At 44.3% G+C, this 45,789-nt stretch carries 45 protein-coding genes (1 of these 45 cut by a window edge); 19 read left to right on the top strand and 26 right to left on the bottom strand.

What is annotated here, in order from left to right:
- Positions 1-116, top strand: partial view of a TraR/DksA C4-type zinc finger protein gene (locus tag L5M18_RS06665; RefSeq protein ID WP_028759621.1) — the 3' portion only. Its footprint begins 244 nt before the window's first position; the window shows 116 of its 360 coding nt (coding positions 245-360); its start codon lies beyond the left edge, outside the window; it ends in the stop codon at positions 114-116.
- An 89-nt stretch (positions 117-205) separates the two neighbouring features.
- On the opposite strand, the gene L5M18_RS06670 is transcribed toward L5M18_RS06665, so the two are convergent.
- The 4 genes from L5M18_RS06670 to L5M18_RS06685 form a co-directional block, all read right to left on the bottom strand.
- Positions 206-2,866: a TonB-dependent receptor gene (locus L5M18_RS06670; RefSeq protein WP_263196317.1), complete on the bottom strand. Its 2,661-nt coding sequence runs from the start codon at positions 2,864-2,866 to the stop codon at positions 206-208.
- Between the two features lie 421 nt (positions 2,867-3,287).
- On the bottom strand, positions 3,288-5,006 hold the full coding sequence (ushA, locus tag L5M18_RS06675) for a bifunctional UDP-sugar hydrolase/5'-nucleotidase UshA (RefSeq protein ID WP_105252205.1): 1,719 nt from the start codon (positions 5,004-5,006) through the stop codon (positions 3,288-3,290).
- Between the two features lie 363 nt (positions 5,007-5,369).
- On the bottom strand, positions 5,370-6,041 hold the full coding sequence (locus L5M18_RS06680) for an alpha/beta hydrolase (RefSeq protein ID WP_219255626.1): 672 nt from the start codon (positions 6,039-6,041) through the stop codon (positions 5,370-5,372).
- 92 nt (positions 6,042-6,133) lie between these two features.
- A complete protein-coding gene (locus tag L5M18_RS06685; protein ID WP_006082094.1) occupies positions 6,134-6,361 on the bottom strand; it encodes a DUF3389 family protein in 228 nt (75 codons plus the stop codon).
- A gap of 253 nt (positions 6,362-6,614) precedes the next feature.
- Here L5M18_RS06685 and L5M18_RS06690 point away from each other — a divergent pair, with 253 nt between their 5' ends.
- Positions 6,615-8,558 carry a M1 family metallopeptidase gene (locus L5M18_RS06690; protein WP_263196318.1) on the top strand — a complete coding sequence of 648 codons (1,944 nt, stop codon included), beginning with the start codon at positions 6,615-6,617 and terminating at the stop codon, positions 8,556-8,558.
- A gap of 166 nt (positions 8,559-8,724) precedes the next feature.
- Here the strand turns inward: L5M18_RS06690 and L5M18_RS06695 are convergent, their stop codons facing one another.
- Together L5M18_RS06695 and L5M18_RS06700 are read right to left on the bottom strand one after the other, a co-directional pair.
- The gene (locus L5M18_RS06695) at positions 8,725-9,213 is read right to left on the bottom strand and encodes a peptidylprolyl isomerase (protein ID WP_105252202.1); all 489 of its coding nucleotides are present in this window, start codon (positions 9,211-9,213) and stop codon (positions 8,725-8,727) included.
- A gap of 138 nt (positions 9,214-9,351) precedes the next feature.
- A complete protein-coding gene (locus L5M18_RS06700) occupies positions 9,352-10,650 on the bottom strand; it encodes a lytic murein transglycosylase (RefSeq protein ID WP_263163011.1) in 1,299 nt (432 codons plus the stop codon).
- A 419-nt stretch (positions 10,651-11,069) separates the two neighbouring features.
- On the opposite strand from L5M18_RS06700, the gene L5M18_RS06705 reads away from it, so the two are divergent.
- The gene (locus tag L5M18_RS06705) at positions 11,070-11,429 is read left to right on the top strand and encodes a DUF2750 domain-containing protein (protein WP_028759614.1); all 360 of its coding nucleotides are present in this window, start codon (positions 11,070-11,072) and stop codon (positions 11,427-11,429) included.
- A 51-nt stretch (positions 11,430-11,480) separates the two neighbouring features.
- On the top strand, positions 11,481-12,122 hold the full coding sequence (locus tag L5M18_RS06710) for a hypothetical protein (RefSeq protein WP_263196319.1): 642 nt from the start codon (positions 11,481-11,483) through the stop codon (positions 12,120-12,122).
- Positions 12,123-12,306: 184 nt separating this feature from the next.
- On the opposite strand, the gene L5M18_RS06715 is transcribed toward L5M18_RS06710, so the two are convergent.
- Positions 12,307-13,251, bottom strand: coding sequence for a chemotaxis protein CheV (locus tag L5M18_RS06715; RefSeq protein WP_105252200.1), 945 nt, complete (start codon positions 13,249-13,251; stop codon positions 12,307-12,309).
- Positions 13,252-13,540: 289 nt separating this feature from the next.
- On the bottom strand, positions 13,541-14,155 hold the full coding sequence (locus tag L5M18_RS06720; RefSeq protein ID WP_263196320.1) for a class I SAM-dependent methyltransferase: 615 nt from the start codon (positions 14,153-14,155) through the stop codon (positions 13,541-13,543).
- Between the two features lie 101 nt (positions 14,156-14,256).
- On the opposite strand from L5M18_RS06720, the gene L5M18_RS06725 reads away from it, so the two are divergent.
- From L5M18_RS06725 to L5M18_RS06745, 5 genes are all read left to right on the top strand, one after another.
- Entirely contained in the window at positions 14,257-14,808 is a 552-nt protein-coding gene (locus tag L5M18_RS06725) for an LON peptidase substrate-binding domain-containing protein (RefSeq protein ID WP_263196321.1), read from the top strand.
- A gap of 145 nt (positions 14,809-14,953) precedes the next feature.
- Positions 14,954-15,616 (top strand): sigma-70 family RNA polymerase sigma factor, encoded by a 663-nt coding sequence (locus L5M18_RS06730; protein WP_263196324.1) that lies wholly within the window; start codon positions 14,954-14,956, stop codon positions 15,614-15,616.
- Positions 15,609-16,331 (top strand): ChrR family anti-sigma-E factor, encoded by a 723-nt coding sequence (locus tag L5M18_RS06735; RefSeq protein ID WP_263196326.1) that lies wholly within the window; start codon positions 15,609-15,611, stop codon positions 16,329-16,331. The genes L5M18_RS06730 and L5M18_RS06735 overlap by 8 nt, the downstream gene beginning before the upstream one ends.
- 727 nt (positions 16,332-17,058) lie before the next feature.
- Complete coding sequence (locus tag L5M18_RS06740; protein ID WP_006082106.1) at positions 17,059-17,232, top strand: hypothetical protein; 174 nt, start codon at positions 17,059-17,061, stop codon at positions 17,230-17,232.
- 300 nt (positions 17,233-17,532) lie between these two features.
- Entirely contained in the window at positions 17,533-17,793 is a 261-nt protein-coding gene (locus L5M18_RS06745) for a hypothetical protein (protein ID WP_263196328.1), read from the top strand.
- A gap of 157 nt (positions 17,794-17,950) precedes the next feature.
- Here the strand turns inward: L5M18_RS06745 and L5M18_RS06750 are convergent, their stop codons facing one another.
- The 4 genes from L5M18_RS06750 to L5M18_RS06765 form a co-directional block, all read right to left on the bottom strand.
- Entirely contained in the window at positions 17,951-19,423 is a 1,473-nt protein-coding gene (locus tag L5M18_RS06750; RefSeq protein WP_263196330.1) for a nicotinate phosphoribosyltransferase, read from the bottom strand.
- Between the two features lie 10 nt (positions 19,424-19,433).
- Positions 19,434-20,321: a ribose-phosphate diphosphokinase gene (prs, locus tag L5M18_RS06755; RefSeq protein ID WP_263196332.1), complete on the bottom strand. Its 888-nt coding sequence runs from the start codon at positions 20,319-20,321 to the stop codon at positions 19,434-19,436.
- A 357-nt stretch (positions 20,322-20,678) separates the two neighbouring features.
- Entirely contained in the window at positions 20,679-21,392 is a 714-nt protein-coding gene (locus L5M18_RS06760) for an NrtR DNA-binding winged helix domain-containing protein (protein ID WP_113940909.1), read from the bottom strand.
- Positions 21,393-21,473: 81 nt separating this feature from the next.
- Positions 21,474-22,502 carry a pyridoxal-phosphate dependent enzyme gene (locus tag L5M18_RS06765; RefSeq protein ID WP_263196334.1) on the bottom strand — a complete coding sequence of 343 codons (1,029 nt, stop codon included), beginning with the start codon at positions 22,500-22,502 and terminating at the stop codon, positions 21,474-21,476.
- A gap of 267 nt (positions 22,503-22,769) precedes the next feature.
- Between L5M18_RS06765 and L5M18_RS06770 the strand changes: the two genes are divergently transcribed.
- Complete coding sequence (locus tag L5M18_RS06770; RefSeq protein ID WP_028759602.1) at positions 22,770-23,177, top strand: YccF domain-containing protein; 408 nt, start codon at positions 22,770-22,772, stop codon at positions 23,175-23,177.
- Between the two features lie 35 nt (positions 23,178-23,212).
- Here L5M18_RS06770 and L5M18_RS06775 read toward each other — a convergent pair whose 3' ends face one another.
- From L5M18_RS06775 to L5M18_RS06795, 5 genes are all read right to left on the bottom strand, one after another.
- Positions 23,213-24,103, bottom strand: a complete 891-nt coding sequence (locus L5M18_RS06775) for an alpha/beta fold hydrolase (RefSeq protein WP_263196361.1) — start codon at positions 24,101-24,103, stop codon at positions 23,213-23,215.
- A complete protein-coding gene (locus L5M18_RS06780; RefSeq protein WP_263196336.1) occupies positions 24,100-25,140 on the bottom strand; it encodes a M14 family metallopeptidase in 1,041 nt (346 codons plus the stop codon). The genes L5M18_RS06775 and L5M18_RS06780 overlap by 4 nt, the downstream gene beginning before the upstream one ends.
- 165 nt (positions 25,141-25,305) lie before the next feature.
- A complete protein-coding gene (locus tag L5M18_RS06785) occupies positions 25,306-26,052 on the bottom strand; it encodes a substrate-binding periplasmic protein (protein WP_212601317.1) in 747 nt (248 codons plus the stop codon).
- A gap of 344 nt (positions 26,053-26,396) precedes the next feature.
- Positions 26,397-28,109, bottom strand: coding sequence for an AMP-binding protein (locus tag L5M18_RS06790; protein ID WP_263196337.1), 1,713 nt, complete (start codon positions 28,107-28,109; stop codon positions 26,397-26,399).
- A 139-nt stretch (positions 28,110-28,248) separates the two neighbouring features.
- On the bottom strand, positions 28,249-28,629 hold the full coding sequence (locus L5M18_RS06795; RefSeq protein ID WP_168827411.1) for a DUF6508 domain-containing protein: 381 nt from the start codon (positions 28,627-28,629) through the stop codon (positions 28,249-28,251).
- Between the two features lie 277 nt (positions 28,630-28,906).
- On the opposite strand from L5M18_RS06795, the gene L5M18_RS06800 reads away from it, so the two are divergent.
- The 3 genes from L5M18_RS06800 to L5M18_RS06810 all read left to right on the top strand — a co-directional run bounded on the left by L5M18_RS06800 (position 28,907) and on the right by L5M18_RS06810 (position 31,453).
- Entirely contained in the window at positions 28,907-29,368 is a 462-nt protein-coding gene (locus L5M18_RS06800; RefSeq protein ID WP_105252186.1) for an EVE domain-containing protein, read from the top strand.
- A gap of 109 nt (positions 29,369-29,477) precedes the next feature.
- Positions 29,478-29,816 carry a hypothetical protein gene (locus tag L5M18_RS06805; protein WP_168827409.1) on the top strand — a complete coding sequence of 113 codons (339 nt, stop codon included), beginning with the start codon at positions 29,478-29,480 and terminating at the stop codon, positions 29,814-29,816.
- Positions 29,817-30,184: 368 nt separating this feature from the next.
- Positions 30,185-31,453 carry a hypothetical protein gene (locus tag L5M18_RS06810; protein WP_219255603.1) on the top strand — a complete coding sequence of 423 codons (1,269 nt, stop codon included), beginning with the start codon at positions 30,185-30,187 and terminating at the stop codon, positions 31,451-31,453.
- Positions 31,454-31,545: 92 nt separating this feature from the next.
- Here L5M18_RS06810 and L5M18_RS06815 read toward each other — a convergent pair whose 3' ends face one another.
- Together L5M18_RS06815 and L5M18_RS06820 are read right to left on the bottom strand one after the other, a co-directional pair.
- Positions 31,546-32,340 (bottom strand): TIGR00266 family protein, encoded by a 795-nt coding sequence (locus L5M18_RS06815; RefSeq protein ID WP_263196339.1) that lies wholly within the window; start codon positions 32,338-32,340, stop codon positions 31,546-31,548.
- A gap of 256 nt (positions 32,341-32,596) precedes the next feature.
- Complete coding sequence (locus L5M18_RS06820; RefSeq protein WP_028759592.1) at positions 32,597-33,511, bottom strand: LysR family transcriptional regulator; 915 nt, start codon at positions 33,509-33,511, stop codon at positions 32,597-32,599.
- A gap of 214 nt (positions 33,512-33,725) precedes the next feature.
- On the opposite strand from L5M18_RS06820, the gene L5M18_RS06825 reads away from it, so the two are divergent.
- Both L5M18_RS06825 and hppD read left to right on the top strand, forming a co-directional pair.
- On the top strand, positions 33,726-34,886 hold the full coding sequence (locus L5M18_RS06825; protein ID WP_263196341.1) for a homogentisate 1,2-dioxygenase: 1,161 nt from the start codon (positions 33,726-33,728) through the stop codon (positions 34,884-34,886).
- Between the two features lie 76 nt (positions 34,887-34,962).
- A complete protein-coding gene (gene hppD, locus L5M18_RS06830; protein ID WP_263196343.1) occupies positions 34,963-36,003 on the top strand; it encodes a 4-hydroxyphenylpyruvate dioxygenase in 1,041 nt (346 codons plus the stop codon).
- Between the two features lie 124 nt (positions 36,004-36,127).
- Here the strand turns inward: hppD and L5M18_RS06835 are convergent, their stop codons facing one another.
- The 6 genes from L5M18_RS06835 to L5M18_RS06860 form a co-directional block, all read right to left on the bottom strand.
- Positions 36,128-36,682 (bottom strand): sugar O-acetyltransferase, encoded by a 555-nt coding sequence (locus L5M18_RS06835; RefSeq protein ID WP_131525027.1) that lies wholly within the window; start codon positions 36,680-36,682, stop codon positions 36,128-36,130.
- 169 nt (positions 36,683-36,851) lie between these two features.
- The gene (locus L5M18_RS06840) at positions 36,852-37,337 is read right to left on the bottom strand and encodes an Atu1372/SO_1960 family protein (protein ID WP_263196345.1); all 486 of its coding nucleotides are present in this window, start codon (positions 37,335-37,337) and stop codon (positions 36,852-36,854) included.
- Positions 37,334-38,323 carry a glycine betaine ABC transporter substrate-binding protein gene (locus L5M18_RS06845; RefSeq protein ID WP_263196347.1) on the bottom strand — a complete coding sequence of 330 codons (990 nt, stop codon included), beginning with the start codon at positions 38,321-38,323 and terminating at the stop codon, positions 37,334-37,336. The genes L5M18_RS06840 and L5M18_RS06845 overlap by 4 nt, the downstream gene beginning before the upstream one ends.
- A complete protein-coding gene (locus tag L5M18_RS06850; protein WP_263196349.1) occupies positions 38,310-38,786 on the bottom strand; it encodes a VOC family protein in 477 nt (158 codons plus the stop codon). Before L5M18_RS06850 ends, L5M18_RS06845 begins: the two co-directional genes overlap by 14 nt.
- 154 nt (positions 38,787-38,940) lie before the next feature.
- Positions 38,941-40,107 carry a major royal jelly family protein gene (locus tag L5M18_RS06855; protein ID WP_263196351.1) on the bottom strand — a complete coding sequence of 389 codons (1,167 nt, stop codon included), beginning with the start codon at positions 40,105-40,107 and terminating at the stop codon, positions 38,941-38,943.
- Between the two features lie 11 nt (positions 40,108-40,118).
- Positions 40,119-40,694 carry a YbhB/YbcL family Raf kinase inhibitor-like protein gene (locus tag L5M18_RS06860; RefSeq protein ID WP_263196352.1) on the bottom strand — a complete coding sequence of 192 codons (576 nt, stop codon included), beginning with the start codon at positions 40,692-40,694 and terminating at the stop codon, positions 40,119-40,121.
- A 254-nt stretch (positions 40,695-40,948) separates the two neighbouring features.
- On the opposite strand from L5M18_RS06860, the gene L5M18_RS06865 reads away from it, so the two are divergent.
- Both L5M18_RS06865 and L5M18_RS06870 read left to right on the top strand, forming a co-directional pair.
- Positions 40,949-41,425 carry a hypothetical protein gene (locus L5M18_RS06865; RefSeq protein ID WP_263196353.1) on the top strand — a complete coding sequence of 159 codons (477 nt, stop codon included), beginning with the start codon at positions 40,949-40,951 and terminating at the stop codon, positions 41,423-41,425.
- A 219-nt stretch (positions 41,426-41,644) separates the two neighbouring features.
- Complete coding sequence (locus tag L5M18_RS06870; protein ID WP_263196354.1) at positions 41,645-42,268, top strand: LysE family translocator; 624 nt, start codon at positions 41,645-41,647, stop codon at positions 42,266-42,268.
- Between the two features lie 74 nt (positions 42,269-42,342).
- On the opposite strand, the gene L5M18_RS06875 is transcribed toward L5M18_RS06870, so the two are convergent.
- On the bottom strand, positions 42,343-43,683 hold the full coding sequence (locus L5M18_RS06875; RefSeq protein ID WP_263196355.1) for a GNAT family N-acetyltransferase: 1,341 nt from the start codon (positions 43,681-43,683) through the stop codon (positions 42,343-42,345).
- 108 nt (positions 43,684-43,791) lie between these two features.
- On the opposite strand from L5M18_RS06875, the gene ggt reads away from it, so the two are divergent.
- Together ggt and L5M18_RS06885 are read left to right on the top strand one after the other, a co-directional pair.
- A complete protein-coding gene (gene ggt / locus L5M18_RS06880; RefSeq protein WP_263196357.1) occupies positions 43,792-45,531 on the top strand; it encodes a gamma-glutamyltransferase in 1,740 nt (579 codons plus the stop codon).
- 87 nt (positions 45,532-45,618) lie between these two features.
- The coding region (locus tag L5M18_RS06885) for a transposase (protein ID WP_263190459.1) at positions 45,619-45,789 on the top strand (171 nt) is incomplete at its 3' end.

Below are 45,789 nucleotides of genomic sequence, written 5' to 3' on the forward strand. Positions count from 1 at the left end.
GTGAGGCAGAAATTGAAAGCGAACGCTTAAGCCAAGATCCCACCGAACAACGCTGCACCTCCTGCGCCGAGCATTATCAGCATGAACACCGCCACGAACTGCGCCTCACGCATTGATAGCGCTCATTCGACACCCAGTAAACTGCCTTATAAGCAAAAAAACCTCCGCAAGCGGAGGTTTGAGTTATCCAGGGAGGGCGGACAACCTAAAACTTCTGGTTTATTCTCAGGTAATACGTTCTACCTAACACATCATATAAACCCACATTCACATCGCGATAATCGGCGTAGGTGTAATAGTTTGGTGTTTCAGCATCAAACACATTATTCACCCCTACTGTGATAGAGCCGTTATAAGCATGGGTATAACCAAACTGAATATTATGTTTAAAGTAATTATCGTAATAAACATAACGGTCGGTTTCTTCTAACTCATTGAAATAACTTGCTGATTGACTACCGATATAAACAACTGTCCATGCGGCAGAAAAATCATCGTATTTCCAACTGGTCGCAAAGTTACCGCGCCAATCGGGCGAGTCAGTCGACCCTGCGTAGTCGATCATGTCTGCTTCAGCGTTATCCTGCTTTTTAAAATCAAGCACATGAGTTAAATCCAGTTTGAAATTGAAATCCCCAAAGCCTGTTTCTAAGTTATAAGCCGTAACAAAATCGATACCTGAGGTCTCAACTGTAGCTAAGTTACGAACTCCGGCTTCAATATATTCAATCTTGCCATCAGGACCGCGCGTCACATAGGGAGAAGAACCATTCTTGATTTCATCACGCAGGATATCATCCACATCAATTGACTCAATTTTGTTGTCATAGGTGATTGAGTAATAAGATAACTCCAAGTTCCATGCGTCAGTGACATTCCAAACGCCGCCAAAGGTTAACGAGTTACCCTCTTCAGCCTCTAGATCAGGATTCCCTCCATACCAGGTTTTATGTTGATTATTAGTCGCGCAATATATGGCATCCACGTTACCAGGTTCATTACACCATAAAGAATCAACACCCTTCTCAAAACTCAAGGATTGAGACGAGAACATTTCGCTCATATTCGGCGCACGGAATGAGTCACCATAGCTAGCACGCAGTAATAACGTGTCTATAGGACGCCAGCTTAAACCAAACTTAGGCACTACGGCATCGAAGGTCGATGAATTAACAACTTCCCCCTGAGGCCCTGTGAGAGTTCCTTCCTGCTCATAGCGCTCATAACGTACTGCGGCAGAAAACTCAACATTGGCAGGTAAGCCTACTTGGAGTTCCAAATAAGCGGCGCTACGGTCACGTGTGGCATCCACATCATCCCCCCCCGAACCGCCGGAGATAATACCCGCGGCCGATTCTGGATCACTGGTTTGCTTAAACTTGATCATTTCATATTCAAGACCACCGACCATAGCGACTGAAAGATCACCGTCATCGAGCAGTAAGGTCGAAGCAAGACCATCCAATTGAGTACTTTCAAATTTGCCCTGATAAACCCCAGTATGCGCAGCTTTACGATACAGATCTGTCATCTGTTGATCCCACTGCTCATAACTCATTCCAGAGGTATTGAAAATATCATATTGCTCTGAATCAATTTCTTGCTGAATAATATCGTCGTTCAGTAAATTATAATTAAAACTATTTGTCGTCGATGTTGCGTGCTGGGCATTTAATTCCCAGTCGATACCATTCCCTGAATCTATTGTACCAACAAAGCCACCTAGAATATCAAAGTTGTTGGTTTCAGTTAATGTATCTCGCTCGCCAAGTTGCGCGCCTCGCATAGAAATCACTAATTCTTCGCCAACTGGATTAAACTTATTATCGGCACTCATCACAGGGGTATTCGTTGATACTGGCGTACCCGCATAACGGGTTTCAGTTTCTGCTAATGAAGCAGAAGCACGGCCTCGGAATTTTATATTCTCTGAAATCTCATAGGAGAAATTAGATAACAGCGAATTACGGGTTTGATCACCAAATAACTTAGTGACATTACCATGGTTATATAAACAACGACCATCACCTGAGTCTATGGTATTTTCCGTTTTTTCACATATATCTGAATTACTATACCAGCTACCGTTGCCTGGTCCATATTTACCGTTTGGTACTGAGCTATATCCACTATATGCGTTATAACTTGAATCGTCCATTCGCCAAATATCACGATCCATTACCGCTTTAGTATCATAATATTCATAGGTTAGCGTGATATTGCCTTTATCAGTATTAAAGCCCGTTGCAAGTGATAAACGGTTGGCATCGCCTCCTTCCACACTTGGCTGCTCAGTGCTGTAATCGAGTTGAAACCCTTCAAACTCCTTCTTAGTGATAATGTTTATCACACCCGCAACCGCATCGGAACCATATACTGCCGAGGCGCCATCGCGCAGGATTTCAATACGCTCCACTATAGCCATAGGGATAGAAGATGTATCGGCCACAGAGCCAGAGCTCGAACTCGTGCCCGGCATACGGCGTCCATCTAATAACACTAATGTCGCAGACGCTCCTAAACCACGTAAATTGACATCACTGGTTGAGCTTGCTCCTGATCCATAGCCAGAAATACCACGCCAAGAACCAAAGCTGTTTATCGCGGAGTTATTCAATACGTCAGCAACGGTTTTTTCACCCGTCATGGCAATATCCGCAGCATTAATGACAGTCACGGGTGAAACAGTTTCCATATCAACTTGTTTAATACGAGAACCCGTCACTTCAATGCGTTCAACTTTCGCATTTTCTTCTGCTGCACTTACCGCTGCAGAAAAGCCTATTCCAGAAAAAACCACACTGCTTGTCGCCACTGTAATTAAACTAGTACGAACGGCTTTGGCCGTTAAACTTAAATAGCGCATTAATCTCTCCTTGAGGTAAATAAAACCCTATGTTTGTTATTTTTATATTTGGCAAGCGAACTCTATTTCGCTGTAGGGATAATGTTAATGCGCAACATCTAAGTCAACCATTAAAAACAATTAATCTCAAATCAAAACAAATTGACACAAAATAAATCAACTTGAATATAAGATATCCGGATATACATCATGGGGTTAAGCAATGCAGACCTGTTGAATATATTAAATATTTAATTTGATACAATAAATATCAATTGTTAACCAAAAGAACACCGAGAAACTCACGCCACAAATGAATCAAAGTGTATCGCAAATAAAACGCTGAATATTAATTTACACTTAGTTAAATATTAATTAACCATAAAAAATGCCACTCATTTGAGTGGCATTAATATTGAAACACTGAGTAATGATTGATTACTTAAAGTTGGCAACCTTCAACACTTTTTGAGTTCTCATAAACAATATCGCCTACAGGATTGTAGTCAGCAGCTTTAATCACTTGTTTCTCTTTCAAGAAAGAATAGAGTAAATCAGCATCAACAAAACCCGTTTGAATTGGGCTGGTTAGTTTAGGATAACCGTCACCACCCGCAGCATTAAAGCTAGGTACAGTGAACTTATAAGTGGCTGTTGGGCTAAAATCCTTGCCACCGATGTCGCTGATGTTGGCTGTTTTAGCCACACAGTCAATGGTCATTTTCACACCAGTGATTTGTGCATAACCACCAGAACCAACTTGAAGACTGCCGACTGCGCCTAAATAAGCCGCAACTTCAGTACCCGTCATTTCGTTAAGGGTAACCATATTACCAAATGGCTGAACAGTCAGCACGTCACGGTAACTAATGTTGCCTGGTTGGATAGATGCACGTACACCGCCTGAGTTCATTACACCAAAATCAGCAGTCACTTTAGCACTTTGTGCCATCGCTAACATACGGCCTAAGTTAGTTTGCTTATTACGCACGTTTGCACGCTCACCATCTAACAGGGCATCCGTTGTCGCAATGACTTCGTCTAACTTAGCTTGACCTTTCTCTTGATAGTAAGAAAGCAGCTCTTTTAACTCTGAATCCGGTTCAATTTTAGTGCCAGCTAAGTCAGCAGTTTTCTTACCAGCATCATCCAGTTTGCGCATATTCACAGGGACAAGCTTGTAGCTCGCTAGATGGAGTTCACCGTTAAAGTATTCAAAATCTGCACGGCCAACATATTTACCCCATTCATGGGCTTGCATGATCCAAGTGCCATTTTGTTTATCAGGTGCACATGCATCACCAGGCTTAAAGGCTGCATAAGCTTTGTTGTCAGTTCCCGGTTCCATACACACTGGATTCTGTGAATGACCACCGATAACAACTTGTAAATCCCCTTCTTTCAATGCGCGAGCCATAGCTACATCGCCAGGGGCATTACTACCATTTTTACCATCCGCGTAATGACCCATGTGCGTGGTAGCGAAAATGATATCTGCCGCTTTGGCATCTTTAATTTCTTTAATCACTTTAGCAACTTCCACCTTAGGATCGGTGAATGTTAGATCGCTAATGTATTCTGGGTTACCAATCTTAGCAGTGTCTTCTGTCGTTAAACCAATAACAGCAACTTTAAGACCATTAACGTCAAATACTTTATAGGCATCAAAGTAACGCTCACCAAGAGTACCATCGGCATTTTTACGGTAAATGTTCGCCGCTAACATAGGGAATTCAGCAAGGCGACGCTGCATATCAAGTACTGATAACGGATTGTCAAACTCATGGTTACCAACAGCCATGGCGTCATAACCAATTTTATTCATGCCCGTAAAGTCTGGTATGGCATCTTGAAGATCAGATTCTGGTACACCCGTATTAATATCACCACCAGATAATAATAAGGTTTGACTGCCATTCTTACTCACTTCTGCACGAATTTGATCAACCAGAGTTTTCTGAGCGGCTAAACCGTATTCACCATCACTGTTTTCCCAGAAACGGCCATGGTTGTCATTGGTATGTAAAACGGTAAACGTTTTACAAGCACTTCCCGCTTCAGCACACGTTGTTGGAACTTTATCGTCATCACTATTATTACAACCCGCAAGTGCAGCGAGAACAGCAGTTGCAACTAATCCTTTAATAAGCATATGTCTCATTACATCAACCCCTTGATTTTAATTATTTTATCATAGAAAGATTGTCGTGAACTCCATCAAGTTCAGCGTCACGGATAATAGCAAATAATAAAGATAAATTGTGTCATTTTTATTAAAAACTTGACATTTATATGAAATTTGGCGGGCATTTTAAGAAGGATTTGTTTCATATAAAAAATAAGCTGAATGACTGATTTTTATATATTTAGAGAATACAAAATAAAAATGGAATAAATGGATTTTAATCGTTTGTTATAAATAACTTAGGAAATATGAAAAAACATCGCGATTGTTCCTTTAAAAAAACAAGCATGGGTAAATTTCAACTTACCGCATGCTGTTTTTATCAGCAATTAGACTTGTCTACATTTCAAATCGCTGTAATAACCATTTAGAAATCGCTTTCAATTGTTCAGGAATGACAGAATGTGGCATAGGATAAGTCTGCCACGTAACATGATAGCCGCCCGCCGTTAAGGCTTCTTTTGCTAACATTCCAGCGGATAATGGTACAACATCATCCTGTAGACCGTGTTGCTGTAATATGGGTGTATTGCGATTCGCCGCACTTAATTCAGCGGGTAACACATCGCCCGTCGGCAAATAGCAAGACAACGCCATAATCCCTGCAAGTGGCTCAGGGAAACGCAGTCCAGAGAATAAACTCATTACTCCACCCTGACTGAATCCCGCTAATACGATACGTTGACTCGCAATACCCGCCGCGATTTGTTCATTAATTAATGCGGCAACCCTTTTTTCCGACTCAAGCACGCCTTGCATATCGGCTCTGTCATGCAAATCCATGCTTTTAATATCGTACCAAGCGCGCATAACGTAGCCACCATTAATGGTCACTGCTTGCTCTGGTGCATGGGGAAAAATAAATCGAATAGCATGATCTACAGGTAAGCCTAATGCAGGCACTACGGGAGCAAATCCGGCCCCCGAATCCCCTAATCCATGTAACCAAATAACCACAGCCGTAGCAGGAGTCTTAGGTTCGACAACAATACGCTCAAGAGAAACTGACATACTAAAAATTCCCAATTCGATATTAAACACTCATCAACTAAAAAATGATGATAAATCTATACGTTAAACACTCATCACCACTCGGGCACAGGTTATTCAGCATCCATGCCCAGCACATCTTGAATCGCACGTAACTGAGCATTTGAGTCCAATACTAAGCTCCAACGTACACCGCCACCATCGGCGATCAGCATAGGAGGCTGACGTCTCAAGCCGATATCCTCAGCACTCGCTTGCAGTACGATACTGGCAACGTTGAGGCGCACTTGAACCTCAAACTCAGTAACGATTAACTTACCCTGCGAAAAATCTAACACCATTATGATAACCGCCCTATGTGAAAACGCCGTCATCATAGCAAACTTGTGCTCTTTTACCGATGGCATTTCCTGACCAGCATTCAAGCCATTAAAGTTTGATTACATTTGAGCTAACAGTGAGATAACAAATCCAGTGAATTATCAGGTAAACTTTTGCGCTAATAGAGTGGGTTAACAGAAAACCAAGCTGAATTGATGGTCTTATCGCCCCAAACTCGAACTAACATACTTCATCATTAGGCTACTATAAATAATGCTTTCACTTCGTCGAACCGTCCTTTACAGCACCCTAGTCTTTGCCCTGCAACTAATTCCCTGCGCTTATGCCAATAGCACGCCAAATACCTTAACCACTGAGCCTACTGCCACTGTTGTACAAGCTGATACGCAGCAGAACCAAGATGCATTGACCTACGCCAATTACACTGAAGTCAGCGTGAGTCATTTGGAAATAGCCCTTGTAGTTGATTTTAAGCAAAACCGCTTATCCGGTGAAGCCACCCTCGATTTAGCTTGGCATAAGGCGGGGAAAGAACTCATCTTAGATACTCGAGATCTGACGATTAACAGCGTAAGTGCTTTAAATACAGCGGGGAAATGGCAAAGCATGCCATTCACGTTAGCCAAAGCGGACGCTGTAAAAGGCGCGGCGCTGACCATCAAACTTGCTGATGAAAATAGTCAAAAGGTCAAAATCAATTACCACACATCGAATAATCCGTCTGGTATTCAATGGTTAACCCCTGAGCAAACCCAAGGTAAACAGTTGCCTTTTATGTTCAGTCAGAGTCAGGCGATTCACGCCCGCAGTTGGATCCCACTGCAAGATACGCCAGCCGTTCGCCAAACCTATAGCGCAACAATTACTGCCGATAAAGCCATCACTGTGGTCATGAGTGCCGATCGCAAGACCCTGTCGAGCACTCAGACCCAATTCACTATGCCGCAGGCTATTCCAGCTTATTTGATTGCTATTGCGGCAGGACATTTAAAGTTTGCTCCCTTAGATAACATCTCGGGCATTTGGGCTGAGCCAGAGATCCTCGACAAAGCGAGCAAAGAATTTGCCGACACGCCAGAAATGATCAAAATCGCGGCTAAACGTTATGGCGATTACCCTTGGGGACGTTATGACTTACTTATCTTGCCACCAAGTTTCCCCTTTGGCGGCATGGAAAACCCGCGTTTGTCTTTTATTACACCCACAGTGATCGCGGGTGATAAAAGCTTAGTGAGCCTCATCGCCCACGAACTTGCGCACTCGTGGTCGGGTAATTTAGTGACCAACGCCACTTGGCGCGATCTCTGGCTTAATGAAGGTTTTACGACCTATGTTGAGAATCGCATCATGGAAGACCTCTATGGCCGCGACCGGGCACTGATGGAGCAAACCATCGGCTACTCTGAATTGCTTGCCGAACTTGAAGAGCTCACTCCTGCCGATTCAGTGCTACATCTCGATCTCGGTAAACGTTCGCCCGACGAAGCCTTCAGCGGTGTCCCTTATGTAAAAGGCCAGTTGTTCTTAATATTTTTAGAGCAAAAATTTGGCCGTGAACGCTTCGACACTTTTGTGAAAAGCTACTTCGATCATTTTGCATTTCAGAGTATTACTACGGCGCAATTCCGTGAATATTTATCTTTGAATCTATTAAACAAATATCCCCATCTTGTCAGTGAAGGTGAAGTGGATACTTGGATTGAAGGTCAAGGTTTACCGTCATTTCTTGTGCCGCCCAATTCCCATGCCTTCGATGATATTGATGCTCAAAGACAAACTTGGCTCGAGGGTAAACTCAGTGCAAGCGAGTTGAAAACCAGCACTTGGACAGTCCACCAGTGGTTAAGATTCATCAATGAAATGCCAAGAGTCAATCTTGACCAAGCCAAACTTGCTGAGCTAGATAAGGCGTTTCATTTTACGGGCACTGGCAACAGTGAAATCGCTTTCGCATGGTATTCACTGGCCCTAGACAATGGCTATTACGCAGTACTACCCGCATTAAAACAACACTTAACCCATATTGGCCGCATGCGCTTAATCGTGCCTTTATATCAAAAGCTAGCAAGCTCTGATAAATACGACTGGGCCAAGAGTATCTATCTCAACGCTCGTTCTGGTTATCATCCCCAAACCCAAGCAAGCTTAGATATGATGTTTGCCGACAAACCACTCGAGCATGAACATAACCATTAGCGAGATAAAGAGCCATTAGCACCATAAAAACAAAAAGCCCAAACCTAGGTTTGGGCTTTTGCTATTCAGTCTTAAGACTCGATTCATTCAACTCATACTGAACTTATACTCCACTCACATGGAGTCAGATAAAGCCAAGTTCGAAGCCGAGCCTGAAGCCTAAAGATTAGTGGTGATGGCCACCTGCACCATGGGCATGACCGTGGGCGATTTCTTCATCACTCGCATCACGTGCACCTACGACTTCAATATCAAATGTCAGTTCGCGGCCGGCTAATGGATGGTTTACATCCACAGTCGCCATAAACTTACCCATTTTAACGATAGTCACTTGGCGCTGACCTTGGTCGGTATTAACCACAGCTGTCATGCCTGGTTTCCACACAGTCGCACCCAGTAAATGCTTAACTGACACACGTTGGTGTGCGTCAGCATCAGCTACACGCTCACCGTAGGTTTCAGCGGCAGGCAAAGTCACAGTGAACTTTTCACCTATAGCTTTACCGTTTATCGCGTTTTCTACACCTGGCATCATGTTGTCATGACCGTGTAAATAGGCAATAGGATCGCGACCTTCGTTCGTCTCGATCACTTCACCTTTCTCGTCGCGCAGTGTGTAGTTAAACTGCACAACCATATCGTCTTTAATGCTCATCGAATATCCTTTGATTTTCTTCGATTTCAATTGTGGGCCGAGCTTAACAAAACTGCGCTTTTCACTCCACTTTTTTATCCGGCCTCAAAGCACTCAGAGCCTGCAGCGAGCGCTCTTTGGTTACAGTGGCTACAGTAACTAAAGTGATAGTCCTAAAGCAGTAAACACCTCTGGGCTTGGGAAGCCATCGGCAATCATCTGTTTGCTACGTTGAAAGGCTTGCAACCCTGCCATAGAGTTACGTCCCAACACACCATCAGGCTTACCAACATCAAATCCAGCCTCGTTCAGTTTTGTTTGCAGTTGCTTTACTTGCTCGCGGCTTAAGCGTGGTTGCTCAGGCGGACTGACCGTCAAGGGTTGTCCACCATTAATACGATCGGCTAAGTGCCCAACCGTAATGGCATAAAATTCGGAGCGATTCCAACGCATGATCACATTAAAATTCTCATAACCTAAAAAGGCTGGGCCTGTGTGTCCCGCAGGCAAATACAGCGCAGCTTGAATATCGACGGCAGGCAAAGGTTGCCCATTCGACTGCGTTACATTGAGCGCAGCCCATTCCGATAACGACAAGGGCTGTTTCGCACCTAAATGACTGTAACTAAAATCCTTTGGCAACAAGACTTCACGCCCCCAACGCTGATTACGCTGCCAACCTAAGTGCTGCAAAAAATTCGCGGCAGAAGTGAGCGCATCTGTGGTGCTATTCCATAAATCGGCCTTACCATCGCCATCGCCATCGACCGCATATTTAGCATACGCAGAAGGCATAAATTGCGTATGTCCCATAGCACCTGCCCATGATCCCACCATAGTGTCATCATCGAACTGATACTTTTCTTTCAGTTTTAAGGCTTGCATCAGCTCTATGGTGAAATAATTGCTACGGCGTGGCTCACAGGCCAAAGTCGCCAGCGAATTCAATACCGACATTTTGCCTTTATAGGAACCGTAGTTCGTTTCTAGTCCCCAAAAAGACAAGATATATTGCGGTGGGACGCCGTATTTTTGCGCTAATTGATTAAGTAAGACACTGTGCTTTTGCAGTAAACGGCGGCCTTCATTGACGCGCCATTCGGTCGCGCGCTTACTGAAATAATTATCAAATGTCTGGCTGAATTCGGGTTGCTGTTGGTCCAGCTCAATCACTCGAGGGACAAATTTCAAGTTCGCAATGGTAGAGTTTATCGTCGCCTCTGACAGGCCTTCTGCACGTGCCCGCGCTTGCAGTCCAGTCAAGCACATTGGAAACGCCTCAGCATTAGATTGTACGCTAGCACTGATATCGGGCATTTGATTGACTTCAGCAGCAATGCCACTTGCGTTAGTGCTGGTTGCGTTAGCACTCGCCGTTGGCGCACTTGAACAGGCACTCAGACTGACACAGGCGGCAATACTCGCAAACAGATAAGTTAACCCTTTAATTTTAATCAAATCAACAACTCCAATATTTGATCTCACAACAATCACACTGTTGTGGCTAAACACGACAATATTCCGTCTTCAAGAGGGAATTGCCCTAGAGAGATATTCGCCTTGGCATAACGAGTGAAAGGTTAGAATCTAAAACACCTTTAACGGCCAAGAGCATAGAAGACATGTTTCTCCGCCACGTAAAGCCCCTATCTGAGCCACATTTAGTCAGTAAAATAGCCAGTACCAAGGCGACTCATTACCAATAATCCTGACCCATAGTGACACGTAACACAATCCTTATCGCCATAAATACCTTGCGGCATAGGCTTATTGCTCAGTTATCCAACACAAAAAAAATCTTAACAAAGAATCCCTTGGTATCGCAGCACGTTACCGTATAATGGATAAGTTAACAGCACACATCAAAGAGACCTATCATGACTGAAATCAATGCGGCTTTGGCTGGCTTTATCAAAAATGTAAAACAACATCAGACGCTTTGGGGTCTAATGGATGAAACTGGCGAAGGCTGGGTCGTTTGTGATTCTTCAGAATTTGAAGACACAGATGTGATGCCATTATGGTCAAATGAAGCTACTGCAAAATCCCATTGCAGCGACGAATGGCACGACTATCAACCCGTTTCTATTTCATTAGAAGAATTTCTAGAATATTGGGTCTCAGATCTAAACGACGATGGTGTATTGATCGGTGTTGATTGGCAAACCGATGAAGATTGTCTTGAACTTGATCCGATTGTTTTAGCAAAAGATTTGGTTGATGTTGAAGAAGTTTAATCGCTTCAGTATGCCATTGATGACATCAAGGACTGAGGTGCTCATTCCTTGATGTCTGCTATTCCGCTTATCGATATTCCCTTCGACAAACGCCATACTTGCTGGTTTTGTGGCGAACCGAGCCATCAACACTTCGAATATATCGCACACACACATACACCACATGCTTCGTTAGCTGTGCCCGCCTGCAGCGAATGTTTGCGATTAGCCAAACAACATACTCTTAGCTCCATTTGGGATTGTCGTATGGCCGTCAAAGATGCACTAATGCGTATTTATGCGAAACACCTCGCCATTGGGATTAATTGGACCGAAGAAGAGCTTGCTGAGTCCGAATTCTCCTGCAAAGTGTTTGAAGGTTTTAAAAAAAGTGCTTGGATGATGTACCAAATTGCCCGCGACCGTATCAATGCGCCCGGTTGGCCACTGGTATTAGAGGGCGAAGAAATTGACGACCAAGGTTATAACGCAGGTTTTGAATTCGATGGCGTGACTTTTAATTCAGTCAATGCCGCAATTCAGTACTACTCGACACAATTCACCTTAGATCCACAGTTTTTTGCCGAACTGGTAAGCCTCGTCGGTCGATCAAGATTCAACTATGCCTTAAGGCTCGCCCGTATCCATATCGCCGCCGCCAAAGAAATGAAGCGCCAAGTATTACACGATGTAGCAGCCGAATTAGCGTTATAATCTAGCGAGTTATAGGTAGTGGGTTGGCAGATGTTTGCAGAAAAGCAGTTGAAAAGGTAGCAGTTAAAAGAATGTGATTCAAAGACCGTATTAAAAACTGTTATTAAAGCGTTCATTCAAAGCGCCGAACCTATCGATGATCGACTCAAGGTCAATCACCGATAGTTCGAATCTCAAAATGCGATCAGTGATTGATCACTTGTCTTAATCTTTCTTGCACCACTTCCACCAGCAAATCCGGTTGGAACTTAGAAATAAACTTATCACAGCCCACTTTTTCAACCATGGCATGGTTAAAACTGCCACTCAACGAAGTATTTAAGGTGATGAATAAATCCGACATAGCTTTATCGCTACGCACTTCAGAAGTGAGCTTATAACCGTCCATTTCGGGCATTTCGGCATCGGTAATCATCATCAATAATTCTTTGGCAACTTGTTTACCTTCATCACGCCATTTCTGCAATAACGTCAGTGCTTGTAAGCCATCAGATGCCTCAATAATTTCGATACCCAGTTGGCCTAACGTTTCACGCACTTGACGTCTGGCGGTCGATGAATCATCCACAATCAGAATTTTTCTACCTGGCATTTCATGGACTAAGGTTTCGTCGAGTACACCTTCAGATAAACGGATATCGTAGTGAATGATCTCCGCCAATACTTTTTCTACGTCGATAATAGACACTAACTGCGACTGACCTTGATGCTCTATGCGAGTAATTGCCGTTAGATAATTATTACGCCCAGCCGTTTTCGGCGGTGGCATAATATCGCTCCAAGTCATGTTGATAATGTGTTCAACCTTACCGACTAAGAAACCCTGCACACTACGGTTATATTCTGTGATGATCATATTGGCATCTTCGTTAGGCGGCACGGGCTTAAACCCTATGGCCGAACGTAAATCAATCACGGGGATAGAAATTCCGCGAATATTAGCAACACCAGAAATATGCGGATGACTACCCGGCATCGCATTCAAGGGAGGAAGCTTGACAACTTCTTTGACTTTAAAGACGTTAATGGCAAATAACTGCGTGGAATTAATGCTAAAGAGCAACAACTCAAGTCGGTTCTCACCAACGAGTTTGGTACGCTGATCTACGGTTGCAAGTACGTTTGCCATAATGCTGCTTCTCTACTCTTGAGGAAAATCCTTTCCCCACATGCGACGGATTAGCTCAAATTATAGCGGTAAACTCCCATGAAGAACCATGCCGAGAGTCTATTTTATCTAAAAATTACAACCACTCTCGCAAAGTTCGGCCATAAACTTCGTTTAGCGCATCGCAGATATCTATATCCCTAAGCTGATATCTTCAGATAATACGCGACATTGCTAATATTTGGTCTTAGTGCTAGCGCAATCATTTAATCCTAACGATTCAATTTAGGTTAAGCATCAACTCTAACGCCTAACGCAATATTTTCTGGGCGAGCACCATACCCGCAAGATTAAAGGCATTTCTATCGCGGACAATCTTAAATCCCAGCTGGCGCAATACCGTTAACAAATCACTATGATTAAAGCGATTTTGCTGTGGATGCTCAAATAAGCGTCGGCTCAATGGATTACAAATTGCGGCACGATATAAATCCTCTATCACAAAGTATCCATTCGGTTTCAGCACCCTTGCAACTTCCTTAATGGCCGCTTGCCACTCTGGAATATGGTGGAATACGGCAAAATCAAACACCATATCAAACTCGCCATCGGCAAAGGGAAGACTAGAAGCATCGGCAACCGAGAAACTCAGCCCTTTTAACCCTTGCGGCCGAGATTGCCAGCGGGATTGTGCCGCAGCAACCATGTCAGGGTCGATATCCACGGCCGTGATATGTCCCGCGCCAAAATGTTCGCGGATCAACTGAATGCCGTTACCAAACCCACAACCTATTTCTAATGCGCGTTCGCACAAAGCCATAGGTTTTGGCATCATAGAGGTCAATAAGGGCGCTTCGAGATGATTTTGTAGCCAAAAACGTAATGGATGCTGAACGATCTTTTTCTCAAATGGATTTAATTTCATGCCATCCTCTCACTATGGGTAAACTACTGTTGAATAATTTTACTGATCGAACTGCCATTATGGTACGTAATGATAGGAACATAAGTTCACCAGAGGCCACGATGAAATTACCTCTTTTTCCATTACCCATTTGTTTATTGCCCGAAGGTTACACACAACTGCGGGTATTTGAACCTAGATATAAACGCTTGGTCGCCGAATCATTAAAGTCAGGCCAAGGCTTTGGCTTATGTATGCTTGAAGAGGATGGTAAAACCATTCAGCCCATAGGCACCTTAGTGCATATTATTGATTTTGAAACCCTACCCGATGGCTTTTTAGGGATCAGTATTCAAGGTGCGCAGCGCTTTAAACTCAATGAAATCCGTGTCGAAGACGATGGATTAAAGCGCGGCGATGTTAGCTTTATCGACAATTGGCCTGCGACACGTATTGCGACCGATGAGCGTTACTTGAGCCAAATGTTACAAAATATCCTCAAGGAATATCCGCAACATCTCAAGCACTACCAAGCGGAACAGTTCGAAGATATTGCTTGGGTCTGCCAACGCTGGCTAGAAATATTACCCGTGCAAGCCTCCGAAAAGTACACCTGCATTAATGCCTTAGATCATATTATGACCCGAGACCTATTGCGAGCCGTGATAAAATAGCCCTGTGAATGATCCTTTATTTAAGCCACTCCGTATTGATTGATAGTTTGACAGTAAAACTGGGCTCAGAAACGAATCAAGCCTCTCAATGTTGTCGTTACTGATGTCAACATCAGGACTAACGACTGTGATAAGAGCGAAAATAATGGAAAATATTCAATCACAAAGCAGGCAAAATCGGTATCATGGCTCTATCACGTCTCTGACTCATTCGGCTATGGATAACGACATTCCCGCTGTTAAAACCTGCGAGCCTCAAGCAGATGCTTTAATCACGTTTATGCTACAAGTAGCAGACAAACGAGACAGAGCCGCCTTTGGGCATTTATTCCAGCATTTTATGCCCAAGATCCGCGCCTTTGGTTTACAAAGACTGAATCAACAAGGCTTAGCCATGGATTTAGTTCAAGAAACCATGACCAGCGTGTGGACTAAGGCCCATCTGTACAATGCAGAGAAAGGCTCAGTGACAACTTGGGTGTTTACCATAATGCGTAATCAGTGTTTCGATATGCTGAGACGAGTACAACACAATAAAGAAGATACCTTTGGCGATGATATTTGGCCGCTGTGCGATGCGACCATGGCTCAAGACACACTCACTGATCATAAATTGACGGCGAAACTCCTCCAACATCTTGATGCCCTTCCCCTAGCGCAACGACAAGTCGTGCAAGGTATCTACATGCAAGAACTCACTCAACAAGAGCTAGCCGATGCCCTAAAGGTACCAATTGGGACCATAAAGTCCCGTTTAAGATTAGGGCTAGAAAAGTTGAAAAGCTTCTTGGAGACACACAATGATTAAGCATCATCCCCAACAAGAATTACTCGTGAGCCATGCTAATGGGAACTTACCTTTATCAATGGCGATAGCAATATCCGCACACTGCGCCCTATGTGAGGCTTGTCGAGAGCAGCTTGCCCTATTCACAGAACAAGCTGCAAATTTAGCATTAAATCCTGATGGCGGTCATGCTGCAAATGATATGGGCGAAGAGTTGATGCACAGAGAGTATGTTGAGGTGCAACACTCTGGCGACAATCAAGAATCGGCATTGGACATTGACGCTATGATGGCGCAAATCATGGCTCAACCGGCAGCGACAAATGTGCCTAATAACGCCCCTATCGATGTCAACATAAAGCAACAGCATTACACTGTGCCCTCGGTGTTTCGTCAGCATTTGGCCCGTCCATGGCAAATATTAGGCAAAGTCAGTCGCATGCGTTTTGATGTCGACGAAACGAACACCCGCGCTAGCCTATTGCATATAGATGCCCAAGGTGAAATCCCCCAACATACCCATAAAGGTTATGAACTAACACTATTGCTAGCCGGAGAGTTTTCCGATCTTAATGGTGACTATGTGCCAGGTGATTTTATCGTGCTTGACGGCCAACATCATCACTCACCGAAAACCATTAACGGTTGCTTATGCTACACAGTATTAGATGCACCGCTGCATTTTACCAAAGGTCTGAGTAAGCTACTAAATCCCATAGGTGAACTGATTTATTAAACCTTTTGACTGAGCTTTTTAAACAAGAGCAAACGTATAGATTCATTTATAAATTCAGTTTAATAATTCCATTACATAACTGACTACGATTAATCCCATTAAAATGACCTATTTTAGTGGGATTTTTTATAACATTTACCTATAAAACGGCAATATTAACCTTAGTCAATTACCACAAAAATAAAAACGAACCCATAAACAGGCCTGACAATTCCTATTTAAATCAAATGAATAGTCGCGAAAAATACACTTTAATTCAACATTAGCAAATAAATAATGACATCGAATAAAAATTAAACTTGCATAAGCCATTTTTATTGATATACTGCACGTCGTTTTGAGATACACCTTGTTGTTTACCTTTTTAACCCAGCCTGATATTTAGCAATCAGAGTTCGGTCCTCATAAAGAAAGCCTACTACAAGCAAAACCCCATAAGCTCAATCATTCGATATCACTAAAATCATGTGGTTATGTCTGTGAACTTACCGTTCTCCTTGTTGTCATAGTATTGTCATTAAGCTATGGTCAACTGGTTGAATCGAGTTATTCCATTGACGTAATCGACAACATGAAATATTTATCGATTAAGCATCTCTTGATTAATGAATCAAAGATGGGGTAACCTCGATACTCAATAGAACGAATCTTTCGCACAATTGCTAAGGATATTTTATAGTTACAACTATCTCACCTATGGGTGAATTAACAAAAAGGAGTGTGGCATATGTCATACAAAATTAATGGACATGAAATTACAGTGAACTTCCCTGTAGATTCAATCTCAGTAAATAAAACCTCAATTGCTTTTACCGATCGTCAAGGTAAAAACAGACAGACTTTTTCTAAACGTACAGAAGCCATCAGCTTTATGAAATGGTTATTGTCCGCGAACAAATAAGTCAAAAAGTAAGTAAAACGATAAGTTAAAAATTAATACCGCAGTACCCGTTTACTCAAGTGTATTTAATCGGTTTCCATTATCTTCGCAGTACCGAGCACTTAAGTAGACTGATAGCCGAATGTCACGAACACGCTATCCTTTTTTACGTCATTATGACGAGCACATTTGGTTCAGGCTGTATCTCTCTCACACAGATACCTGCCGAACCAAATGAGTCAAATCCAGCGTTAGATCACCTCTTTCCATTGCAGCATCCGCTAATATTCATACACATGAATACTGTTCAGCACATCATCTATGCCAAAACCCAATACTCAAATTGCCATGCAAACCTTGATAAACCAGATCAAAGAGACTATTCCACTCAATTTAGAAGAAGCACAACTGTGCCATGGACAATGTTTAGGTTGTTCGAAGAAAATGCTGGAAATGTTAGATGCCGAAATCAGTTATTGGCAATTTAGTGAGGTGGCGCCTAGCCTAAAAGATTTAAAAAACCTCGAAAACATTGGCCGTCGTACCTATAAAATTCTTAAACGGAACCAGTTACTGTCTTAATCGCTTGTATTTGCATTTGACTATTTATGGGGCGTTTTACTTACGCGACTTAAAATAAATTCAAAACTTAACTGACAATATGACCCTAATAGAAATCACATTGCCAGTTTTATCTTCGCTATTGTCGATAGCCGTTAAAAATCACAAATCGATAGGCTCAACTTCTAGACTCTGCCAACCTTGCGCGAATATCTGCCAAAGAATATTCCGTTAATAGTTCACCATCGGCAAATACGGGGACAAACTCGCAATTGTTGACATCTTGCCAGCGGGCTTGATCTTTAAGATAAAATTGACCCTGCTCATCTTTAAATACCGCCACTAAACCCTTAGCGGATTTTTTAGTGCCATCATCTGTTTTAGGATCTTTAAATATTTCTCTGTCTTTACCATCAACTTTCGCAAAGGTCGCTTTCACGGCATAACCGTCAGTATCTCGGGTCACGTGTTGATAGGTAAAACTGCCAATTCCAAACACAATATTAGTTGACGCAAAACCTTTAGCCTTTAAGCCAGCACAAATGGCTTCAGCACGTTCAATGGTGATTGAATCGCCATAGATCAGTCCAACATGGCTATTCAGCGCTTTGTAACCTTTGGCAGTTGTGCTACCCCCAAAGACGTCCCACAGACACTCAATAGCGCCTTTATATTCGGGACTCCCGATTGGTGCTTGTGGATCGCCACAAATGATCTTCACAGGGCAACCTGTATCAGGCCTAAACACTACTTTGCCATCGCGGGCAAGAATGCGGTCTTTTAACGCTAAGGTGAATTCTGTCATCACCTGCCAAAAATCCCAAGAATCTGAAACAATGCTGACAATGCCCGTTGGGTAAATATCTTCAATCAAACGTCGGAACGTCTCTAATTCATTCTCCATACCACCCGCACACATGACACTGTGCTCCGTTGCGGCCACACTGCCACCGATAAGTTCTTTATCACTATCAGCAAGGTAATATTGCTCAAGAAAATCAATCGCAGGAATGGTATCTGTGCCCGTAAAACTGAGTAAATGGGCGGCGCCGCTCATAATCGCGGCCTCTGCACCATACATGCCACGGAAACTAAAATCGTGACCCTGCCAATCAACAAAAGCGATGTCACCATCGGTTTCTAGCGCGTAAGTCTCAAATATTTTGCGGTATTGCAGCGCGGTAGTAGCACTGGTACACATGCCCCACACATTAGCGGAAAGGATGGTTTCGAGATAATTGGTCAACCAAAAGAACCGCTCATCGGTATTGTACAAAATCAAGCAAGGCACTTTTAATGGATACACTGAGCCTTCAGGTAATGCCATAATTTTAATTGGTAAATAGCCTAAATCATGCAACTCCTCAATATGCTGAGTGCCAACATTATTCGGCCCGAGATAGTTATTGATACGGCGGGAGAATTGGCGAATGACCTGATCTTTAGGTTGTTGAAAGAAATCACGATTCCAACTGTCGATCAAGAAATGCTTGATAAAATATTGCAAGCCAAAAAACACCATTTGGTCAGTGTAACCACGACGGGATTTACGGGCAGTCAGGTTACTAAAAATCACCTGAGTATTATCGGGATATTGACGACGATGGTCGACTTTGTAGCCATCAATAGCAGTAACGGGATTCAAGTACATAATATTTTCCTTAATGATTCATATAACTCAAAACAGCATGGCAATGACAGAACTCACTCGAAATATGTTTGGGGACACCTAAACTATCGGTACAAAATAATCTGTCTATGCCCGCCTCGCGCAGTACCAACTCGCTGGCCTTATCTTCATAATGTGACACGATCAAAATAACGCTTTGGGCCCCCTTTTGCTTTAATTTGATGGCAAGTTCAATAAAGGTTCTGCCACCCGCGCAAATGTCGTCGACGATTAAACAAGTTTTACCCGACAAGTCATCACAGAACACTTCAGTAGCGATAATATGCCCATTGACCACATCACGATGTTTATCGGCCCTGATCACCGGCATTCCCTGTAACGCTTTAGCTAAGCCGAATACTTTTTTATTCGCCCCCGCATCGGGCGAGACTAACACTAGCTCCCCCGTTAATTGGGCTGCGATCGCTGCGACAAAACTGTGGTTATCTATTACCTGAACTCGGTCTAACAATGCGGCGGTGACATCGCTGTGAGGGTCAAAAACGGTGACCGAAGCATATTGCTGCTGATTAATTAGGCTAGCATAGACTTTTACCGACAAGGCCTCACCGGCATTACACACTCTATCTTGGCGAGCACCCGGCATATAAGGCAGTAACAGATCAATTTGCTCTGCACCACTGCGACGCAATGCATCAGTTAACAACAAGAGCTGCATGATGGAATAATCGCCACGATAACCGAAGAAAACTGTGACGCGTTTCGCTGGAGGAACCAGTAGTTGAACATGGTTTTCCCCCGCACCAAATTGAAATAAACGGTAGTGAGTCTCATCGCTAGCTGCGGGTAACCGATAAAAATCGGCTTGCGAACATTGAGCGTGAGAAGCATCTTGAGACGTTTGAATACGTTGAGACATAGTAACCTCCTGTCTGTGGCAAGATTGCCGAAATTGACGGCGCCCTTGTTGTCTACATGAATAATAGTGTCTTAAAGACATTATTGTGTAAAGTTGATTTTTAGACTATTTCAGACGGAGCAACCTGAAATGTTATGCTTAAATGGCATATAGTGTCTTTTGGACACTATTGATGGGAAAGACAACTAAGAAGCTACAATATGGGTATCGAGTAATACAAGAACCGGAGACATTAAGGCAAAATCAGTAATTAAACAGCCTTTACTGATTCAAAGTCACCATGAATAAGGCATAAGCAGTCGCCGTTACTCATATTGAGCAAGGCGAATATCTTGCTTAAATCCATATTCACTGTGATCAACATTCTAAATTTCTTAAGAAGCGATACGATGCGGTATTGGGTTTCAAGCGGTATAAATTAGCGGGACGACCCCGTTCGGTGCGCTTTAATCCCGTATCGATCAATAAATCAGCCTGTTCAACCCGCCGACGAAAAGATTTACCTTGGATAGGCTTACCCAGTAGAACCTCATGTACATGCTGCAATTCTGGCAAGGTAAAAGGTTCAGACAGTGCAAATCCTGGCACTAAAGAATATAAGGCTTTTTGTGTTAAGCGTTCCCGCGCTTGCTCAATTAACTGCAGATGATCAAACGCCAAGGGCATCTGCAACACATCTGCTAATGGCCACCACTTAACATCACTCACTGAATCAATCTGAATTTGGCAAGCTTGATAACTCATCAAGGCGGTATAACATACAGTCACAGACCAGCCTCTTACATCACGACTACGATTACCCACAGTGCATAGCTGCTCAATATAAGGTGGCACTACCGCGGTTTTCTCATGCAGTTTACGTAATACAGTTTGCTCAAGGGATTGATCGCAATTTTCATCGATAAACCCACCAGGTAATCCCCATAAACCTAAAAATGGATGATTTGAGCGTTGTACTAAGAGTACTTTAAGTTGCTGATCGTGATAGGTAAACAATACGGCATCCACTGTCAGTAGCTGAGCCTTAAAAACCTTAGGATCATAATTAGCGAGATATTCCGCTTCAGTCATTGATATTCCCCATCGTTACAAATCATCAGCTTAACTTAGCATTACACAGCTTCAAACATATTATGTCTTAGCGTCACTAAGTCAATGATCAGAGGCACAGAATAAGCCACTTTGCCCAAATTTACGCTGATAACGTGGCAACATGGTCTCGTTCCCGAGTAAGCCACCTTGGTGAATATACATCACAGGACGAGAGCCTCCGCCTTGTAAATATTCCTCAAGCACAATAAAACCTAAGGGATCGTAGAGTAATTCAAACTGCACGCCTGAGGCGCAGACCCGCTGCCACATGGCATAAAATTCGGGATAAAGTTTACCAAAATGATATTTCTTGCCGACATTAACAATCTGTGGATGCTCACTGGTATTGGAATTAAGTAAGGAAAATTGCAAGCGCAAATAATCATCGCCACCGACAACGGCACAAGTCACGACGCGAATATCCGTTTGCTGACGGATAAAATGCTGATTTAAAAATAACGCTGTCGTTCCCGTCCCCGAAGGTAAAAACACCGTTAAATCAACCAATCTATTCGCCTTCGCAAACTGTATTATCTCTTGCGCCAATCTATTCACCCCATATTCGGCGTAAGCACAGCGACCACCCTCTGGGATAAAAAGCGCCGTCGGCTCATTCACGAGTACTTGAGCCTCGATATAATCTTGGCAACTCAGCCGCACATCGCCCACTTGCACAGTAGGCTCAGGACTAGCATTAAGATTTGACAAAACGTGAGGTTCAGATTGAGGCTGAGTGCACGCCTGCTTTTGTGCTATTAACACACTTAAATCGATAATATTAGCGCCATTCGCTAAAGCGGCAGCGTAATTGCCCGTAGGATATTTAACCACTTGACTGGCAATATGATCTACATAAAAATCACATTGCCAGCCTTTCATCTTCGCTAATTTTGACAATGAATACAGTGAGTTAGCTAATGGCGAGCCATAACCTATCACCTTGCTGATGCCTGCAAACTCATGATCTAAAAAATAGCCGAATTTGCGAGCTTTATTGCCACTAAACGCCGGATGCAGTAAATCATCACGTTTTAGGAATATGTCTCTGCCAGCAAAGGCAAATGTATCGACAGGGGAATTTGCAAACATCAAGCTACTCAAACGATTAAATTCTCTGTTTTTTAAACCAGTTAAGGGAAGGCTAGTGTAACTCCGCCCTTCCTGTTACGCCCTTAAGAAATTATCAATTTGGCGAAAAACTAGTGAAAATGACACATGAATCTCGAACACATATAATTAACCCATTGATTATGAATAATTTAAATAGTTGGCATAGTTATCGCTTAGACATTGACATATATTCAATTTATCGAAGCTAACGATAAAGGCTAACAGGGTAAACATAAGGAGTTTTCAATGGCTGTATTACGCTTAATATTCAACATAGCTTGGTTTGTACTCGGCGGATTTGTAATGGGACTCGCTTGGTGGCTCGCAGGTATCCTGTGTTTTATCAGTATCATTGGTATTCCCTTCGGCCGCGCCTGTTTTGTTATCGGCGAAATGACCTTTTGGCCCTTCGGCCAAGAACAAATGAACCGTCGCCACTTAACTGGACGTGAAGACTTGGGCACAGGTGCATTAGGCATGGTAGGAAATATCATTTGGTTCTTACTGTTTGGGATCTGGTTAGCCATAGGGCATTTGGTCCACGCCTTAGCTTGTTTTGTGACGATTATCGGTATTCCCTTTGGGATACAGCATCTTAAGTTAGCTTTACTCAGCCTCACACCGATAGGCCAAACCGTAGTGGCTAAAGCTTAATAAGACAATGTGTTAACTGCGCTATTCACTCTCGATTATTTGGTTTCAAGAGTGGATAACGCTTTGTCATCCCATACAGCAAATATCGCTTCGTTTAAGGCTATTTCTTCCTCCAATAAATCGTTGCAATCATATTGAGTATTGGCAGGCTCACTATCCACAGAAAACTGCACTTGCGGCTTAGTCGCCCCCACAATGTCCAACAGATAATGCGCCAGTTTTGCGGGTGCATCTATAGCGGCATCGTGACCACAATACGCGAGTACAATCAAATCGGTGTAAAAATGCCGTGCTAACGCCTTACTCGATGCCATACTCACCAGCGCATCACGGTCACCGCAGAGCACAGTTATCGGTACTTCCACTGCCAATGGACATTGGTATTGAAAAGCCGCCCAAAGTTGTCGCCATACATTGCGTCTACTTGGTGTGGTATCGCGGCGAAACTCACTCCACTTGACAATTAAATCTCGGTCTCGCCGATGACGAAAACTGGTTAAACGCACTATAGTCGACTCGATTGGATGTAAAGCGTTACCCCGAGCCCGCATGAAAAAAGCCTTCAATGCATTCAGCGGGTTAAATCTTTGATACCAAGACGATAAATTTGCCGCACTGCTGTTTAATACAAAGACATGCCTTATCTGCCAAGGTCGCTGGCATGTCATTTCCAGCGCCAACATACCGCCCATAGACAAGCCGAGGAGATAAATAGTCTCCCCTTCCTGTACCTGCTCATCCAATTGCTGCCACACGGCATAGGCATAATCAGCAATCTTAAGCGGACTTAATTCGTGGGATAGCGTCCCATTGCCCGGAAGATCCGGTGTCAGCACTCGCAATCCCTTTTGTCGCAGACGCTGATCGAAACCATTCCAATGGCGCTGATCACGCATTAACCCCCTTAATATCACCCAAGTGGTCATGACTGAGACTCCCGATACCAATAATGCCATGCACGCTCTGTCAGCTCAGCCAAACGTTCAGGTGTTAACTGCTCTAACGATTGGGCATAGGCCGCTTCCATCATAAATTGCATGAGTACTGTATGCCTGCGTAAAATCCTGTGGTGACGATGTGTTTTTTGTGGATTAAAAAAGCCAGCAAAATTAAATATTTGTCTAGGATTCTTCTTTATCCATGCCCAAGATCCCATCTCTAATGTCAAAGGTAAAAATGGCACCTGAGCAGAAGGATCAGCCACTTGGTGCTGGCGATAGAGATAATCCCAAATATCACCATGAGTGCGATAAAACTGGCTCTGCGGCGCCAACCGATAATGGCCGTGATGGGGATAACTCTGTTCAAATAATTGTTTTAGATGAAAAATATAATTGGCATTTTCGAAGGCGGTACGGGTATGGGCGTAGGGGAACCAGATATGATCACTCAAGCCAAATCCCGAGTGGGCATCGAGCGAAATCAAACTTGTGCTGCGACTCAACAGTTGTTGTACATAGGCAACTAAGCCCGCAGTTTCCAGCTCCATTCCCCCAATACCGCGATACCAGGGCAGCCGTGACGATATACGCTGTCCTCCCACCATAAAGGACACTTTTTCACGGGATTCTATCGGAGCGTTACGCATTAAATCCACTTGATTACCATTGCCCCGCGTTCCCATGAATAACCCAACAGGATTCACTACAGGTACAAAAGCTAACCGCAGGCCCGTTAACATCTGTTGTAGATGTTTATCCCAAACAAGCCGCTGCAATAAACTGTTTAACAATGCCAAAATAACTTGAGATCCAATACGTTCAACCCCATGCACGCCACCCACAAAGAGCACTGTCGGACAAGGCGTATCTGTACCACCTAACTCAACACTGTAAAGGGGGAAATGCTCTTGGCGGAATGGAATGTCGGCAAGGATCTGATAATCCAACTTAAGATGATGAGTATCAATGAGTTGCTGCAGCGTATCTAACTCAAATGGAAGCTCAAAAGGAAGTTTCTTCATGTCACCTTAATCAATAAAATGAGAGAACTACTCATGCCGTTAAAGTGATACTAATAGTGAACAAAGACAAAATGATGACAAACTGCATATCAGAAGTGACTTTACGGGGAAATAGGCGGAAAAATAGCGAGTAAAACAAAGAATAAACTATCCTAAAACCCTACATTAGTCTTCACGATAAAGTAGCTCTCCAATGATGGTTTCTACGTCAACCTGCGCTAAACCTTGGTCAACAATATCTCGCCAACGCCGTCCCTCTTCTGTATTACGAAACGCGATATAGAGCTGCTTATTCGCCAGAATTTGCCGATTGATTTGCAACTTTGTCGCCAGCGGCTGTAAGGGCTTTTGCTTGAGTAAATAGTGCAGAACGTTGACATCAATCACCGCGGCATCAATCCGACCTGCGGCAACTTTTTTGACATTATGCTCATCCGAAGTCACAGCTTCAGTCCGCTGAACACCAGAAACGATCATGCGATCTAAGGCCTGAGTATTCACATAATCTTTCACCACACCTAAGGTATAGCGATTAAGATCTTCAATATAATTCCAACTTACTGGATGGGACTTTTGCTCCACCAGCCCCAATGGACTTTCGCCAATCGGTTTTGAAAAGATAAACTTTTCAGTCTCTACATAGTATTCAGGAAAATAACCTATGTAGTCAGAGTTCGGCATAGTCGTAAGTTTGACAGCGCGGCTCCACGGATAAAAATCCACTTTTAACTGATGTCCCATGACGTTCAGCGCCGCCCGTACCACGGCAATACTGGCACCCTGCTCCGTTAATTGCTCTCCTGAATAAGGCGGCCAAAGTAAAGAAGTAAGCATTAAGGTATCCGCTTTAGCTACGCTCAATCCCATAAAGGAAAGACAATACACAAGGAGCATTGAACGCCATCGAACCATTTAGTACTCCTTTGCCTGCATGGATTTACGACTACATCATCGACAACTCAACGCTTTCGTTTTTATCTGCCGAGATTTTATGACTGGTTAGATTTTATGACTAGTTTTAGTATAGCCATCAAGCCACAGTGGGGAAGTGAAGTTTTGTTACAATTAGAATAACGACATTAGCAGCAAAAGCTAACTCAAAGTACAGCTTGGCTTGATGGTATGACTCGCCGACTTTTTCATTAGCCAATTAGCTTGTTCGTTTATCTGCTAACCGAAATAACTAGACAGAATAAAATTCAAGCCGCATTGCGCGGCTTGAAAGTCAAAAAAGCACACTCGCAAAATCACATCACTTAAGCATTAATATCTTCATATAACTCTTGATACATCAGCTCGCGCATTTTGAATTTCTGAATTTTTCCCGTCACTGTCATTGGATACTGATCCACAAACTTGATATAACGCGGCACTTTAAAGTAGGCGAATTTCTCGGTGAGAAAATGACGAATATCTGCCTCTGTAATCGCGGAGCCTGAGCGGACTTTAATCCAAGCACACACCTCCTCGCCGTATTTATCGCTTTGAACGCCAAAGACCGCCGCATCCTGCACATCTTTATGGGTGTAAAGTTTCTCTTCAATCTCACGGGGATAAATATTCTCGCCGCCACGAATAATCATATCTTTAATGCGCCCCACAATTTGCACATAACCTTGCTCATCCATTTGGCCAATATCGCCCGAATGTAGCCAACCTTGACTGTCTATGGTTGCCGCCGTTTTCTCAGGATCATTCCAATAACACTGCATAATGCAATAACCACGACTACAGACTTCGCCGGGTTGATTAATTGGCAGCACTTCGCCAAATTCATCGACAATTTTCACTTCGGTATGGGGTAAAGCACGGCCAACGGTGAGAACGCGTTTCTCTACGGGTGAGTCGATTTCAGTAATGTGATTGAGCGGACTGCATTCTGTCTGACCATAACCAATCAGTACTTCCTTCATATACATCAGGTTTTGTACACGTCGCATCACTTCTTCAGGACAAGTTGCCCCCGCCATCACACCGGTACGTAAGGAACTCAAATCAAAACGAGCAAACTCTGGGTGTTCCAACTCGGCAATAAACATGGTCGGTACGCCATGCAAAGCAGTGCAACGCTCTTGCTCAATCACTTGCAATGTCGTCAGTGGATCGAAGGATTCACCAGGGAACACAGCAGCTGCGCCTTTGGCTAAGCAGACTAAACTGCCAAGTACCATGCCAAAACAATGGTATAAAGGCACTGGAATACAGAGTTTATCGTGGCAGGTAAACTTCATCGCCTCAGCGACTAAATAGCCATTATTCAATATGTTATGATGTGATAAGGTCGCGCCTTTCGGGCTGCCCGTCGTGCCAGAGGTAAACTGGATATTAATCGCATCGTATGGGCTTAATTCCTTAGCAATACTCTTGAGCATTATCCTGTCAGCGGCGGTCACATCAACGGTCAAGTCATCAAAATTCAACATACCGACGGATTTCTCTGCGCCCATACGGATCACAAATTCAAGCTCAGGTACGGCTTTAGCTTGTAATTTACCCGCTGGGCAAGAAGTTAGCTCAGGCGCCAATTCATATAGCATCTCAAGATAATTGCTGGATTTAAACTTATCGGCACAAATTACCGCGCGGCAACCCACGTTACTCAGCGCATATTGCAACTCTTCAGGGCGATACGCAGGATTAATACACACCATGATGGCGCCAATTTTAGCGGTCGCATATTGGGTTAAACACCACTCGATATTGTTAGGCGACCAAATCCCTACCCTATCACCAGACTTAATACCGAGTTTTAATAGTCCTGTGGCGAGCGAATCGATTTGGGCAAGATATTGGCGGTAATTCCAGCGGATATGTTGATGGTGTACGACGACAGCTAATTGGTCGGGATACGTTGCCACAATCTCATCAAGATATTGACCTATGGTCTTCTCAACGAGTTTCGGTGATGACTCGCCTCTAAACTCGCTAACGTTGAGCGGGCTTATAACTTGGCTTGTAGGAACTGACATTAAGGCCTCCGTGCATTTATTATTATGGTTAGCGAGGTCCAAACTAACCAATCCACGGATCATGTCACAAGTAAAAAAGCACTTTATTAGACTAAAGAGTAAGACAAACTATTAGATAACAATCCATTAAAGCCCAGTGCTAACGGCTGATAAACTCAAAATGAGCACTCGACTTAGGCACATTTAAGCTTTGTAACCGCTCAACAATGGCCAGTAACACCCCTTGGCGACGCATATTTTCTAACACGCCGGGGCTAAAAACCTCGAGTCGCGTCATGGCGGTTAACAGCAACTTACATTGTGCGATACTCGCATCACGAATATAGGCAGGTTTATCGACTAAGTAACTGTTGTTATACCAATAGTCCCAAGTGAAATTAGCCAATAACCAACCTTGCGTTGTCAGGTCATTAATAAATTCCAGCATTCGCTCATGACTTAAGATCACATCACCCGCCGTAAAATCCTTAAGATATTTAGTGTATAAACCACAATCGGATGTCATTGTTGAAGTCCCCATAACACACCTCACAGGTTTTGGTTGCCTCTGCTGCCACAACTTGTACGACACCAGTCACACACCGAGATCGAATTTGACGCTTTGCCTTAGAAACGAGAATTTGCATAAGGCATACCAAATAAGATTGCTGTCAACAGGCTAAGCCACGTTATCTGAACGGAAACTTAATCAAACTCACAATATTTGATATGGGTGACGAACTGGGGTATTCGACAAAATTCAGATAAACTCAGCGGTATTGAAGCGCTTAACGGCAACTATGAGTAAAGGAAACAAGATGAACTACTGGCTTATGAAATCGGAACCCGACGAATTCAGCATAGATGATCTTAAGGCTTGCCCTAACCAAACCGAAGCTTGGCATGGGATCCGTAACTATCAGGCGCGTAACTTTATGCGCGATGAGATGCAGATTGGGGACAAGGTATTTTTTTACCATTCAAGCTGCAAAGTGCCCGGAATTGTCGGCATAGCAGAAGTCGTGACCAATGCGTATCCCGACAGCACAGCCTTCGATCCCGAATCGAAGTATTTCGACCCTAAGTCAGATCCAACCAAACCAAGATGGCTGCGAGTGGATATCCGCTTTGTCGAAAAATTTAACGAGATTATTCCCTTAAGTTTGATAAAAAGTTTACCCCAACTGGCGGACATGTATTTAGTCTCTAAGGGGTCAAGACTCAGTATCCAACCTGTGACCGCCGAACAATGGCAAGCCGTACTCATGTTAACCCGCTAGAAAGCAATCTTGAACCAGAACGTTCAGCTATAGTTCATTTAGCATCGCCTATTGTTGGCCACATCCAGCATTGGACACAACATCAACTCAATGCCCCTTAGGAGTACAGATGAATAAATTGACCTCAGTGGTAATCACAGGACTTGTCCTCAGCTTAACGATGTCCATCTCAACCTTTGCTAAAGATGACCATGAGCACCACAAAAAGGATAAAAGTCTACCGCCGGGATTACAGAAAAAAGTTGACCAAGGTCAGCCACTGCCACCCGGTTGGCAGAAAAAACTCCACCGTGGTGATGTGCTTGAGCATGATATTTATGATCGCGGCCGCATCGTAGTCCCCTTAGACAGAGATGGCATCATTAGCATTCAAGTCGAAGGTGCACTAATCAAACTCGATAATAACAGCCGTAAAATCCTCGATATCGTCAATATCATTACCGATTAACTTCCCATGGAAAAATGGCATTTATAACTGACACATTTACAACTACGCCCAGCTCTTATCTGGGCGTTGAGTACTTCTTAATACTGCTTTGATCTATCAAAAAACGTTGTCTGTAAGACAATTTATCATCCCAGTCCTCACTCAATAACGTTCTAACTTACAATAAAGCAACATATTGATATTTATCATATCTTTACTATCTGGCTATTGGTCGTAAATTGGCTAAATGCTAGACTCATGCAGGGTGAAAAGATATTGAACAGAACAAGATAAGTGTCACCTAAAAATACTCATGCGGCTAAGGCAAAATCTTAATTGAATTCATAGCATCCCGATAATGACCGTAGACTAACGCTGGATTTTTGATAATGGAAAACACCTCACTTCAACGGGTTAAGCAGGCAATTATTGCGGGGTTCTGGGCATCACTCGCCAGTATTTCTGTGGGATTTCTATTTAAACTCTGGCTAGCACAATGGGTTGCCAAAGCCGATCTAGCGCTCTATCACACAGTGATCGACATTATCTCACTGTCGCTAATCCTAATGACGGGATTTCGCTCCTCTATGGTGGTGACCTACTCCCAGACCAAGCAAGATGTGGATATCACTAATATATTCCGCTACAGCTTGATCGCTATGGTACTACTGACATGGGGCTTAGTTTTACCCTATATCAAACACAAACTTCAGCTCAATGTAGAATATTTTCAATTGGTTGGGATTATTCTGAGTATGGGGCTCAAGGTCTATTTTACCAATCAAATTGCCATGTACCGGCTATATGCCATCTCCAATAGAGTCACTTGGTTAGAGCCGCTCGCGCAAGTGACTAGCTTTTTACTATGTTTCTATGGCTTAAAACAAACCGCCATTGCATCACTCTTTTACAGCATGACACTGTCATCGCTCATTGTTGCCTTATATATGTACTTAAAACGGCGCAAAGATATTGCCACCCCGCCCTTAAGTGCGGTGCATTTTGATACGGGTTTACGCAGTTTTATGAAGAAAAGCCTGACGGCGTCCATGGAAGCGGGTGCCAGTATCTTGATGATTTACATCACCGTACTGCTGACTATTGCCTATTTCAGCATAGATGAACTGGGTGATTTCCAAGTGGTTGTGCGGCCGATGATCACTTACCTCACCCTGCTTTTTGTCTTTCCCATCTACCGTTTTGTGCTGCCCGAAGTCGCAGTGTGCGTACGAGAAAAACGCTTTGACGAAGTCCAACAAATTAAATCATGGCTGACGAAAGTTTCTTTGTGGATCAGCGGTATTTTTTTTGTCGTTATGGTCTTTGCGAGCAAGCCGTTAGTCGCTTGGTTATTCCCCGAGCAATACATTAAAGCGGCCCCAGTATTAATGCATTTCTCCATGTTTTTTATATTTATGATGCTCAATGGCTACCAGCTAGCTTATATAAAAGCTCATGGCTACTTTACTCAAAGCCTACTTATTCGCCTTGCTGGTATCGCAGTACTGGTCGGTACTTTCTACGCTTACCGCCTGTATACGGAGAATGTCGTCGCGGTGATTTTAGCCTTAGGCACAGGCTATTTGATGATGTATCTCATATCTAAACTAATTGAAAGACGCATTCAGCAAAGCCTTAACAACGGCGAAAATGCTTAAAACAATAAAGGAAATGACAGGCTTCAACTAAAAAGGCATCCCAGAGGATAGTCTGGAATGCCTTAAGAGAAGACAGCATGTCAGCTTATCATTTAGCGCCCATCGAGCATGCGACCAATACCACCAAGCACAGAGCCTTCACCGCGATCACTTCCTCCTGCCGATGGAGCATGGGCGATAATGCGGTCCGCCATTCGTGAGAATGGCAAGCTTTGTAGCCAAACCGTCCCGTGGCCTCTGAGTGTGGCTAAAAACAAACCTTCCCCGCCAAAGACCATAGACTTTAATGAGCCTGCGCGCTCTATGTCGTAATCAATCCCTGAGGTAAATGCAACAAGACAACCGGTGTCAACTCTTAAGGTTTCACCTTTTAGTTCTTTTTTCACTAAGGTGCCGCCCGCATGGATAAACGCCATACCATCGCCCTGTAGACTTTGCAGAATAAACCCTTCACCACCAAAAAATCCCGTACCTAAGCGGCGATTAAATTTCATCGTCACGCGTGTACCTAAAGCCGCAGCCAAAAAACTGTCTTTCTGACAGATAAGCTCACCACCATGTTCGGCCAAGTCGATCGCTAGGATAGTGCCTGGATAAGGGGCAGCAAAGGCGACTTTACGTTTTTGGTTGCCTTGGTTGGTAAAGTGAGTCATAAAAATGCTCTCACCCGTCAATGCCCGTTTACCCGCGCCCACCAACTTGCCAAAAAAGCCTGACTCAGGCTCAGAGCCATCGCCCATTTTGGCCTCAAAGCTAATATCTTGCTCTAGGTAATTCATCGCGCCCGCTTCAGCGACCACGGTTTCGTTAGGATCGAGTTCCACTTCAACCAACTGCATACTGTGGCCAATAATTTCATAATCCACTTCATGACAACGTCTAGACATACTGTTCCCCTTAACTGTCAGTTCCTTGTTACTATCCTTTAGATTGACCCCGATGGACGGCTCTTTACCTATCGCAGCTCAATTTCACTCTTCATCTCGACCTTAATCTAGATCTAAGCTCAGTCTGAATTTAGGCCTTATTTTAACTCTCCATCTAAACCTTCATCTGACCTAGGCATTAATCTATGACATAAAATGTCAAAATGCGATTATTTTATGCGGTAACTTGTATCAAAAGATGACAAGTGAAGACTTATCAACCTAAACCCACGCCATTAAACTGCTCAGCCTTAGCAAACTCCTCTAATATCAACTCGGTAAAAAGTTGTCCCGCACGGCCTAACGGACGCTCTAAGGTCGAGACGAGCTGTGGAATAAACGTAAAACGACTGCCACCGACGAAGTCGATTTCAACTAATTCGCCTTTAGCTAACTCTTCTTGCACTAAAAAGTCCGGCAACCAGCCAAAACCTAAACCTTTTAACAAAGCGTTCTTTTTCATGATAAAGCCAGAAAGATAAAACACTTTATCGCCGCCAAATTGCATTTCATCGCGGTAACTTTTATTGGGTGAAGAGTCTTCGATAGTTAATTCCACATGTTGCTGCAGCTCAGACAAACTAATTTCGCGAATAAAAGATAAAGGATGCGAAGCACTGGCCACCAGTACGCTAGTAATTGCAGGCAACGGCTGCGGATGATAATAGGGGCCAGTGCGATAATCTTTCACTAACATCAAGTCAGCATTATCACGCTCGAATCTGTGTTGTACACCGCCTAAAAACTCCATATTCAGCTGAATTTTAGTGGGGATCTGATGTTCAGCCATACGCTTTAAGGCCGTCATGATAGGCTCCATCGGTAAGGCACCGTCTATCACTAGCTCTAGCTTTGGCTCCCAGCCTTCACTGAAACGACTGGCAAGATGTTCAATGTTTGCAAGGTGTTGCAGTAACCTTTGTCCCTCGGCCAAAATCACGCGGCCCTCTTGCGTCAGCTCAGCACGATATTGCTCACGGCTAAAAAGCGGCACGCCTAAGTGCTCTTCTAACTTTTTAACTTGATAACTCACCGCCGATTGCGCTTTGTGTAATCGCTCCGCCGCCTTGGCAAAACTGCCCTCTTCCACCAGCACTTGCAGCACATTAAAAGCATCAATATCGATGCGCATGGTCACTCCTTGGCTCTAATGAACATGTCACGGAAACACTACGATTCGTAAAGATTAGAATACCATCTAATTTTTAGATTGAGATAACGGATTTATTATTCTTTTTTTTGTTCATTCAAGCAACTAAATTGATAACAAGATCACACTAATGCAACTTGCAGCATAACGACCAGCGATGTAGGTAATCCTGCAACGCAATATTGAAGGAATAACCATGCCATTTTATGTGAAACAAGGCCAGATTCCCCATAAGCGCCATATCGCATTTGAAAAGAAAAACGGCGAGCTTTACCGTGAAGAACTGTTCTCAACCCATGGTTTTTCCAATATTTATTCCAATAAATATCACCACAACATGCCAACCAAAGCATTGGAAGTGGCGCCCTACAGCCTAGGCCATGGTGCCAATTGGGAAGACTCCCTGGTCCAAAACTATAAACTCGATTCCCGCGACGCCGACCGTGAAGGTAATTTTTTCAGCGCCCGTAACAAGATTTTTTATAACAATGACTTAGCACTGTATACCGCCAAAGTCACCGCCGATACCGACGAGTTTTACCGTAACGCCTATGCCGATGAAGTGGTTTTTGTCCACGAAGGCGAAGGCACACTCTACAGCGAGTACGGCACGATTAAGGTCCAAAAGTGGGACTATCTCGTGATCCCACGTGGCACCACTTATCAGCTTAAATTCAACGATTACAGCAATGTGCGACTTTTCGCCATCGAGTCATTCTCTATGGTGGAAGTGCCTAAGCATTTCCGTAACGAGTATGGTCAGCTATTAGAATCAGCACCTTACTGCGAGCGCGATTTGCGCGTACCTACATTGCAAGATGCTGTGGTTGAGCGCGGCGCCTTCCCCTTAGTGTGTAAGTTTGGCGATAAATACCAACTCACCACTCTTGAATGGCATCCCTTTGATTTAGTCGGTTGGGATGGCTGTGTTTACCCTTGGGCATTCAACATCACAGAATACGCACCAAAGGTAGGCAAAATCCATCTACCTCCTTCTGATCACTTAGTCTTTACCGCCCATAACTTTGTGATTTGTAACTTCGTGCCGCGCCCCTACGATTTCCACCCGAAATCGATTCCGGCGCCTTATTACCACAACAACATAGATAGCGACGAAGTCTTGTATTACGTCGATGGCGACTTTATGAGCCGCACGGGCATTGAAGCGGGTTACATGACCTTACATCAAAAAGGTGTAGCCCACGGACCACAACCGGGCCGCACTGAAGCCTCTATTGGCAAAAAAGAAACCTATGAATATGCAGTGATGGTGGACACGTTCGCCCCACTGAAATTAACCGAACATGTACAAAATTGCATGAGCAAAGACTACAACCGCTCTTGGCTAGAAGACTAGCCCCAAGCCACCAGCACTCCCATGCGGGAGTCATTAGAGTGACGGCGTGTTGCACTAAAATAATGAGGAAAACATCATGGCAAGCGAACTAAATCCACTGGGCTTATTAGGTATCGAATTCACGGAATTCGCCAGCCCTGATACTGATTTTATGCACAAAGTCTTTATCGACTTTGGTTTTTCACTGCTGAAAAAAGCCAAGAACAAAGACATCCTGTACTACAAACAGAATGACATTAACTTTTTGCTCAACACTGAGCGCGAAGGTTTCTCAGCTAAATTTGCTAAATCCCACGGCCCAGCCATTTGTTCTATGGGCTGGCGGGTAGAAGATGCCGGCTTTGCCTATCGCGTTGCCGTTGAACGTGGTGCAAAACCCGCCGATGATGCCAACAAAGATCTGCCTTATCCTGCGATTTACGGCATTGGCGACAGCTTAATTTATTTCATCGACACCTTTGGCGCAGGTAACAATATCTATGCCGCTGATTTTGAAGATTTAGACGAGCAAGTCATCACCCAAGAAAAAGGCTTTATCGAGGTCGATCACTTAACCAACAACGTCTACAAAGGCACAATGGAACATTGGGCTAACTTCTATAAAAACATTTTTGGTTTTACGGAAGTGCGCTACTTTGACATCAGCGGCGTACAAACCGCGCTAGTGTCCTACGCCCTGCGCTCGCCCGATGGCAGCTTCTGTATCCCGATTAACGAAGGTAAAGGCAGCGATAAGAACCAAATCGATGAATACCTGAAGGAATACAATGGCCCAGGTGTGCAACATTTAGCCTTTAGAAGCCGCGATATCGTAAAATCGCTGGATGCGATGGAAGGCAGCTCAATCCAATGCCTAGACATCATCCCTGAATACTACGACACTATTTTCGATAAGTTACCGCAGGTCACAGAGAATCGTGAGCGCATCAAACATCACCAAATTTTGGTGGATGGTGATGATACAGGCTATTTATTGCAGATATTTACCAAAAACCTGTTCGGACCGATTTTTATCGAAATCATCCAACGCAAAAATAACTTAGGTTTTGGCGAAGGCAACTTTACTGCCCTGTTTGAATCAATTGAACGGGACCAAATGCGCCGCGGCGTACTGTAAATTGTCATCCAACTAATAAAAAACGGTACGCACTGCGTACCGTTTTTCTTTCTACGAATATCTATATCGTCATCTAAATCACTATCAGCTTTGACACCAATCACTCGGCTTTAACTTTCCTGCGCTAGTCCACATCGATAGGTTTGATAACTTTACAAGGGTTCCCCGCCGCCACACAGTTCGCCGGAATGCTCTTATTCACTACACTACCAGCACCAATGACACAATTATCACCAATGGTCACACCGGGCAGTACAGAGACGTTTCCGCCTAGCCAAACATTATTGCCGATTTGAATTGGCGCGCCGTATTCCGTCGTTTGCCGCGCGATAGGATTAATAGGATGCGTTGCGGTAGAAATCATCACATGGGGACCAAACATCACATTATCGCCAATCGAGACGGAGCAAACATCTAATATGGTTAGATTATGATTGGCGTAAAATTGTTTACCAATATGGATGTTATAGCCGTAATCGCAAAAGAAATTAGGCTCAATATGGGCACAGTGTTGAATATCAAGCAGGCCACGAAGATGCTCCATTCGGGCATCAAGTAAAGTCGGTTCGGCCAGATTAAACTGATGACAAATGGATTTCGCCCGCATCCGCTCAGCCAATAACTCATCATCCCAAGCCTTATAGGGCTGGCCCGCCAACATTTTTTGTTTCTCAGTCATCGTATTGTCAACATTCCGTCAATGATGACCTAACCCTAACAATCGATTGATGAAAGTTCAAGAACTGCCTCATATGCTCTTGAATGAACTACCCGTCTTGCTGACAGAACATTTAGCTAACAGCCAATGTGAGTCACATTCAAGCATTCAATCTCAATCGAGACAAAGGTCATTGCCTTTGTTCGTCATCACAATAGAGTTCTGCAAATAAATACACTAGACACAAACTGTTCAGCGGCATGACAGGATTTGTCCAAATCATCCGGCTGTGACGCCCTGCTTCACCGAAGATTTCAAGCAATAAATCCGAAGCCCCATCGAGTGCTTTAGGATGTTCAAAGCAAGATTGATGCACATTTAGCACCCCTTCCAAGCGGTAAATTTGTTTTATCCGCGAAAGCTCACCGCAAGCCTGTTTCAATTGGGCAATGGCATTTAGGGTAGCAAGACGACAGGCAGCGTAGCCTTCGCTCACAGTATGATCGGCGCCCAATTGTCCTTGATACTGAAGCTCGCCCTCTAAATAGGGAAACTGACCCGAGGTCATTAACTGACTGCCAACAATTGAATGGGGTTCATAATTTCCAAGAGCCGCAGCAACCTCAGGTAGTTCAAGCCCTGCCGCCACTAGCCGCGATTCAGGTGTGATCATCATAATGTCACCCCCTGAGATGAGGCATTCGCAGGATTAAGCAGCGGGGCTAACCAGGTCGTCAAATGCTGAGGATTGACTGTCAGCCAGTTCGCAGCGGCCTCATCTTCCGTCATTCCTTGTCGATTAACCGCATAATCGAGTTCTGCAACCATTTGATTCGATAATACTATGTTATCAAGTACCTGAATTTGTGCTGGCGAGAAATTAACCGCTAACTCGTGTTCACGGGCGAGCAATACCGCTTTATCTTTTCCCCCGAGTAAACCTTTAGAGTCCTGAAGATCGCGAATGCCGTATTGATGATGTAAAAATTGTGGATGCCACAAAGGAACGATCACCCAATCGTTTACCGCCACAGCAGACTCAAAAGCGGCGACACAGTCGGCCTGAGTGCCTGTTCTAAATTGATAACCTGCCGCCGTTAATCCATATTGCGTCATGATATTTTTAGAAAATCGCGTGATCCCCGCCCCCTCACCAATCCCTTGAATGATGGGCCGCATACGTTGCCGCACGTCAGGTTTGAGTAAATCCTCAATGCTCGACACTTGCTCAGCAGGCACATAATCGGGGACGCCCCAGAGCGCATAGGGCTCATAATGTAGCCCGAGTTGCCGCGTAGCAACTCGCTCTTCGACACCTTGTCGATAAATCCCGTGGCTATGGGGCAGCCATGCTGAACACAGCATATCCACTTTGCCTTCACCTAGCTGCTCAAAATTAGCCTCGTGCAATGCATAGCTTCGTTGCACCTCTTTGCCCATAATCCCTATCACATGGGCCACCACAGCGGCGGTGACACGATGAAAACTTAAGTCCGTCACTCCCATGCGAATCATCGGCTTACCCTGTGAGCTCTCCATATTTGTACTCGTACTCAATGAATTCATACCTATCACACCTCGAGGAAATAATGCCAATGATGCCAAACTGCCCAATCCCAGCGTTTGCAATAATTGCCTTCTGAAGACATTAATCTCCGCCATGTTCAGGCTCCTTGGTGTCTAAAATAGTGAGCCTATCCATCACAATTCCAACGATGGCGTTGTCCTTTGCATAGGGGAATATCATCTCTACTTTGATGCCATTCGGATCTTCAAGAAACAACTGATGCTCACCAATTTCAGGCACAATTCGTTCCTGAAAAATCATCCTCTGCTGGCATAAATGCTGCTGCATCTGGTGTAAATCCGTACCACGAAACGACAAATGGTCAACACGTCCCGAGCCATAAATATTTCTGCTTTCCCCTAAGTAGGCCTCTAGCGCCTGATCGCCCGCTTCCACCAAATGCAAAATGGGCTTATTTGAGGCATAAAGCCAATGTCCAGGAAAACCAAACTGTGGCCGCCAACCTAATTTCAATCCAAGGATGACTTGATAAAACAACAGCGTTTCAACCAGTTTGGGCGTTCTGATGGTAAAGTGATCCAATCCGATAATGTTCATATTGTCATCCTCTGGATGTCGTGACTCAGTGACTCGGTATAACCAAGTGCAAATCCAAACCGTTTTAATCCGCAAAAATCGTGTGAATAAATTCAGTTAAGATAAGCACTTGGCGTAAGGTTATAAAATTAATTGATGAGATTAATTGTTCGAATTAATTACCACGAACGCCCGCAGCCAACGGCTTAAAACGGAAAATATAATAAGGTGGACTGTTTTCAGCTTTGCCATTGTTTAATGGCGCCGATAACGGTAATTGCGCAGCCCCAGAGTACAAATAACCTTGCTTGCCATAACTCACACCGTCGGGCCAAACCATACGTTCATCATGGACATAAGTGCGATACTGGCGAGAATCAGCAGGGATCACACCAATGGCCCGCTCTCCCACTTCCGTTAGATACAAATTATTCGCTTCATCAATACTTAAGCCACCGTTGTCGGGCTTATCGGCATAAGCCTCCACTTTGGCAGAGAGTGCCGCAGGCGTTAACGAAGGATTGATGAGATCTGTCATCCGCACACGGTAAACTTTGTCTTTATTCATCGGGGCAAAGTAGAGCCATGTTTGGGTTTTATCTAAAGCAATGCCATCGGCACCCACATAGACTTCAATCTGCTTTCTACCTTTTGAGTCCTTATCGATAATCAGTGGCCGCTGTAAGTCTGGCATCACACTGTTATCACCCTGTAATAGTCGCCGACTTTTCCCTGTATTTAAGTCCACAACCACCAGCGCAGCCTTTTCACCAATGGGACCCGTGCCAATCCCCTCATCAGCAATTACAATCGCTTGATGTCGAGATGAGATAACAAAGTCATTATGTTGTGACTCAGGAAGAGAGACTGGCGCGGGCAAATGAATAATGCGATCTAATTGGTTTTTCTTGGTATCCCACGCCACTAATTTAGGCTCAATACGTGGCGCCTGCTGACCAGAGTCTAATAGCCAAACTCTGTCTTGATCGTCGGTTCGCAGCCCCAACACCCAATTAAGGCAAGTGTCAGGTTCTTTCGCTTTGCCCTGCGGATCATGGCATTGCTGCCAATCCGAATTAGGAAATGGCTTAGTACTACCATCCGCTAAAAGCTCTGCCACCTTAATGTTAGGTTGATAGAAAGGGTGATAACTGAAAATCAATCGTTCATCTGATGTGAAAGTAATACCGCCCACAGCCCCATCAAGTTCGGCAAAGACTTCCATTTTTGCCAGCGGCTCAGTCTGTGTCGCCCATGAGTGAGAACACAACAAACTGCTTGCCAGTAGAGTAAAAGCCTTTGATAACATTGGGTATGTAATGCGCGTAGATAATATGGTCATCTTCATTCCTCCTAACGTGGGCCAGCTAAAAGCGTTAAACTTGCTTCGCCTAATCTATGCTGCCAAAGATAGAATCCCACCAAAGCGGGTGTTGATCCCTTGTCTATCGGCAACTGCGCCACATCCAAAGCATGCACTGTCCATACATAACTGTGTTCACGTCCCTCTGGTGGACAAGGTCCAAAGAATCCAGGTTTACCTAAATCGGTATTAGCTTCAATGGCACCACTGGGTAGCGCTCCGCCATTCACACCACCTGCGAGAGTCGACACCTGTGCCGGAATGTCATACACAACACGGTGCCAAAAACCACTGCCAGTAGGCGCATCTTTGTCATATAAAGTGACAGCAAAGCTCTTGGTACCGGCAGGTACATTTTGCCAAGTTAAACGCGGCGCAATATTTTCGCCCGAACAACCAAATTGATTCCAATAATACTCAGGAGGGAACCTTGAATTATCAGCTAAATTACTTTCGAGACTAAACACAGTGGCACTGTCGTCAGCCATAACGTAATTAATACTGGCGGCCAAAGCGACCGTCACCAAGAGAGTATTTTTAAAAGAGGAGAAATAAGGCGATTTCATAATATGCTAAACCCATTTTGAACTGTCCTAAAACAGTCATTAACCATTGATTTGAGAATGTGGGTTAGCATATCAATCAAATTATGATTGATAAGGCGCATTTGGTTGATATGAGTTTCAAAAAATATTGGATAATCTCAACATGCTTCTCAGTTATTTTTAGGTTATGGTACTTTCAGCAAAAATAATGCAAAAAAGTAACAGCCAAACGACTAAGATATGTTCGTAACACAATAATATAACGAGGATTCGCTATGATTAAAGCGGCTTATCAACCTTGGTTTCCCGTGAACAGAAACCTAAAGCCACACCCGAACCTGAGTTGCAGATTAGACCATTTATCTTTAACCATACTGTGGCAGGAACTTGATAACGATGCATTCACGATGGAATTATATTTCCCTACGATATCAGGAATACAAGTAATTGATGAGTCAAGTTATCAAACCTTCTTAGATAACATAAGTGATATTCAACATCATGATAAAAGCAATACGCCATTCCCTATTGATTCAGATTTAAATATCACGAATCAATCCAATACCGATTATTTTTCTTTACCTTGGCCAATATGGAAGTCGGTAAAAAATGCACGCCGTCCTTATTATGGTGAATTAGGCGAACATATTTACCAAGACCTATACAGTTATTATATGGTGGGCGCCGATAGTGTCTACTTGATCGATACTGATGTAGAACCTACAGTCAATGTCTTATCTTGTAAACTATGAGGTTAATCGCTGTTAACCGAACAACTGCAGAATTAATCACAATGGGGTTAGTGAGCATATTGTTAATAATAACTACAATATGCTTTTTGCGTGAAATATCGCCAGCCAACACAACCGATTACATTTAAAGAGAGCAAGTTCAAAATAAGCAGATTGGCTAAATCCGCCGTTTTCATTACACTATCGACCTTCTCATCTTCACCCAAGAATGACCAAACCATGCCTGATTTTGCCTTACTCGCTGTGTTTATCCCGACTTTTTTCTTTGTTTCTATCACGCCGGGCATGTGCATGACACTCGCCATGACCCTGGGCATGAGTATAGGTGTGCGCCGCACCCTGTGGATGATGCTGGGTGAACTGGTAGGCGTGGCGTTGGTGGCGACAGCCGCCGTGATGGGCGTGGCCAGTATCATGCTCAACTATCCCGAAGTCTTTCAAATCTTCAAATGGGTTGGCGGAATTTATTTAGGCTTTATCGGCGTACAGATGTGGCGCGCGCGCGGCAAGATGGCCATATTAAGTGATGATGACACTAACCCCAGAGCCAGCAATTTTACCTTGATCTCCCAAGGCTTTATTACCGCCATTGCCAATCCAAAAGGTTGGGCATTTATGGTGTCGCTACTACCCCCTTTTATCAATGCCGAGCGCGACGTCGCGCCGCAGCTCCTCGCCTTACTGAGCATTATCATGGTGACCGAATTTACCTCTATGCTCGCCTACGCCAGTGGTGGCAAAAGCCTGCGCATCTTCTTGAGCCGTGGCGATAATATTAGCTGGTTAAACCGCATTGCAGGCAGCCTAATGATAGGCGTAGGAGTTTGGTTAGCCATGAGCTAACGGTTTGAACTAACCGCTTAAATGTAACCCGTTCTACCTAAAATGAGCCCAATAAAGTCCCGTTAACTCGGTCTTTATGAAGGCGCTTTTTTGTAGGGCAACACATCCTGCATCTGCACCATATATTGCTGCATTTGCAGTGTTTCTTGCTCAACAAAGTCGGCAATCGCCGCCTTAAATCCCAAATGGGCGATGTTATGGTAGGAATACATTGCTACGGGTTCAAAGCCACGCAGCACCTTATGTTCCCCCTGTGCGCCCGCATCAAACACTTGAAACTCATGTTCAATACAATATTGAATACCTTGATAATAACAGGCCTCAAAATGTAAACCGTCAAGCTCAACCGTCGTCCCCCAATAACGACCATATAAGCATTTCTGCCCTCGGGTATTCTCACCTTTTAAATACAAGGCGCCAGCGACCATCTCGCCCTTTGCATCTTCAACCACCAACAGTAGGACTTGCGCAGCGAGTTGTGCCCCCAACTGCTGAAAAAAGGTTGGCGTTAAATAGCCGCGATGACCGGAGCGCTTAAGGTAAGTTAATTGATAACATTGGATAAAAGTCTGCCATTGCGAAGCGGTGATCTGCTCCCCTTCGACAAACTGAAACTTAAGATTAAAAGGCTGTAACTGCGCCCGCTCCTTCAAGATATTTTTACGCTTACGGGAACTAAAGCCCGCCAGAAAATCATTAAAATCCCGATAACTGCGATTATGCCAATGGAACTGAGTGCCTAAGCGTTTTAACAGCGAATTTGGCAAACTTTCAAATAACGGCATTTGTGTTGGGGTAACAAACAGGCTGTGCCATGAGGAAATCGGGGTATTGCCCTGCTCTGGCTCATTAAGAATAGCTTCCTTAGGTACGAGATTATCCTGTGCTGATATTAGTCGGCGATTAAATGTCATCAGCAGTAATGCCGCCACGCGCAGTTGCTCGGCGCGCTCTACTGCGGGATGAATGCCCATCCGTTGACCTTGCACTGGGGTAAAAGGGATCGCATTCACCCATTTGGGATAGTAATCGAGCCCATGGCGCTCATAGGCTTCGGCCCACGCCCAATCGAACACATACTCACCGTAGGAATGGGATTTTTGGTACAAGGGCATGACGGCAATAAGTGGGAACTGATTGAAGTGCTTAGCCGTTTGCACACTGATAAACCCTCCTTCAGCCAAAGGCGACAAGCTTTTATCCTTACTGTCGACATCATTTAATGTGTCACCCGCATCGAACACGCATAAATGTCGAGGCGTCCAACCGGTTGCAGTGCAGGCGGAGCGGCTTTGCTCGAGTGCCAACAGAAACTCATGGCGACAAAAGGGATTCGCCTCACCCATGGCGGCATTCCACGCACTGGTCGAAATATCCGACATTGAGCTCGCAAAAGCCAAAATAAGCTGTCTCATTGGGTAAATTATCGTCCTTTACTGGTGTGAACAAGTATACGAGGTTGCAATTAAGCCTAATTCTCGGCACATTGCATAGCCATAATTAAAATAAATTCAGGATTGAGTATGCGTCCAACAAGACCTTTTAGACCTCTTATTCTCGCCATTGCGATGGCGCTTCCCTTACTATCATCTCCCAGTCTGCTTGCCGATGAATCGCCAATTTTCAGCCAGATGGCCACCGCACAACCTGTGTGGGCTAAACATGGCATGGTCGCAAGCCAAGAAGCTCTCGCCAGTCGCACCGGCGTTGAGATCCTAAAGCAAGGCGGAAATGCGGTTGACGCCGCCGTGGCTGTCGCCTTCAGTTTGGCAGTCACCTTACCCCGTGCTGGCAATATCGGCGGCGGTGGTTTTATGCTGGTGCATATTGCCAAAGAAAACAAAACCATCGCTATCGATTATCGCGAAATGGCGCCGTCTAAAGCCAAGAAAAACATTTTCCTCGACGAAAATGGCGATGCAGTTGAAAAACTAAGCCGCGAACACGGTCTTGCCGTGGGTGTGCCAGGTACTGTGATGGGCATGAGCTTAGCCCTTGAAAAATATGGCACTATGACTCTCGCCCAAGTTACGGCACCCGCGATTAAAATGGCGCAGGAAGGCATTAGCGTAACGCCAGATCTTGCCCAATCCCTTGCAGGCCTAAAACGCCGCATGGCCCAATGGCCAACCACGGCCGCTATCTTCTACAAAGCCGACGGCAGTGACTATCAAGTGGATGATATTCTTAAACAACCTGAACTTGCCCATTCGTTAAGTCTTATCGCAGAAAAAGGCACCAAAGGATTCTACGAAGGTGAAACCGCCACTAAGCTCATCAATGCGGTGAAAGATGCTGGCGGCATTATGACCTTAGACGACCTTAAAAATTATAAGGTTGTGGAACGTGAACCCGTGCGCGGTGAATACCGCGGTTACGAGATTGTGTCTATGCCACCGCCATCATCGGGCGGCGTGCACATCATCGAAATGCTCAACGTATTGCAGCAATTCCCGATAGACAAACTCGGCCACAATACCGCCCAGACGATTCATCTGATGGCGGAAACCATGAAGTACGCCTATAGCGATCGCAGCGAATACTTAGGCGATCCCGACTTTTATAAGGTGCCCGTCAGAGCCTTAACCAGTAAGGACTACGCCCAAAAAATCGCCAGCCAAATTGCGATGAATAAGGCAACACCGAGTGCTGAAATCAAGCCCGGCAAGCTCGCGCCCTATGAGAGCGATCAAACCACTCACTTCTCGGTAGTCGATAAATGGGGTAATGCAGTTTCAAATACTTACACCTTAAACTTCAGCTACGGCTCAGGTTTAGTGGCGAAGGGAACAGGGATTCTGCTCAATAACGAGATGGATGATTTCTCTGCCAAACCCGGCGTGCCAAACGGCTACGGTTTAGTAGGTGGTGATGCCAATGCGGTCGAGGGCAATAAACGCCCACTCAGCTCAATGAGCCCAACAATAGTGATGAAGGATGGCAAACCCTTCCTCGTCACTGGCAGTCCAGGTGGTTCGCGCATTATCACCACCACACTGCAGATCATCATGAATGTTATTGATCATGGATTAAACATTGCCGAAGCCAGTAATGCGGCGCGGGTTCATCATCAATGGCAACCCGATGAATTGCGAGTCGAGTCCAGCTTTAATCGCGATACCATTTCCCTGCTCGAAGCCAAAGGACACAAAGTGAAAGTACAATCCGCTATGGGCAGTACGCAATCAATCATGGTGACCGAACAAGGAATTTTTGGTGCGTCTGATCCACGCCACTCGGGTAGCGAAGCTATCGGCTACTAGCATCTCCATGACCCCCTGTGTCAGGATTGTTGTCACCCCTTAAAATCATCCAATAATTAAATAAAGGGGGCGGTCAATGAGAGCTCAATGGAACGATATTCACCTGAACGTAAAGACGCTGTCTTAAAGAAATTATTACCTCCCCACAATATGACGGTCACGGAAGTGGCTCGCAGTGAGGGGATCTCCTACCAAACCCTGTATCATTGGCGAGATAAAGCCAAAAAAGAGGGTCGCCCTGTGCCAGGTAAAACATTA

Source organism: Shewanella sp. SM20 (assembly GCF_025654545.1).
In the GTDB taxonomy this organism is placed as follows: domain Bacteria; phylum Pseudomonadota; class Gammaproteobacteria; order Enterobacterales; family Shewanellaceae; genus Shewanella; species Shewanella oncorhynchi.

Excerpts from the sequence above, each read along its gene's own strand:
- prs (WP_263196332.1), bottom strand. The coding sequence starts at position 20,321 with ATGTCTCAACGTATTCAAACGTCTCAAGATGCTTCTCACGCTCAATGT.
- L5M18_RS06765 (WP_263196334.1), bottom strand. The coding sequence starts at position 22,502 with ATGTTTGCAAATTCCCCTGTCGATACATTTGCCTTTGCTGGCAGAGAC.
- L5M18_RS06835 (WP_131525027.1), bottom strand. The coding sequence starts at position 36,682 with ATGACTGAGAAACAAAAAATGTTGGCGGGCCAGCCCTATAAGGCTTGG.
- ggt (WP_263196357.1), top strand. The coding sequence starts at position 43,792 with ATGCGTCCAACAAGACCTTTTAGACCTCTTATTCTCGCCATTGCGATG.
- L5M18_RS06745 (WP_263196328.1), top strand. The coding sequence starts at position 17,533 with ATGCCAAAACCCAATACTCAAATTGCCATGCAAACCTTGATAAACCAG.
- L5M18_RS06705 (WP_028759614.1), top strand. The coding sequence starts at position 11,070 with ATGACTGAAATCAATGCGGCTTTGGCTGGCTTTATCAAAAATGTAAAA.
- L5M18_RS06685 (WP_006082094.1), bottom strand. The coding sequence starts at position 6,361 with ATGGTGTTAGATTTTTCGCAGGGTAAGTTAATCGTTACTGAGTTTGAG.
- L5M18_RS06870 (WP_263196354.1), top strand. The coding sequence starts at position 41,645 with ATGCCTGATTTTGCCTTACTCGCTGTGTTTATCCCGACTTTTTTCTTT.
- L5M18_RS06805 (WP_168827409.1), top strand. The coding sequence starts at position 29,478 with ATGAATAAATTGACCTCAGTGGTAATCACAGGACTTGTCCTCAGCTTA.
- L5M18_RS06720 (WP_263196320.1), bottom strand. The coding sequence starts at position 14,155 with ATGAAATTAAATCCATTTGAGAAAAAGATCGTTCAGCATCCATTACGT.
- L5M18_RS06865 (WP_263196353.1), top strand. The coding sequence starts at position 40,949 with ATGATTAAAGCGGCTTATCAACCTTGGTTTCCCGTGAACAGAAACCTA.
- L5M18_RS06740 (WP_006082106.1), top strand. The coding sequence starts at position 17,059 with ATGTCATACAAAATTAATGGACATGAAATTACAGTGAACTTCCCTGTA.
- L5M18_RS06670 (WP_263196317.1), bottom strand. The coding sequence starts at position 2,866 with ATGCGCTATTTAAGTTTAACGGCCAAAGCCGTTCGTACTAGTTTAATT.
- L5M18_RS06725 (WP_263196321.1), top strand. The coding sequence starts at position 14,257 with ATGAAATTACCTCTTTTTCCATTACCCATTTGTTTATTGCCCGAAGGT.
- L5M18_RS06680 (WP_219255626.1), bottom strand. The coding sequence starts at position 6,041 with ATGTCAGTTTCTCTTGAGCGTATTGTTGTCGAACCTAAGACTCCTGCT.
- L5M18_RS06875 (WP_263196355.1), bottom strand. The coding sequence starts at position 43,683 with ATGAGACAGCTTATTTTGGCTTTTGCGAGCTCAATGTCGGATATTTCG.
- L5M18_RS06780 (WP_263196336.1), bottom strand. The coding sequence starts at position 25,140 with ATGAAGAAACTTCCTTTTGAGCTTCCATTTGAGTTAGATACGCTGCAG.
- L5M18_RS06770 (WP_028759602.1), top strand. The coding sequence starts at position 22,770 with ATGGCTGTATTACGCTTAATATTCAACATAGCTTGGTTTGTACTCGGC.
- hppD (WP_263196343.1), top strand. The coding sequence starts at position 34,963 with ATGGCAAGCGAACTAAATCCACTGGGCTTATTAGGTATCGAATTCACG.
- L5M18_RS06810 (WP_219255603.1), top strand. The coding sequence starts at position 30,185 with ATGGAAAACACCTCACTTCAACGGGTTAAGCAGGCAATTATTGCGGGG.
- L5M18_RS06735 (WP_263196326.1), top strand. The coding sequence starts at position 15,609 with ATGATTAAGCATCATCCCCAACAAGAATTACTCGTGAGCCATGCTAAT.
- L5M18_RS06860 (WP_263196352.1), bottom strand. The coding sequence starts at position 40,694 with ATGAAATCGCCTTATTTCTCCTCTTTTAAAAATACTCTCTTGGTGACG.
- L5M18_RS06820 (WP_028759592.1), bottom strand. The coding sequence starts at position 33,511 with ATGCGCATCGATATTGATGCTTTTAATGTGCTGCAAGTGCTGGTGGAA.
- L5M18_RS06750 (WP_263196330.1), bottom strand. The coding sequence starts at position 19,423 with ATGTACTTGAATCCCGTTACTGCTATTGATGGCTACAAAGTCGACCAT.
- L5M18_RS06850 (WP_263196349.1), bottom strand. The coding sequence starts at position 38,786 with ATGAACATTATCGGATTGGATCACTTTACCATCAGAACGCCCAAACTG.
- L5M18_RS06815 (WP_263196339.1), bottom strand. The coding sequence starts at position 32,340 with ATGTCTAGACGTTGTCATGAAGTGGATTATGAAATTATTGGCCACAGT.
- L5M18_RS06845 (WP_263196347.1), bottom strand. The coding sequence starts at position 38,323 with ATGGCGGAGATTAATGTCTTCAGAAGGCAATTATTGCAAACGCTGGGA.
- L5M18_RS06785 (WP_212601317.1), bottom strand. The coding sequence starts at position 26,052 with ATGGTTCGATGGCGTTCAATGCTCCTTGTGTATTGTCTTTCCTTTATG.
- L5M18_RS06715 (WP_105252200.1), bottom strand. The coding sequence starts at position 13,251 with ATGGCAAACGTACTTGCAACCGTAGATCAGCGTACCAAACTCGTTGGT.
- L5M18_RS06690 (WP_263196318.1), top strand. The coding sequence starts at position 6,615 with ATGCTTTCACTTCGTCGAACCGTCCTTTACAGCACCCTAGTCTTTGCC.
- L5M18_RS06695 (WP_105252202.1), bottom strand. The coding sequence starts at position 9,213 with ATGAGCATTAAAGACGATATGGTTGTGCAGTTTAACTACACACTGCGC.
- L5M18_RS06795 (WP_168827411.1), bottom strand. The coding sequence starts at position 28,629 with ATGGGGACTTCAACAATGACATCCGATTGTGGTTTATACACTAAATAT.
- L5M18_RS06710 (WP_263196319.1), top strand. The coding sequence starts at position 11,481 with ATGTCTGCTATTCCGCTTATCGATATTCCCTTCGACAAACGCCATACT.
- L5M18_RS06790 (WP_263196337.1), bottom strand. The coding sequence starts at position 28,109 with ATGTCAGTTCCTACAAGCCAAGTTATAAGCCCGCTCAACGTTAGCGAG.
- L5M18_RS06760 (WP_113940909.1), bottom strand. The coding sequence starts at position 21,392 with ATGACTGAAGCGGAATATCTCGCTAATTATGATCCTAAGGTTTTTAAG.
- L5M18_RS06840 (WP_263196345.1), bottom strand. The coding sequence starts at position 37,337 with ATGATGATCACACCTGAATCGCGGCTAGTGGCGGCAGGGCTTGAACTA.
- L5M18_RS06825 (WP_263196341.1), top strand. The coding sequence starts at position 33,726 with ATGCCATTTTATGTGAAACAAGGCCAGATTCCCCATAAGCGCCATATC.
- L5M18_RS06730 (WP_263196324.1), top strand. The coding sequence starts at position 14,954 with ATGGAAAATATTCAATCACAAAGCAGGCAAAATCGGTATCATGGCTCT.
- L5M18_RS06855 (WP_263196351.1), bottom strand. The coding sequence starts at position 40,107 with ATGACCATATTATCTACGCGCATTACATACCCAATGTTATCAAAGGCT.
- ushA (WP_105252205.1), bottom strand. The coding sequence starts at position 5,006 with ATGAGACATATGCTTATTAAAGGATTAGTTGCAACTGCTGTTCTCGCT.
- L5M18_RS06800 (WP_105252186.1), top strand. The coding sequence starts at position 28,907 with ATGAACTACTGGCTTATGAAATCGGAACCCGACGAATTCAGCATAGAT.
- L5M18_RS06775 (WP_263196361.1), bottom strand. The coding sequence starts at position 24,103 with ATGACCACTTGGGTGATATTAAGGGGGTTAATGCGTGATCAGCGCCAT.